This is a genomic window from Tamaricihabitans halophyticus, from assembly GCF_004340875.1.
Lineage (GTDB): Bacteria > Actinomycetota > Actinomycetes > Mycobacteriales > Pseudonocardiaceae > Tamaricihabitans > Tamaricihabitans halophyticus.
Window position 1 is genome coordinate 229,373 of sequence record NZ_SLXQ01000001.1, and the last position, 55,909, is coordinate 285,281.

At 65.9% G+C, this 55,909-nt stretch carries 62 protein-coding genes (2 of these 62 cut by a window edge); 40 read left to right on the forward strand and 22 right to left on the reverse strand.

What is annotated here, in order from left to right; genetic code table 11:
- Positions 1-13 carry the final stretch of a DUF6542 domain-containing protein gene (locus tag EV191_RS01080; protein WP_207894363.1) on the forward strand. It extends 1,145 nt beyond the left edge of the window, so only the last 13 of its 1,158 coding nucleotides appear in the window; its start codon lies off the left edge, out of view; it ends in the stop codon at positions 11-13.
- A gap of 73 nt (positions 14-86) precedes the next feature.
- Here the strand turns inward: EV191_RS01080 and EV191_RS01085 are convergent, their stop codons facing one another.
- Complete coding sequence (locus tag EV191_RS01085; RefSeq protein ID WP_132874904.1) at positions 87-1,088, reverse strand: 4-hydroxy-3-methylbut-2-enyl diphosphate reductase; 1,002 nt, start codon at positions 1,086-1,088, stop codon at positions 87-89.
- Between the two features lie 126 nt (positions 1,089-1,214).
- Between EV191_RS01085 and EV191_RS01090 the strand changes: the two genes are divergently transcribed.
- The 4 genes from EV191_RS01090 to EV191_RS01105 are packed head-to-tail and all read left to right on the forward strand — an operon-like array spanning position 1,215 to position 3,829.
- A complete protein-coding gene (locus EV191_RS01090) occupies positions 1,215-1,877 on the forward strand; it encodes a lipid droplet-associated protein (RefSeq protein WP_132874905.1) in 663 nt (220 codons plus the stop codon).
- Positions 1,874-3,130, forward strand: a complete 1,257-nt coding sequence (xseA, locus tag EV191_RS01095) for an exodeoxyribonuclease VII large subunit (protein WP_132874906.1) — start codon at positions 1,874-1,876, stop codon at positions 3,128-3,130. The genes EV191_RS01090 and xseA overlap by 4 nt, the downstream gene beginning before the upstream one ends.
- Complete coding sequence (locus tag EV191_RS01100) at positions 3,111-3,545, forward strand: hypothetical protein (RefSeq protein ID WP_132874907.1); 435 nt, start codon at positions 3,111-3,113, stop codon at positions 3,543-3,545. The genes xseA and EV191_RS01100 overlap by 20 nt, the downstream gene beginning before the upstream one ends.
- Positions 3,542-3,829 (forward strand): exodeoxyribonuclease VII small subunit, encoded by a 288-nt coding sequence (locus tag EV191_RS01105; protein WP_243658680.1) that lies wholly within the window; start codon positions 3,542-3,544, stop codon positions 3,827-3,829. Before EV191_RS01100 ends, EV191_RS01105 begins: the two co-directional genes overlap by 4 nt.
- Before the next feature lie 5 nt (positions 3,830-3,834).
- Here EV191_RS01105 and EV191_RS01110 read toward each other — a convergent pair whose 3' ends face one another.
- On the reverse strand, positions 3,835-4,566 hold the full coding sequence (locus tag EV191_RS01110) for a DUF4245 domain-containing protein (RefSeq protein ID WP_132874908.1): 732 nt from the start codon (positions 4,564-4,566) through the stop codon (positions 3,835-3,837).
- 125 nt (positions 4,567-4,691) lie between these two features.
- Here EV191_RS01110 and glpX point away from each other — a divergent pair, with 125 nt between their 5' ends.
- Entirely contained in the window at positions 4,692-5,753 is a 1,062-nt protein-coding gene (glpX, locus tag EV191_RS01115) for a class II fructose-bisphosphatase (RefSeq protein WP_132874909.1), read from the forward strand.
- 178 nt (positions 5,754-5,931) lie between these two features.
- Entirely contained in the window at positions 5,932-6,741 is an 810-nt protein-coding gene (locus EV191_RS01120; RefSeq protein WP_132874910.1) for a S1 family peptidase, read from the forward strand.
- Positions 6,742-6,823: 82 nt separating this feature from the next.
- Here the strand turns inward: EV191_RS01120 and EV191_RS01125 are convergent, their stop codons facing one another.
- Complete coding sequence (locus EV191_RS01125) at positions 6,824-7,816, reverse strand: NAD(P)/FAD-dependent oxidoreductase (protein WP_132874911.1); 993 nt, start codon at positions 7,814-7,816, stop codon at positions 6,824-6,826.
- A 160-nt stretch (positions 7,817-7,976) separates the two neighbouring features.
- Here EV191_RS01125 and EV191_RS01130 point away from each other — a divergent pair, with 160 nt between their 5' ends.
- Positions 7,977-9,374 carry a class II fumarate hydratase gene (locus EV191_RS01130; protein WP_132874912.1) on the forward strand — a complete coding sequence of 466 codons (1,398 nt, stop codon included), beginning with the start codon at positions 7,977-7,979 and terminating at the stop codon, positions 9,372-9,374.
- 28 nt (positions 9,375-9,402) lie between these two features.
- On the opposite strand, the gene EV191_RS01135 is transcribed toward EV191_RS01130, so the two are convergent.
- Both EV191_RS01135 and EV191_RS01140 read right to left on the reverse strand, forming a co-directional pair.
- The gene (locus EV191_RS01135) at positions 9,403-9,981 is read right to left on the reverse strand and encodes a TetR/AcrR family transcriptional regulator (protein WP_132874913.1); all 579 of its coding nucleotides are present in this window, start codon (positions 9,979-9,981) and stop codon (positions 9,403-9,405) included.
- A gap of 34 nt (positions 9,982-10,015) precedes the next feature.
- Entirely contained in the window at positions 10,016-11,077 is a 1,062-nt protein-coding gene (locus tag EV191_RS01140) for a zinc-binding dehydrogenase (protein WP_243658681.1), read from the reverse strand.
- A 112-nt stretch (positions 11,078-11,189) separates the two neighbouring features.
- Here EV191_RS01140 and EV191_RS30795 point away from each other — a divergent pair, with 112 nt between their 5' ends.
- The 3 genes from EV191_RS30795 to EV191_RS01150 are packed head-to-tail and all read left to right on the forward strand — an operon-like array spanning position 11,190 to position 13,209.
- The gene (locus tag EV191_RS30795; protein ID WP_279388400.1) at positions 11,190-11,318 is read left to right on the forward strand and encodes a hypothetical protein; all 129 of its coding nucleotides are present in this window, start codon (positions 11,190-11,192) and stop codon (positions 11,316-11,318) included.
- A gap of 38 nt (positions 11,319-11,356) precedes the next feature.
- Positions 11,357-12,868 (forward strand): ATP-dependent DNA ligase, encoded by a 1,512-nt coding sequence (locus EV191_RS01145; RefSeq protein ID WP_132874914.1) that lies wholly within the window; start codon positions 11,357-11,359, stop codon positions 12,866-12,868.
- An 11-nt stretch (positions 12,869-12,879) separates the two neighbouring features.
- Entirely contained in the window at positions 12,880-13,209 is a 330-nt protein-coding gene (locus EV191_RS01150; protein WP_132874915.1) for a DUF4288 domain-containing protein, read from the forward strand.
- 78 nt (positions 13,210-13,287) lie between these two features.
- On the opposite strand, the gene EV191_RS01155 is transcribed toward EV191_RS01150, so the two are convergent.
- Together EV191_RS01155 and EV191_RS01160 are read right to left on the reverse strand one after the other, a co-directional pair.
- The gene (locus EV191_RS01155; protein ID WP_132874916.1) at positions 13,288-13,467 is read right to left on the reverse strand and encodes a DUF397 domain-containing protein; all 180 of its coding nucleotides are present in this window, start codon (positions 13,465-13,467) and stop codon (positions 13,288-13,290) included.
- Positions 13,467-14,312: a helix-turn-helix domain-containing protein gene (locus EV191_RS01160; RefSeq protein ID WP_132874917.1), complete on the reverse strand. Its 846-nt coding sequence runs from the start codon at positions 14,310-14,312 to the stop codon at positions 13,467-13,469. The genes EV191_RS01155 and EV191_RS01160 overlap by 1 nt, the downstream gene beginning before the upstream one ends.
- Positions 14,313-14,772: 460 nt before the next feature.
- On the opposite strand from EV191_RS01160, the gene EV191_RS01165 reads away from it, so the two are divergent.
- Complete coding sequence (locus EV191_RS01165; RefSeq protein WP_132874918.1) at positions 14,773-15,015, forward strand: hypothetical protein; 243 nt, start codon at positions 14,773-14,775, stop codon at positions 15,013-15,015.
- Positions 15,016-15,034: 19 nt separating this feature from the next.
- Entirely contained in the window at positions 15,035-16,474 is a 1,440-nt protein-coding gene (locus tag EV191_RS01170; protein WP_132874919.1) for a GuaB1 family IMP dehydrogenase-related protein, read from the forward strand.
- 72 nt (positions 16,475-16,546) lie between these two features.
- Here the strand turns inward: EV191_RS01170 and EV191_RS01175 are convergent, their stop codons facing one another.
- Positions 16,547-17,920, reverse strand: a complete 1,374-nt coding sequence (locus EV191_RS01175; protein WP_243658789.1) for an RNA 5'-3' helicase PhoH2 — start codon at positions 17,918-17,920, stop codon at positions 16,547-16,549.
- Between the two features lie 700 nt (positions 17,921-18,620).
- On the opposite strand from EV191_RS01175, the gene EV191_RS01180 reads away from it, so the two are divergent.
- On the forward strand, positions 18,621-18,872 hold the full coding sequence (locus EV191_RS01180) for a hypothetical protein (RefSeq protein WP_132874921.1): 252 nt from the start codon (positions 18,621-18,623) through the stop codon (positions 18,870-18,872).
- Between the two features lie 116 nt (positions 18,873-18,988).
- Here EV191_RS01180 and EV191_RS01185 read toward each other — a convergent pair whose 3' ends face one another.
- Entirely contained in the window at positions 18,989-19,771 is a 783-nt protein-coding gene (locus EV191_RS01185) for an isoprenyl transferase (protein WP_132874922.1), read from the reverse strand.
- A gap of 63 nt (positions 19,772-19,834) precedes the next feature.
- On the opposite strand from EV191_RS01185, the gene EV191_RS01190 reads away from it, so the two are divergent.
- The 3 genes from EV191_RS01190 to EV191_RS01200 all read left to right on the forward strand — a co-directional run bounded on the left by EV191_RS01190 (position 19,835) and on the right by EV191_RS01200 (position 22,014).
- Positions 19,835-20,254 (forward strand): CoA-binding protein, encoded by a 420-nt coding sequence (locus tag EV191_RS01190; RefSeq protein ID WP_132874923.1) that lies wholly within the window; start codon positions 19,835-19,837, stop codon positions 20,252-20,254.
- Positions 20,255-20,346: 92 nt separating this feature from the next.
- Entirely contained in the window at positions 20,347-21,042 is a 696-nt protein-coding gene (gene trhA, locus EV191_RS01195; RefSeq protein ID WP_424565431.1) for a PAQR family membrane homeostasis protein TrhA, read from the forward strand.
- A 129-nt stretch (positions 21,043-21,171) separates the two neighbouring features.
- Positions 21,172-22,014 carry an SAM-dependent methyltransferase gene (locus tag EV191_RS01200; RefSeq protein WP_132874925.1) on the forward strand — a complete coding sequence of 281 codons (843 nt, stop codon included), beginning with the start codon at positions 21,172-21,174 and terminating at the stop codon, positions 22,012-22,014.
- A gap of 17 nt (positions 22,015-22,031) precedes the next feature.
- On the opposite strand, the gene EV191_RS01205 is transcribed toward EV191_RS01200, so the two are convergent.
- Together EV191_RS01205 and EV191_RS01210 are read right to left on the reverse strand one after the other, a co-directional pair.
- Positions 22,032-22,589, reverse strand: a complete 558-nt coding sequence (locus tag EV191_RS01205) for a hypothetical protein (protein WP_132876062.1) — start codon at positions 22,587-22,589, stop codon at positions 22,032-22,034.
- A gap of 141 nt (positions 22,590-22,730) precedes the next feature.
- On the reverse strand, positions 22,731-24,746 hold the full coding sequence (locus EV191_RS01210; RefSeq protein ID WP_165912775.1) for a thioredoxin domain-containing protein: 2,016 nt from the start codon (positions 24,744-24,746) through the stop codon (positions 22,731-22,733).
- Between the two features lie 96 nt (positions 24,747-24,842).
- On the opposite strand from EV191_RS01210, the gene EV191_RS01215 reads away from it, so the two are divergent.
- Both EV191_RS01215 and EV191_RS01220 read left to right on the forward strand, forming a co-directional pair.
- The gene (locus tag EV191_RS01215; protein WP_132874926.1) at positions 24,843-25,868 is read left to right on the forward strand and encodes a transcriptional regulator; all 1,026 of its coding nucleotides are present in this window, start codon (positions 24,843-24,845) and stop codon (positions 25,866-25,868) included.
- Positions 25,858-26,616: a nucleotidyl transferase AbiEii/AbiGii toxin family protein gene (locus tag EV191_RS01220; RefSeq protein WP_207894364.1), complete on the forward strand. Its 759-nt coding sequence runs from the start codon at positions 25,858-25,860 to the stop codon at positions 26,614-26,616. The genes EV191_RS01215 and EV191_RS01220 overlap by 11 nt, the downstream gene beginning before the upstream one ends.
- Positions 26,617-26,625: 9 nt before the next feature.
- Here the strand turns inward: EV191_RS01220 and EV191_RS01225 are convergent, their stop codons facing one another.
- Both EV191_RS01225 and mca read right to left on the reverse strand, forming a co-directional pair.
- Entirely contained in the window at positions 26,626-26,988 is a 363-nt protein-coding gene (locus EV191_RS01225; RefSeq protein ID WP_132876065.1) for a hypothetical protein, read from the reverse strand.
- A 29-nt stretch (positions 26,989-27,017) separates the two neighbouring features.
- Positions 27,018-27,872: a mycothiol conjugate amidase Mca gene (gene mca, locus EV191_RS01230; protein ID WP_207894417.1), complete on the reverse strand. Its 855-nt coding sequence runs from the start codon at positions 27,870-27,872 to the stop codon at positions 27,018-27,020.
- A 325-nt stretch (positions 27,873-28,197) separates the two neighbouring features.
- Between mca and EV191_RS01235 the strand changes: the two genes are divergently transcribed.
- Both EV191_RS01235 and greA read left to right on the forward strand, forming a co-directional pair.
- Positions 28,198-28,635 (forward strand): DUF4307 domain-containing protein, encoded by a 438-nt coding sequence (locus tag EV191_RS01235; protein ID WP_243658683.1) that lies wholly within the window; start codon positions 28,198-28,200, stop codon positions 28,633-28,635.
- Between the two features lie 227 nt (positions 28,636-28,862).
- Positions 28,863-29,363: a transcription elongation factor GreA gene (gene greA, locus EV191_RS01240; RefSeq protein ID WP_165912776.1), complete on the forward strand. Its 501-nt coding sequence runs from the start codon at positions 28,863-28,865 to the stop codon at positions 29,361-29,363.
- 59 nt (positions 29,364-29,422) lie between these two features.
- On the opposite strand, the gene EV191_RS01245 is transcribed toward greA, so the two are convergent.
- Positions 29,423-29,923 (reverse strand): Lrp/AsnC family transcriptional regulator, encoded by a 501-nt coding sequence (locus EV191_RS01245; RefSeq protein WP_132876066.1) that lies wholly within the window; start codon positions 29,921-29,923, stop codon positions 29,423-29,425.
- 190 nt (positions 29,924-30,113) lie between these two features.
- On the opposite strand from EV191_RS01245, the gene hppD reads away from it, so the two are divergent.
- On the forward strand, positions 30,114-31,295 hold the full coding sequence (hppD, locus tag EV191_RS01250) for a 4-hydroxyphenylpyruvate dioxygenase (RefSeq protein WP_132874930.1): 1,182 nt from the start codon (positions 30,114-30,116) through the stop codon (positions 31,293-31,295).
- A 98-nt stretch (positions 31,296-31,393) separates the two neighbouring features.
- On the opposite strand, the gene ilvA is transcribed toward hppD, so the two are convergent.
- Positions 31,394-32,596, reverse strand: coding sequence for a threonine ammonia-lyase (gene ilvA, locus EV191_RS01255; protein ID WP_132874931.1), 1,203 nt, complete (start codon positions 32,594-32,596; stop codon positions 31,394-31,396).
- A gap of 114 nt (positions 32,597-32,710) precedes the next feature.
- Here ilvA and EV191_RS01260 point away from each other — a divergent pair, with 114 nt between their 5' ends.
- A complete protein-coding gene (locus tag EV191_RS01260) occupies positions 32,711-33,007 on the forward strand; it encodes a hypothetical protein (protein ID WP_132874932.1) in 297 nt (98 codons plus the stop codon).
- Positions 33,008-33,029: 22 nt separating this feature from the next.
- On the opposite strand, the gene EV191_RS01265 is transcribed toward EV191_RS01260, so the two are convergent.
- The 5 genes from EV191_RS01265 to EV191_RS01285 all read right to left on the reverse strand — a co-directional run bounded on the left by EV191_RS01265 (position 33,030) and on the right by EV191_RS01285 (position 38,430).
- Positions 33,030-34,199, reverse strand: a complete 1,170-nt coding sequence (locus tag EV191_RS01265; RefSeq protein ID WP_132874933.1) for a cystathionine gamma-synthase — start codon at positions 34,197-34,199, stop codon at positions 33,030-33,032.
- Positions 34,200-34,224: 25 nt separating this feature from the next.
- Positions 34,225-34,860 (reverse strand): hypothetical protein, encoded by a 636-nt coding sequence (locus EV191_RS01270; RefSeq protein WP_132874934.1) that lies wholly within the window; start codon positions 34,858-34,860, stop codon positions 34,225-34,227.
- 50 nt (positions 34,861-34,910) lie between these two features.
- Positions 34,911-35,351: a hypothetical protein gene (locus EV191_RS01275; protein ID WP_132874935.1), complete on the reverse strand. Its 441-nt coding sequence runs from the start codon at positions 35,349-35,351 to the stop codon at positions 34,911-34,913.
- A gap of 267 nt (positions 35,352-35,618) precedes the next feature.
- Positions 35,619-36,902, reverse strand: a complete 1,284-nt coding sequence (locus EV191_RS01280; protein WP_132874936.1) for a hypothetical protein — start codon at positions 36,900-36,902, stop codon at positions 35,619-35,621.
- Between the two features lie 157 nt (positions 36,903-37,059).
- Complete coding sequence (locus EV191_RS01285; protein WP_132874937.1) at positions 37,060-38,430, reverse strand: cystathionine beta-synthase; 1,371 nt, start codon at positions 38,428-38,430, stop codon at positions 37,060-37,062.
- A gap of 141 nt (positions 38,431-38,571) precedes the next feature.
- Here EV191_RS01285 and EV191_RS01290 point away from each other — a divergent pair, with 141 nt between their 5' ends.
- A complete protein-coding gene (locus tag EV191_RS01290; protein ID WP_243658684.1) occupies positions 38,572-39,384 on the forward strand; it encodes an SGNH/GDSL hydrolase family protein in 813 nt (270 codons plus the stop codon).
- A gap of 109 nt (positions 39,385-39,493) precedes the next feature.
- The gene (locus tag EV191_RS01295; protein ID WP_132874938.1) at positions 39,494-40,714 is read left to right on the forward strand and encodes an acetyl-CoA C-acetyltransferase; all 1,221 of its coding nucleotides are present in this window, start codon (positions 39,494-39,496) and stop codon (positions 40,712-40,714) included.
- Between the two features lie 93 nt (positions 40,715-40,807).
- Here the strand turns inward: EV191_RS01295 and EV191_RS01300 are convergent, their stop codons facing one another.
- Positions 40,808-41,650, reverse strand: a complete 843-nt coding sequence (locus tag EV191_RS01300) for a Bax inhibitor-1/YccA family protein (protein ID WP_132874939.1) — start codon at positions 41,648-41,650, stop codon at positions 40,808-40,810.
- A gap of 429 nt (positions 41,651-42,079) precedes the next feature.
- On the opposite strand from EV191_RS01300, the gene EV191_RS01305 reads away from it, so the two are divergent.
- The 10 genes from EV191_RS01305 to EV191_RS01350 all read left to right on the forward strand — a co-directional run bounded on the left by EV191_RS01305 (position 42,080) and on the right by EV191_RS01350 (position 52,394).
- Positions 42,080-43,588 carry an MSCRAMM family protein gene (locus tag EV191_RS01305; RefSeq protein WP_243658685.1) on the forward strand — a complete coding sequence of 503 codons (1,509 nt, stop codon included), beginning with the start codon at positions 42,080-42,082 and terminating at the stop codon, positions 43,586-43,588.
- A 20-nt stretch (positions 43,589-43,608) separates the two neighbouring features.
- Complete coding sequence (locus tag EV191_RS01310; RefSeq protein WP_132876069.1) at positions 43,609-44,316, forward strand: class F sortase; 708 nt, start codon at positions 43,609-43,611, stop codon at positions 44,314-44,316.
- A 73-nt stretch (positions 44,317-44,389) separates the two neighbouring features.
- Complete coding sequence (locus EV191_RS01315; RefSeq protein WP_132874940.1) at positions 44,390-44,584, forward strand: hypothetical protein; 195 nt, start codon at positions 44,390-44,392, stop codon at positions 44,582-44,584.
- Between the two features lie 38 nt (positions 44,585-44,622).
- Positions 44,623-46,617: an SDR family oxidoreductase gene (locus EV191_RS01320; protein ID WP_132874941.1), complete on the forward strand. Its 1,995-nt coding sequence runs from the start codon at positions 44,623-44,625 to the stop codon at positions 46,615-46,617.
- 142 nt (positions 46,618-46,759) lie between these two features.
- Entirely contained in the window at positions 46,760-47,773 is a 1,014-nt protein-coding gene (locus tag EV191_RS01325) for a coiled-coil domain-containing protein (protein ID WP_132874942.1), read from the forward strand.
- A gap of 160 nt (positions 47,774-47,933) precedes the next feature.
- Positions 47,934-48,722, forward strand: a complete 789-nt coding sequence (locus EV191_RS01330) for an ion transporter (RefSeq protein WP_132874943.1) — start codon at positions 47,934-47,936, stop codon at positions 48,720-48,722.
- A 73-nt stretch (positions 48,723-48,795) separates the two neighbouring features.
- Complete coding sequence (locus EV191_RS01335; RefSeq protein ID WP_132874944.1) at positions 48,796-49,431, forward strand: TetR/AcrR family transcriptional regulator; 636 nt, start codon at positions 48,796-48,798, stop codon at positions 49,429-49,431.
- Positions 49,432-49,631: 200 nt separating this feature from the next.
- Positions 49,632-50,801 carry a CaiB/BaiF CoA transferase family protein gene (locus EV191_RS01340; protein WP_132874945.1) on the forward strand — a complete coding sequence of 390 codons (1,170 nt, stop codon included), beginning with the start codon at positions 49,632-49,634 and terminating at the stop codon, positions 50,799-50,801.
- A gap of 22 nt (positions 50,802-50,823) precedes the next feature.
- Positions 50,824-51,987, forward strand: coding sequence for an acyl-CoA dehydrogenase family protein (locus EV191_RS01345; protein ID WP_132874946.1), 1,164 nt, complete (start codon positions 50,824-50,826; stop codon positions 51,985-51,987).
- A 44-nt stretch (positions 51,988-52,031) separates the two neighbouring features.
- Positions 52,032-52,394, forward strand: a complete 363-nt coding sequence (locus EV191_RS01350) for a DUF3870 domain-containing protein (RefSeq protein ID WP_243658686.1) — start codon at positions 52,032-52,034, stop codon at positions 52,392-52,394.
- Positions 52,395-52,401: 7 nt separating this feature from the next.
- Here the strand turns inward: EV191_RS01350 and EV191_RS01355 are convergent, their stop codons facing one another.
- The gene (locus EV191_RS01355; protein WP_132874947.1) at positions 52,402-52,944 is read right to left on the reverse strand and encodes a GNAT family N-acetyltransferase; all 543 of its coding nucleotides are present in this window, start codon (positions 52,942-52,944) and stop codon (positions 52,402-52,404) included.
- A gap of 152 nt (positions 52,945-53,096) precedes the next feature.
- On the opposite strand from EV191_RS01355, the gene EV191_RS01360 reads away from it, so the two are divergent.
- From EV191_RS01360 to EV191_RS01380, 5 genes are all read left to right on the forward strand, one after another.
- Positions 53,097-53,573 carry an SdrD B-like domain-containing protein gene (locus EV191_RS01360; RefSeq protein WP_165912778.1) on the forward strand — a complete coding sequence of 159 codons (477 nt, stop codon included), beginning with the start codon at positions 53,097-53,099 and terminating at the stop codon, positions 53,571-53,573.
- A gap of 88 nt (positions 53,574-53,661) precedes the next feature.
- Positions 53,662-54,606: an SPFH domain-containing protein gene (locus EV191_RS01365; RefSeq protein ID WP_243658687.1), complete on the forward strand. Its 945-nt coding sequence runs from the start codon at positions 53,662-53,664 to the stop codon at positions 54,604-54,606.
- A gap of 8 nt (positions 54,607-54,614) precedes the next feature.
- The gene (locus EV191_RS01370; RefSeq protein WP_132874949.1) at positions 54,615-54,824 is read left to right on the forward strand and encodes a type II toxin-antitoxin system antitoxin; all 210 of its coding nucleotides are present in this window, start codon (positions 54,615-54,617) and stop codon (positions 54,822-54,824) included.
- A gap of 33 nt (positions 54,825-54,857) precedes the next feature.
- A complete protein-coding gene (locus EV191_RS01375) occupies positions 54,858-55,037 on the forward strand; it encodes a hypothetical protein (protein WP_132874950.1) in 180 nt (59 codons plus the stop codon).
- A 302-nt stretch (positions 55,038-55,339) separates the two neighbouring features.
- Positions 55,340-55,909: the 5' portion of an ABC transporter ATP-binding protein gene (locus EV191_RS01380; RefSeq protein ID WP_132874951.1), read on the forward strand. 219 nt of this gene lie beyond the right edge of the window; only the first 570 of its 789 coding nucleotides appear in the window; it begins with the start codon at positions 55,340-55,342; its stop codon lies off the right edge, out of view.

The following is a 55,909-nucleotide window of genomic DNA, read 5'->3' on the forward strand; positions in this document are numbered from 1 at the left end:
AGAAACTCGCTAACCCTAAAGAACGCAATCACGCGCAGTCACCGCAAAGGGACCAAGAGAATGCGGTGACCGGGCGTCGGACTCGGTCAGGCTTTGCCGAGGTCCTTGCGCAGCTCCCTGGGCAGCGCGAAGGAGATCTTCTCGTTGGCCGTGGTGACCTCGTCGACCTCGGCCCACCCCCGCTCGGCCAGCCAGTCGAGCAGCTCCATTACCAGCACATCCGGCACCGATGCGCCGCTGGTCACCCCGACCGTCCGTACGCCTTCCAGCCAGGACTCGTCGATATCCGACGGGTAGTCGATCAAATAGGATGCGCTCGCGCCGGCCTGTAGCGCGACCTCGACCAGCCGCTTCGAGTTCGACGAGTTGGTCGACCCGACGACAAGCACCAGATCGCACTCCGGGGCCATCGCCTTGACCGCGACCTGGCGGTTTTGCGTCGCATAGCAGATGTCATCACTTGGCGGGTCGGACAGCTGCGGGAACCGCTCCTTGAGCTGGTCAACCCGGTCCATCGTCTCGTCCACGGACAGCGTGGTCTGGGAAAGCCACACCACCTTGCTGGGGTCACGCACTTCGACGCGCTGCACGTCATCGGCGGTATCCACCAGCTGCACGCGGTGCGGAGCCTCCCCCGCGGTGCCCTCGACCTCCTCATGACCCTCATGCCCGATCAACAGGATGTCGTAGTCCTCCCGGTCGAACCGGTTGACCTCCTTGTGCACCTTGGTCACCAGCGGGCAGGTCGCGTCGATGGTTCGCAGCTCCCGCTGGGCGGCCTGGTCGTGCACGGCCGGCGCGACACCATGCGCCGAGAACACCACCAGCGCGCCCTCCGGCACCTCGTCGACCTCCTCGACGAACACCGCGCCGCGTTCCCGTAGCGACTCGACCACGTGTTTGTTGTGCACGATCTCCTTGCGCACATAGACCGGTGGGCCGTACTTCTCCAGCGCCTGCTCGACGGTGATCACCGCGCGGTCTACCCCCGCGCAGTACCCGCGTGGCTTCGCGAGTAGGACGCGCTTACCCGTACGCTCGTCCTGCATTTTGCCGTCCTGGTCCGTACCGGCGGATGGAGCACTCATACCTTCAGGGTACGGGGCGCTACCAGCGCGTCATCCGGCTGTGCGCGGTACCACCCACACTCACTCGGTAGCCGGAACGCTCGCCCAAACTTGGGTCCTGGCCGGACTATGCGGCAGGCTGTAGGCATGAAGCCACTCCCGCTGCCGCTCCGTGTCGCCGCAGGCGCCGCGGCGACCGCCGCCGAGCACGCCCGTGAACTGCCGGCGAGGCTCGCTGGCCTGCCGGTGACCGTGGTCAGCCAGGCCCTGCAGCTATCCATGCGAATGCAGCAGCACGTCACCGAGCTGGCGATTCGCGGGGACGATGTGCTCGCCGGACTCCGACCGGTCGAGGACGCCCCCTCGTGGGCCACCTTCGACGAGGACGGCTACGCCGACATGGCCGAAAGCGACGAGCTGGCTTCCGAACCCGGCGCGATGCAGCCGCGGGATGCCGGCCTTGGCGCCGCCGGCAACGGTCGCCACCCCGACTTCCCGGAACTGTCGGATTTCACGGCTGAGCAGCCGCCCTCGGCGGAGCCGACCGATCCATGGTCGCTCGAGGAGCAGGCGCTGGCCGCCGAACATCTGGATGGCGAGTTCGACAGCGAACCGCCCACCGACACGGACTACCCGGCTGGGCTGGCCGACTACGCCACCATGACGTTGCCCCAGCTGCGCGCCCGGCTGCGCACCTTCAGCTTGGCGCAGCTGGAGGAAATCCTCGCCCACGAGCGCGCGAACACGAACAGACCATCATTTACCGGCATGCTCACCCGGCGGATCAACAACGTGCGTAACGAGCAGTGAGCACTCCCCAGACCAGCCCCGAAGAGCCCTGGCCGGTCCGCACCGTCGCCCGCAAGATCGCCGAATGGGTCAACCGGCTCGGTTCGGTATGGATCGAAGGCCAGGTCACCCAGATCTCCGCGCGGCCGGGCACCTCGACCGCGTTTCTCACTCTCCGCGACCCTGCCGCGGACGTCTCGATGACCGTCACCTGCGCCCCGAATCTGCTGCGTACCGGCGAGCAACGGCTCGCGGACGGCTCAAGGGTCGTACTGCACGCCAAACCCACCTTCTACCTCGGCAGGGGGACGCTGAGCCTACGCGCGAGCGAGATCCGCGCGGTGGGCATCGGTGAACTACTCGCCAGGATCGAGCGGTTGCGCAAACTGCTGGATGCCGAAGGACTCTTCGCCCCAGCGCGGAAAAGGCGCCCGCCGTTCCTGCCACACACCGTCGGCTTGATCACCGGACGCGCTTCGGCCGCCGAACGCGATGTGCTCGCCAACGCCCGCACGCGCTGGCCCGCCGCGCGATTCCACGTGATCAACGTTGCCGTGCAAGGCGCGACGGCGGTACCGCAGATCGTCCGCGCACTGGACACTTTGGACAAAGAAGCGAAGGTGTCCACGATCGTCATCGCCCGCGGCGGCGGCAGCGTCGAGGATCTGCTGCCGTTCTCCGACGAAACGCTCTGCCGGGCGGTCGCCGCCTGCCGCACCCCGGTGATCAGCGCGATCGGCCACGAGCCGGACACTCCACTGCTGGATCATGTCGCCGATCTGCGTTGTTCCACGCCGACCGACGCGGGCAAACGCGTAGTACCCGATGTGCAAGAGGAGACGACGAAGGTCAACGAGCTGCGGGCGCGGGCTCGCCGCGCCCTGCATGGTTGGGTGGATCGGGAGCGCAAACTACTCGACGCGCTACGCAGCAGGCCGGCGCTGGCCGACCCGCACGGGCCAATCGACCGGCGCGCCGGCGAAATCGAAACACTGCGTGAGCGGATCCGCCGAGCACTACTCGCAAGGGTGAGCGCAGAACAAGCAGAATTGGTCGCGACACGCGGGCGATTGACTACGCTGGGTCCCGCAGCCACCCTGTCGAGGGGATATTCGGTTGTGCAGTTTGCCGACACCTCTGGAAACCTTAAGGTACTGCGATCGGTTGACGACGTGTCCCCGGGAACCCAGCTACGGATCCGCCTCGTTGACGGAGCGGTAACCGCGACCAGCACGAAGGAAGGAGGCAGCGACGGTGCCGGAACTACGACCTGAACCAGCCTTCCTTCCGCTTACGGTCGCTTCGGCGAGCACCGCCGCGCGCAGCCTGGTCGATCCGCCAGTACGGGCGAGTGCCCTGGTCGTACAGCGCAAGGCCGAGTCGGCAAACTCGGCGGCCGCCGACTGCTGGACCGCATTACTCGCCGGCTGCGATACGCCGGGGCGCAGGGCACTGCCGGGAAAACTGAAGGACCTCTCCGAGGCGACTTCGGTGTATGCCGGCACGGACTGGTGGTTCGGTACCGGCTCGAACCACCGTCGTAAGGTGGCTGGCGCCCAGGCACGGATCGAGGACGCCATCCGGTCCGGGGATGGCGAGCAGTTCGCCGAGGCCTTTATTGGCTACGACCAGGCGGTGGCCGCCGCCGTGGTGCGCATTCAGAGCAGATTGGGTAGCCCAGCACTGTGAGTTCCGGAAACGCCGACCCCACGGATTCCGCACACGACAACCCGGACAGCCAGGAAGGCATCGCCGAGCTCGGCTACGAGGATGCCCGCGACGAACTCGCCGAGGTAGTGCGCAAGCTGGAGGCCGGCGGGCTGTCCCTCGAGGACTCGTTGGCCCTATGGGAGCGCGGCGAAGCGCTGGCCAATGCCTGCGAACGCCATCTTGCCGGGGCACGGGAACGGGTCGACGCGGCGCTCGCGGTGGTCACCGACGAGGCAGACGATACGGATCCCGCGCAGAACTGAGCGACCTAGCGCCCCGCGGACGGCACGGCGACGTTGTCGTCAGCAGCTTCGACCGCGTCGGCAAGTTCGCCGAACTCCTTCCCGCTTGCGCTACCGCTGATCAGTACGCGCACCTCGGGGAGTTTCAGCACCCAGGTTTGTTGATCATCCTTGCCCGGATAGACATCCCACAGAAGATCATCGCTGCCGACCGAACCAGACCGCACCGTGCCCTCGCTGTCCGCGCCGGCACCCGCCTTACCGGCTACCTCGTCAACCAGTTCCTCGGTGCTTGCCTCGCTCTGTACCAACCGCAGATACGCGCCGTCGGGAGTCAGCCAGCCGATCTCGGCCAGCACCGGAGCGCCGGCGCCGGTGCCCAGCTGGGTGGTGCGCGCCGAATTGGCCCGCCAGCCGGCCGGTAGTTCTGGCTGCCGGATCGGGAAGTCCACCCGCTCGGCCATCCGGTTCAGTTCGGTACGGGCGTTGACGGTCGGCGCGGCGCCCTGGTCGATCGACGGACCACCGGGGCTGAACTCACAACCCCTGGTGAACAACACGACGACGCCGATAATCGCGACCAGCGCGAGTACGGAGAAGATCATGTCCCTGGCGCTCGCTTGCTGCCGTGGGTTCAACCCCGGCGGAGGTTCGGCCGGCGGCTGCGGTTTCGCGGACGCGGTGCGCGGGCCGTCGTCCGTCGCGGGCTGGGCGTCTGGCTGACCAGTCCGCTCATCCTGGCTGGATGTGTCGGTCACGTTCTGATGGTCTCAGGTCGGTCCAGCACCCCTTCGCGCTATCCCCTGATCGGCTGGTCAGGCCCCGATTGCGCCATGCGATGATCCATGCGCAGCGGTTATGTCCGTGTCACGTGGGAGGCAGCATGACGAGCACGTCCAGCCAGGCAGCCGGGAACCGACGCAAGGAGGCGCCAGACCGTAACCTCGCGCTTGAGCTGGTCAGGGTGACCGAGGCCGCGGCAATGTCCGCCGGCCGCTGGGTTGGCCGCGGCGACAAGATCGGCGGCGATCAGGCCGCGGTAGACGCCATGCGCAAGCTCATCGGCACGGTATCCATGAACGGCGTGGTGGTCATCGGCGAAGGCGAGAAGGACGAGGCGCCGATGCTGTACAACGGCGAGCAGGTCGGGGCAGGCAGCGGCCCGCACTGTGATGTGGCCGTGGATCCGATCGATGGCACCACGCTGATGAGCAAGGGGATGCCGAACGCGATCGCGGTGCTCGCGGTGGCCGAGCGGGGCGCGATGTTCGACCCATCCGCGGTGTTCTACATGGAAAAGCTCGCCGTTGGCCCGGAGGCCGCGGACGTCGTGGACATCACCGCGCCGGTGCGGGAAAACATCCGCAGGGTCGCCAAGGCCAAACAATCCGACGTTTCGGACGTCACCGTGTGCATTCTGGACCGGCCCCGGCATGAACAGTTGGTCCGCGAGGTTCGCGAAGCCGGCGCCCGGATCAGGTTCATCTCGGACGGCGATGTGGCGGGAGCGATCTCCGCGGCGCGCACCACGACCGGCGTGGACATGCTGCTCGGCATCGGTGGCACCCCGGAGGGCATCATTGCGGCCTGCGCGATGAAATGCCTCGGCGGGGAACTACAGGGGCGGCTGTGGCCGAAGGATAACGAGGAACGGGACCGCGCTATCGCCGCTGGCGTCGATCTCGACCAGGTACTGCGCAATGACGACCTGGTCACCGGGGACAACGCGTTCTTCTGCGCCACCGGGATCACCGACGGCGATCTGCTCCGCGGCGCGCATTACCGGGCTGGTGGCTGCACCACCCAATCGATCGTCATGCGTTCGAAGTCGGGCACGGTCCGGCTGATCGACGGATACCACCGACTCACCAAACTGCGCGAGTACGCGACGGTGGATTTCGACCGCTGGGAAGAGGACTCCTCGGCACCTGCCGGACTCCCCTGATCGCCCCCTGATCGAACCCCGACAACCGCATTTCTCAGGGATATTGCGGTCACGGAATGCAGTTAAACGGTGGAAAAATGTGGCTCCATACTTTCGACGGGTGTCACTTTTTCGGTCGACACGCCTACCTTCCGTAAACGACCCCCGATCGGGGGAGGACGTACGGAAGGGAGAGGACATGCGAGCACGTTCTCTAGTCGTGGGCCTTCTCGCTGGCGCTGGGCTGGTACTTGCCAGCGTTATGGGACCCGCCGCCGCGGCCGCACCTGCCGCGGAAAACCCGAACGACGGCGTAACGCCGTACATCATCGGCGGTGAGGACGCCGACCAGGAATATCCCTTCATGACCTCATTGCAGGATTCGCAGGGGCACTTCTGCGGCGGCTCGCTGATCAGCTCCGAATGGGTGCTGACCGCGGCGCACTGCGTGCAGGGCTCCGCGCCCGGCGATTTCACGGCGCGGATCGGCAGCAACGACAACTCGCAGGGCGGCGAGGAAGCCGGCGTCACGGAAGTCGTCCCGCACCCGGACTATGACGGCGCCTCGCCCGGCGCGGACATCGCGCTCGTCAAACTGGACAAAGCGGTACAGGCCGCACCGATCAAGGTCACCGGCAGCACCGAAGCTGGCACCGCGTCCCGGCTGCTCGGCTGGGGACAGACCTGCCCCGAACAGGGCTGTGGTGACGTCCCAACCATGCTGCAGCAGCTGGACACCTCGGTCGTGGCCGCTGAGGAGTGCACCGGCGGTATCGACGGCTCGACCGAGCTGTGCACCGACAACCCGAACGGCGACTCCGGCGCCTGCTACGGCGATTCCGGCGGACCGCAGATCGTGCAGTCCGGGGATGGCTGGACCCAGATCGGCGTAACCAGCCGTACCGGTAACAACGATCCGACCTGCGCGACCGGGCCATCGATCTACACCAACGCGGTTGCCTACACCGATTGGATCAACGAAACCACCGGCGGAGCACTGGCGGCTTAACCGTCAATCAACATCGTCAACCGTCGAGGGTGGGTTCGGGCCCGGGCGCGCACTGTGCCCGGGCCCGAACCATTTCGCTAGATCAGCCCGCGTCGCTCGAGTGCCCTGGAAACAGGTGCGCATCCGGGTTGAGGTCCACCGCGATGTTGTTCACCGCCGTCGCGGCCTCACCGAAACCGGTGGCGATCAGCTTCACCTTGCCGGGGTAGGTGGCCACATCGCCTGCCGCATACACCCGCTGGCGCGCGGTACGCATCCTGGTGTCCACCGTGATCGCCCGCTTCTCCAACTCCAGCTCCCAGCCCTCGATCGGGCCGAGATCGGCGGTGAAGCCGAGAGCCGCGATCACCGCCTGCACTGGTAGCTCCAGCTGGCCGCCTTCCTTCTTCTGATCGATCACCGCCGCGCTGAGCACGCCCGCGTCATCCGCCCGCAGTTCGGCGACCTCCGCGTCGGTAATGATCGGTACGCCCAGCTCACGCACCGCCCGGACGGTGCCCTCCATGGCGCGGAACTTCGCCCTGCGGTGCACCAGGGTGATGCTGCGCGCGATCGGGTGCAGGTTCAGCGCCCAGTCGAACGCGGAATCACCACCGCCGACGACCAGCACGTCCTGGTCCCGGTAGACCTCGAGCGATTTCACGAAATGCACCAGGCCGCGGCCGAGCCATTCATTACCCGTCGGCAGTGGCCGTGGGGTGAACTCGCCCATGCCGGCGGTGATCAACACCGCCCCGGTGTGCACCACGCTGCCGTCGGCGAGCCCGATCTCCAGACCATCTGGTACCTCGGTGAGCGAGCGCGCCATCCGCCCGAGCAGGTACTTCGGTTTGTACTGGTCTGCCTGGTCGACGAGCTGACCAACCAGATCACGGCCCTTGATCGAGGGAAAGCCGGCCACGTCGAAGATCTGCTTCTCCGGGTACATCGCGGTGACCTGCCCACCCGCCTCGGGCAACGAATCGACGACGGCGATGGATAACTCGCGAAAGCCCGCGTAGTACGCGGCAAACAGGCCGGTCGGCCCCGCGCCGATGATCGTGATGTCTACCTCGTACCGTTCAGCCGTCGTCATCGGCGACCGCCCTTTCCGCCAGTGGTGGTCGAGCATCAGTCCGGGCCCCCGAGCTTAGAACACGTGCCGGCCAAGATCGGTGATCCTCGTCACGGGTAACCCGCTGGACCGTGACCGAACCCGCGATGCCGAACCGGCCGTGGCGCGCCAGACTCGAGGTATGGCAGACGAGGCTTACCGGATCGAACACGACACGATGGGCGAGGTCCGCGTACCGGCGGACGCGCTCTGGCGGGCACAGACACAGCGAGCGGTGGAGAACTTCCCGATCTCCGGACACGGGCTGGAACGCATCCAGATCCGCGCCCTTGGCCTGCTCAAGGCGGCCACGGCACGCGCGAACGCACGGCTCGGGGTACTGGATGCCGAGGTCGCCGAGGCGATCGCGACCGCGGCCGAGGAGGTCGCGGCCGGGGAACACGACGCGCATTTCCCGATCGACGTCTTCCAGACGGGCTCGGGCACCTCGTCGAATATGAACGCCAACGAGGTGATCGCCACGCTGGCCAGCCGGTCACTCGGCCGCGATGTGCATCCGAACGACGAGGTGAACGCCTCCCAGTCGTCCAATGACACGTTCCCGACCGCGATCCGGATCGCGGCGACCGAGGCCGCGCTACGCGAGGTCTACCCCGCGCTGCGCAAGCTGGCGACCGTCATCGAGCGGCGCGCGACCGAATGGACCGATCTGGTCAAATCGGGCCGCACACACCTGATGGACGCGGTGCCAATCACCTTCGGCCAGGAAGCCGGCGCCTGGGCCGCGCAGGTGCGGTATGGCATGGAGCGGATCGGGGCCAGCCTGCCGAGGCTCGGCGAGCTGGCGATCGGTGGAACCGCCGTCGGGTCCGGACTGAACGCGCCGGAGGGTTTCGGGGCCGCGGTGGTCGCCGAGCTCGCCGCGGCCACCGAGCTGCCGCTGACCGAAGCGCAGGACCACTTCGAGGCACAGGCCACACAGGACGGTGTGGTGGAGTTCTCCGGGCAGTTGCGCACCATCGCGGTATCGCTGAACAAGATCGCGAACGATCTGCGGTGGCTCGGTTCCGGCCCGCGTGCCGGACTTGCCGAACTGCGGTTGCCCGATCTACAACCCGGCTCGTCGATCATGCCCGGCAAGGTGAACCCGGTGATTCCCGAGGCCACCCTGCAGGTGGTCGCCCAGGTGATCGGCAATGACGCGGCGGTGGCTTTCGCCGGCGCGCAGGGTAACTTCCAGCTCAACGTGAATTTGCCGGTGATCGCGCGCAACGTGCTGGAGTCCTGTCGACTGCTTACCGCGGTCAGCAAGCTGCTCGCGGACAAGGTGTTCGAAGGGGTCGAGGTCGACGCCGAGCGCGCACGTGACTACGCGGAAGGCTCACCGTCCATTGTGACCCCGCTGAACGCCTACATCGGTTACGAGGAGGCCGCCGCGGTGGCCAAACAGGCGCTCGCCGAGCGGCGCACCATCCGCGAGGTGGTGATCGAGCGCGGGCATGTGGCCGCCGGCAGGCTGACCGAACAGCAACTGGACGAGGCACTGGACGTGCTCCGGATGGCCCGCGCCCGGCAATGAGCTTCGACGGCGGCCGCGTCCGGTTGGCTCAGCCAGCGGTCGCGGCCGCCACGAGTTTGCGCGCGGTGCGTTTGGCGACCGCTATGCCGTCCGGGATCACCCCAGCGGTGCGCACCACCATCGCACCCTCCAGCAGCACGGCGAGTTCCTCGGCCAGCTTGCGCGGCGCCCGCGCGCCGGTCGCGCGGGCCAGTTCATGGATGCGTTCGAACAACCACTGTTTCTGCTCCGCGATCACCGTGCGCCCCGGATGCCCGTCGTCGGGCAACTCCGCGTAGGCGTTGACGAAGGCGCAGCCACGCGGGCACTTTTCATCCATCCAGTCCTGCAAGGCGTCGAAGACCAGCAGCACTCGACGTACTGGGCTGCTTCGCGATGCCTCGTCCAGCACCTCGTAGAGATAGTCCCGCCAGCGCTCGTCGCGCTCCCGTAGGTACCGCTCGACAAGCGCATCCTTGGCGCCAAAACGGTCGTAGAGCGTCTTCTTGGTCACGCCGGCCGCAGCCGCGATCCGATCCACGCCGACGGCGTGAATCCCGTTTTCGTAGAACAACTCCGCGGCGACGTCGAGGATACGCCGCGCCGCGGGTGTCAGAACGTCCTGCATAGTCCCAAGGTATACCGTCCAGTTTACCTATGGTTCACGTGCCGGGAACCACGACCAGCTTGCCGAAGAATTCCTTTGCCATGAACTCTTCCTGTGCCCGGCCAAGCTCACGGAGTGGAAACGTCTCGGCGAGCAGCGGAGTCAGCTCATCCGCCGCGATAAGCTCGACAAGTTCGGCGAAGTCGGCATGAGTACCAAACGACGACCCGAACACGCTCAGCTGGTTGAGGTAGATGGTGCGCAGATCGGCGTGCACCACCGGTCCGGCCATCGCGCCGGCGACCACGTAGCGACCGAGACCACCGAGCAATCCGAGCAACCGCGAAACCGCCGCGCCGCCAACCACATCCGCCACGACGTCGAGCTCCCGGCCGCCAAGCGCGGCGCGTACGGCGGCGCTGAAGGCTGCCGCATCCCCCTGCAGCTGTGCCCGATCGAGCACCGCACGCGCCCCGAGTCGCAGCGCCCGCGCGCCCTTCCGCGCGGTGGTTACCGCCAGCACGTCGGCACCGCGCAAGCTGGCCAGCTGGAGCAGCGCGGAGCCCACGCCACCGGATGCGCCAGTGACCAGCACGGTCTCGCCCACCTGGAGGCCCGCTCGATTGAGCATCCGCATCGCCGTGGTGTATGCGGTGGGGAAGGTGGCCAACTGCGCGTCACTGAGCTCGCTTGTCACCTGGTACGCATTCTCCGCCGGAACCGTGACCAGCTCGGCGAATCCGCCGTCGCGCTCGCTGCCGAGATAGTCGGTGCGCACCAGCTCCCGCTCGCCACCCTGATAGATCATCGGATCGACAAGTACCCTGTCGCCGATCCGCTCGGCCGGCACACCCGCGCCAACCTGATCGATCCTGCCGACGATATCCGCACCCTGAATACGCGGGAAGCTCAGCGACTCGCGCCGCCAGCCCGTGACCGATGCCGCGTCAGTAGCCGAACCGTAGGCGCCCTGCCTGGTCCAGATATCCGTGTTGTTCAGTGCGGTCGCGCCAACCCGTAGCCGTACTTCACCGGCGGCCGGAACCGGATCGGGCAGATCTTCCCGGTAGACCAATTTCTCCGGACCACCAAAGCCGATCAACTGCACACCACGCACCGCGATCTCCTTTCGCTCTCATCTTCTGTGACGCAGACTATACAGATCTGTATAGTCATGCCATGACGGCACTATACATACCGGTTTACTTACTTGAAACCAGGAGCGAGAGATGACCAGGACACTGCGCCGGTTCGGCAGGTACGTCGTTCGGATCAAGCGCGATCTCGACTACGGCCATGACGTGATGCGCGGCTACGTCGAGCCAGGTACCCGGGCAAGGGCACGGAAGCGTCGCTGACCGCGCGAGGTGTCGGTCCCCTGACCGATAATCGAGGAATGTTGTTCGCCGATATCGTCACCGCCTCGATCCGGATGGCCGCGACCGGATCGCGCAAGGCAAAGATAGGGATCATCGCGGAACTGCTTACCGCGGCGGAGCGGACCGAGCTGCCCGCCGTGGTCGGGTTCCTTGCCGGGCAGCCGACACAGGGCCGGATCGGTACCGGCTGGCGCACCCTCGCCGAACTCGAGGTACCGGCCGCTACCGGACCACGGCTCAGCGTCGACGCGGTGGATGTCGCGCTGGACGAGCTCGCCGGCATCGCCGGCCCCGGCTCGGCCGCCGTGCGCGGCTCGGTGCTACGCGACCTGTTCGGCCAAGCCACCCCGGACGAGCAGGAGTTCCTGTTCCGGCTGGTCACCGGGGAACTACGACAAGGCGCGCTGGAAGGGGTGATGCTGGACGCGATCGCCACGGCCGCGGGCGTGCCGGGTGAGAGTGTACGCAGAGCCTTCATGCTTTCCGGCCGATTACCCGCCACCGCTGCTGCCGCGCTGACTGGCGGTAGCGACGCACTCGGCGAGTTCCGGCTCGAACTTGGTCGACCGATCCGCCCGATGCTTGCCGCGTCGGCAGAATCGCTCAGCGCCGCCATCGCCGAGCTCGGCTCGATCGTCGTCGAGTACAAACTGGACGGAGCGCGGATTCAGGTACACCGCGCGGGAAGCGAGGTGCATGTCTACACCAGAACGCTGCGGGAGATCACCGAGCACGTCGGCGAGCTGGTGCGGTTGGTTCGCGAGCTGCCGTGTCGCTCGGTCGTGCTCGACGGTGAAACACTCGCATTGACCGACGCGGGACGACCGCGACCGTTCCAGGAGACGATGAGCAGGTTCGGCAGTACCCGCGCGGAGCAGGTCAGCCAGTTGCTGCTGCGGCCGTACTTCTTCGACTGCCTGCATCTGGACGGCCAGGATCTGTTGGACACTCCGCTGGCTGAGCGGCGGAGTGCGCTACGCGAGGTGGCCGCCGAGCAGCTGATCCCATCGACCACGGACCCGGCCGCCGCCACCGAACTGCTCGAGCAGGCGCTTGCCGAGGGGCACGAGGGCGTCGTGGTCAAGGATGCGGGCGCGCCGTATGCCGCGGGTCGGCGTGGCAGCGCGTGGTTGAAGGTCAAGCCAACGCATACCGTGGATCTGGTGGTACTCGCGGCGGAATGGGGACACGGCAGGCGCACCGGGTATCTGTCCAATCTGCACCTCGGCGCGCGCGATCCGGACGGTGGTCCACCGATCATGGTCGGCAAGACCTTCAAGGGGCTCACCGATGAGCTGCTTGCCTGGCAAACCGAGGCGCTGCAGGAGATCGAGCGCCACCGCGAGGAATGGGTCGTTTGGGTTCGGCCGGAACTGGTCGTGGAGATCGAACTGGACGGTGTGCAAGTAAGTAGACGCTACCCGGGCGGGATCGCGCTGCGCTTCGCCCGAGTGTTGCGCTACCGGCCGGACAAGGACGCGGCCGAGGCGGACACGATCGATACCCTGCGGACGCTGCGCGCCGAGTAGGGTGCGCGAATATGTTCACCGAGCACTACATCGCCGTCCTGTTGCTGCGCGCCGACCAGGAAGGCGAGGTCGGGCCGCTGTATCAGGAATCGTTCACCCTGCTCACCGCCGAGAGCGAGGAAGAGGCGCGCGGTAAGGCGCTGTCCATCGGTAAGCGTCGGGAGCACAGCTACCAGGCCGACGATGGCACGCTGATCAGCTGGAAACTGGACCACGTGGTGGATGTTTGCGTCGCGGTGGACGACGAACTCACCGATGGGGCCGAACTGTACAGCCGGTACTTCCGCGATTACGCCGCATATTGCAACGTCGAACCACTGCTCGGCGGGCAGTCCTTCTAATGCGGATCATTGCCGTGATAGCCGGACGACCCCGGTGCGCACCAGCACCGAGGCCGTCATCGCGGTTGGGGGCGAGGGTTACTTCAGCCCAGCCAGAAACGCGGACCACGCGCTCGCATCCACCGTCAGCCAACCAGCAGCGGGATTCTTCGAATCCCGCACCAGGGTGTCCTCGCCACCACGAACCTCAACGCAGTCCGATGTATTAGCACTGTAGCTGGACTTGCGCCAATCGCCGGGCATACTCGGTACTGTCATTATGTCGTCTCCAATTCCTTGACGGCTGCTGCGATCAGTTCCGACGATGCAGCGGGGCTCAGTGCCACCTCTTGCACCATATCGGCGGCTTCCTGGTAAGCGGCCACGTCGTCGCCTTCGTGAAAGAACAAGGCCGAGCGCCGATTCTCCAGCTGCACGACCGGTGACCGATCGGCGAACTCGACGAGCACGAACGGTCCTTCAAGCGCAGGATGCCAGCCAAGTTCGTCTGGTATGACACGGATATCGATGTTCGGTCGCTCGGCGACCTCCAAGAGCGCCCGCAGCTGCTCCACCATCACTCCCGTGCCACCGATCCGTTGTCGCAGCAAGCCTGCACCTATCAGCGCCACAAGATGGACCGGGTCCCGCTGCCGCATCACCGTGTTCTGCCGCCCCAACCGAATCGCTACTCGCGTCTCGATCTCCATTGCCGGAACCTTCGCCGAAACCATGATCGAACGCGCATAGTCCGCGGTTTGCAGTAAGCCCGGCACAAGTGATGGCGCGACCGCGGTCACAGTCTGTGCGGCCTGTTCAGCTTCCAGTAACGCGGTCAGTTGCCGACGCTGGTCGGGCATGTCAACCGCGACCCACAACGGCCCGTCCGATGACTGGGACAGCTCAACCAGCTCCGACACCAGTTCAGGCGAGGCATTGGCTTCGGCAAGATACCGAGCAACCGTGGCGGCCGTAGGGGCCCGTTCGCCCTGTTCCCATCTGTTGACGGTTGATGCACCGACGTCCAGCCGACGCGCCATCTCACGCTGTCCGATGCCGGCTGCCTCGCGTGCCTGCCGCAGTTCCGAGCCGAGCTGCCCAAGTTTCGGGTTGTTCCCAGCCATGGAACAGAGCATAGACGAGGAGATGGCCCCGAGAAGCGTCACCCGATTGCCTGACTAGCCTTACTGATCCCGACGCCATACTGTTCCCGGTAACGCGGAAACAGAGGAACAGTGATGTGTGGGGCACCCCGCACATACGGTTCGCCTAACAAGGAGCGGAAATGCGAGGTTTCCTTGATACCAAGCCGACTGGCGCGGTGATGGTCGGCCGGCCGCCGAGGCCAACTCGGTACGGCAATGACTGGGCGCACTGGGTTCCCGACGACGTCATGTCGCTGTGCGGGGTGCGGTGCACGCCCGCCGATCCCAAGTACCTCCGCACATTGCAGGCGTGTCCGCAATGCGACCGCCACGAACGCGGTTTCTGGCACCGCGCAACGACTCCGGCAGGTCTGAGTGGTTCCCCGACCCCGCTCAGGCCTGCCGGTCTCCACCACGAACTCGTTGGGAAGGTGGCTGCGTGATTGAGCAGGATCGCCTGTTGTTGGCCAGGGCAATGCAGGTCAATCAGGAACTCGGCAAGATCACCATCGAACTGATGGACCACCAGGACGGCGGCGAGCTACCTGCCGAACCGCTACGCAAGGTCGGCGAGCACCTGCGGCGACTCGGCGTTGACATGCTCGCCAGAGCCGGCGAACTCGACGGCCGTCCATTGGCCGGAGCCGTCGTGGAGCCGCCGGCGGACGACACCTCCCAGTGATCCCGTATCCTGGGCGCCTGTGCGATTCATCAACGGGCATCAGCCGAACCACGACCTGACCTATGACGACGTGTTCCTCGTCCCGCGTCGCTCGGGCGTGGCCTCGCGGTTCGACGTCGACCTCGCCACCAATGACGGCTCGGGCGCGACCATCCCGATCGCGGTAGCGAATATGACCGCCGTAGCCGGCCGGCGGATGGCCGAGACCATCGCCAGGCGAGGCGGCATCACGATCCTGCCGCAGGACGTGGACACCGAAGCACTCGCGGACATCGTGGCCTGGATCAAGTCCCGACACACCGTCTGGGACACCCCACTGGTACTGCGTGGCACCGACTCGGTCGCGGACGCGCTGAACCTGCTGCCGAAACGCGCGCACGGTGCCGTGGTGGTCTGCGACCAGGATGAGCGGCCGATCGGCCTTGTCGACGAGCATGCCTGCGCCGGCGTAGACCGCTTCACCCGGATCGCCGACGTCGCCGACCCGAATGCCCTCACGCTGCCGCTGAGCACCCCGCCGAGCGAGGTATTCGAACGGCTGCACGCACACACCGGCAAACTGGCCCTCGGGGTGGACGAGCAGGGCCGCCTCGCCGGCGTACTCACCGAGGTGGGCGCGCTGCGCGCGGAGCTGTACACCCCCGCGGTCGACGACGGCGGCAGGCTCAGGGTCGGCGCGGCGATCGGCATCAACGGCGACGTCGCGGGCAAGGCCCGCGCCGTACTCAGCACCGGCGTCGACGCGCTGGTCGTGGACACCGCACACGGCCATCAGGAGAAGATGCTCAGCGCGCTGGCCGCGGTACGCACGGTAGCGCCCGAGGTTCCGGTGATCGCGGGCAACGTGGTCACCACCGACGGGGTGCGCGACCTCGTCGCCGCGGGAGCGAACGTGGTCAAGGTCGGCGTCGGCCCCGGCGCGATGTGCACCACGCGCATGATGACCGGGGTTGGCCGTCCACAGTTCTCCGCGGTCGCGGAATGCGCTGCGCAGGCCCGCGAGCTCGGGGCGCAGGTCTGGGCCGACGGCGGGGTCCGGCATCCGCGCGATGTCGCGCTGGCCCTTGCCGCCGGCGCCTCGAACGTGATGGTCGGCTCCTGGTTCGCCGGCACCCACGAATCGCCAGGTGATTTGCGCGTCGACGAATCCGGGCACGCCTACAAGGAATCCTTCGGGATGGCCTCCAAACGCGCGGTGAGCGCGCGCACCCGCAGCGACAACGCCTTCGACCGCGCCCGCAAGGCGCTGTTCGAGGAGGGCATCTCCACCTCGCGGATGGCGCTGGACCCGACCCGGCCCGGTGTCGAGGATCTGCTGGACTCGATCTGCTCCGGAGTGCGCTCGGCCTGCACCTACACCGGCGCGCACAGCCTCGAAGAGTTCCACGCCGAAGCACTGCTCGGTATCCAGTCCTCGGCCGGTTTTGCCGAGGGGCGCCCGCTACCCGGCGGCTGGTAACCGCGGACCGAGGCTGCACTGTGACCGCAAGATCCGTAAAGAACGCGGTCACAGTGCAACCGAGGTGGCGCGCTAGCCCGCCGCGTCCTCCAACATCTCGGTAACCAGCGCGGCCACCGGGGACCGCTCGGAGCGGTGCAACGTGATGTGCGCGAACAGCGGATGGCCCTTCAGTTTCTCGATCACCGCTGCCACCCCGTCATGCCGACCGACCCGCAGGTTGTCGCGCTGCGCCACATCGTGCGTCAGCACCACCCTGGATCCACTGCCCAATCTGGACAGTACGGTGAGCAATACGTTGCGCTCCAAGGACTGTGCCTCATCCACGATCACGAACGAATCGTGTAGCGAGCGACCACGGATATGGGTGAGCGGTAGCACTTCGAGCATCCCACGATCCGCGACCTCCTCCAACACGTTTTCGCTCACCAGCGCGCCGAGCGTGTCAAACACGGCCTGCGCCCACGGCTGCATCTTCTCGTTCTCGGACCCCGGCAGATAGCCAAGATCCTGCCCGCCAACCGCGTACACCGGCCGGAACACCACAACCTTGCGGTGCAGTCGCCGTTCCAGTACCGCTTCGAGGCCGGCGCACAGCGCGAGTGCGGACTTGCCGGTACCCGCCCTGCCGCCGAGCGAAACGATGCCGACCTCCTGGTCGAGCAGGAGATCCAGCGCGATGCGTTGTTCGGCGGAGCGCCCGTGTAGCCCGAACGCTTCACGATCCCCGCGTACCAGCTGCACCCGCTTGTCCGCGTCCAACCTGCCCAGTGCGCTCGAGCTCCCGGTCTGCAACCGCAAACCCGTGTTACACGGCAGATCCTGAACCGCTTCGATGTCCGATGTGGCCATATCGGCGAGATCAACCGTTCCGTCCCGGAACAGCACATCCAGCGCTTCCTGCGGCACGTCCACATCGGCCATCCCGGTCCAGCCGGACGGCGTGACGTCCTGCGCGCGGTACTCGTCCGCGGCGAGGCCAACCGCTCCGGCCTTGACCCGTAGCGGAATGTCCTTTGTCACCAACGTTACGGTGCCATCGCCGATCTCGCCGTACTCCGCGGCGAGATTCAGCGCGCAGGCGAGAATCCGCGTGTCATTCGTATCGGTACGAAATCCGGGCGGCAGTACCGAAGGATCCGAGTGATTCAACTCGACGTGCAGCGTGCCGCCCTGCTCGCCGATATCGACTGGTTCATCTAGTCGGCCGTATCGCACGCGTAGATCGTCCAGCAGCCGCAACGCTTCGCGGGCGAACCAACCGAGTTCCGGGTGATGCCGTTTGGCCTCCAACTCACTGATCACTACAAGGGGCAGCACAACAGCGTGCTCAGCAAATCGGGTCACCGCCCACGGGTCGGCAAGCAGTACCGAGGTGTCAAGTACAAAGGTGCACCTTTCCTGCTGCTCTGGTGATCCGGTACCTGCCTTGGGTGGGCTCGGCACGGTACCTGGACTCGGGACGGTGCTCTTGGGGGACGAACGCTGCGCAGTCACGGCATCTCCCTCATGGGCGCGGCACCACGCCCACTCACTCGGTGGGCCGGGACCTCCCTAACCGGTGGTTGACCGGCCGCCATGGCAACCGCACAACCGACCGCGAGGGCCGGGTGCCGGCCCCCTCGCGTGTGTCCGGTACGGTGCCTCAGCAGCTGATTTGCCGCTGGAGCACCCATCCTGCCTCGCACAGCCACGATTAGGGCCTCCCGTGACGACCCGCATCTCCACGTGCCGTCACCTCGGAAGCTACCCGTGATCGAGGGGTGTTTGCAGGCAGCCACACAGGTGATTCGCCAGTTCGTCACCAAACAGTCAGTACTGGGCAACCGTACCCACCAAGAAAATTACCGACAGTGGCCAATTCACCCGCGCGGCAGCCACCCGAGCGGATTAGCCGGGAATGTCTCCGGCCGTATTGACTACACCAACGTTTCACCCTCAACTACCACAGCTGGCCGGCTTCGCGCAGCCCTTCGTTTGACCAACCACACCGGATTCAGTGACGTACTGACGAGTTCTTACCCGATGGGGTTTTGGGAATAGCCGAAGCGCCATTCAAGGGCTAGCTTCGTTAATCGGCGAGCGAAGGTGATCGAACGGTCACCGGACCTCATGGAATACTCCCGCCAACTAAGGAGAATGTCAGGTGCTCAAGAAAGCTGGGTTTGTCGTCGCAACCGCCGCCGCAAGCTTGCTGATTGTCGGCGGCACGGCATCGGCCGCGTCCGCGGAGGAGCCAGCCACCCCGCGCGCTGACAACGAAATCACCTTCGCCGACGCCTACTATGGCTTCATGGAGTCCGGCGGAGCGCTTGGCTACGGCGCGGCCGGCTTGGTGGCAAACGCGTACACGGGAATCGCCTTGACCCCGTCGCTCGTTGCTGGCTCATTGAGCTAGACCAAATAGTATTCGGCGGGGATCCGAGCCAGGTTCGGGTCCCCGCCGAATGCATGTCCAGCGATTTTTTAAAGTCGAATTCTCGGCCGCGAAACGGATTCTTCGTACTAGTCGGATCACGAGCCGAATCGGCGATGCCGAATCGAGTAATCACGTACCGCACGCAGAAAATCGGTACGCCGAAACGCCGGCCAAAATGCCTCGCAGAACCAGAATTCGGAATAGGCGGACTGCCACATCAAAAAACCGGAGAGCCGCTGCTCTCCTGACGTCCGGATCACCAGGTCCGGATCCGGTTGTCCTGAAGTATAGAGATGTTCGGCGATATGGTCGACATCCAGCGTCTCGGCGAGTTGCTCGATGGTCGTGCCCTGTTCCGCATGCTGGGCAAGCAGCTTGCGGACGGCGTCCGCGATTTCCTGCCGCCCGCCGTAGCCGACGGCCACGTTGACCTGCATGCCGCTGCGACCTTCGGTTCGGTGCACCGCGTCGGTCAACCGTGTCGCGGTATCGGCGGGCAACAGGTCCAGTGCCCCGACGATCCGCAGCCGCCACGGCTCCTGTGGCCCTGCGAGGTCGTCAACCACATCCGTGATGATGTTGAGCAGCGGTTCGAGCTCCTCGGGTGGCCGGCCGGTGAGATTCTCGTTCGAGCACAGAAACACCGTCACGATCTCGACGCCTTCCGCGCTCGCCCAGCCGAGCAGCTGCGCGATCCGGGTAGCGCCAACCCGGTGCCCGTCTACGACATCAGTGAAACCCGCCTGCCGGGCCCACCGGCGGTTGCCGTCCACGACCAACGCGATGTGTCGGGGTCGGCGGTTGTCGTCAATCTGGCTGGACAGTCGGCGCTCGTAGAGGCCGTACACGACATTGGCTACGCGGGAACGAAGGCTCACATCGTGGCAGCGTACGCCGCATCCCCTAATGCCGTCGGGCCCACCGGAGCGGACAATGGCGAGATGTCCGATAATTCCGAAGCACTGCTCGACCGCGTTGTTCGCGGGGCGAGGACGATCGCGGTGGTCGGCGCGAGCGATAACCCCAGCCGGCCAAGTTATGAGATCGCCAGCTACCTACATGACCAGGGTTTTCGCATTTTCCCGGTGAACCCGAAACTGGATGGATTGTTGGGGTTGCCGAGCTACCGCGCGTTGGCCGACGTTCCGGAACGGATCGATATCGTCGATGTGTTTCGCACCCCATCGGCGACGCCGGAGATCGCCGAGCAGGCGGTGGCGGTTGGCGCGGGCGCGCTCTGGCTCCAGCTCGGGGTCATCAACGAGCAGGCAGCCGCGATCGCCGCGCGGGGTGGGCTCGATGTCGTGATGGACCGCTGTCTGTTGGTGGAACACCGCCGCCTCGCGGCCAAAGAGTCATAAGTAGCCGCTGTACCTCGCAAAACGGACTCTTGCGCGGCCAAATGGGTTGGCTGCGCCACGCTCGGGTGCCGGCAAACCTACGGTTCCGTAGCCTGTATCTCGTGACGTCCGCGACCGTGCTCCCGGAGCCAACCGGCTCCGCCCCGCCAGCTCGGCCAAAGCTGCGTGGTTCGCTACACGCCTGGTCGTTCTACTTCTCGCTGTTCGCCGGCGCCGCGCTGGTCGTACTTGCCGCGGCCACCGTTTCCGGGATCGCGGCGCTGGCCACCTCGGTGTACACGGTTACCGTGCTCGCACTGTTCGGTGTGAGTGCGCTTTACCACCGGCGGACCTGGGTGAGTGCGCGGGCGCGGGTCTGGATGAAACGCCTCGACCACTCGATGATCTTCCTGTTCATCGCGGGCACCTACACACCGTTCAGCCTGCTCGCGATGGACCGCCCGGACGGGTTCATCGTGCTTGGCGTGGTCTGGGGCGGCGCGCTCTGCGGGATCGCGCTGAAGCTGCTGTGGCCGCATTCGCCGCGCTGGCTCGGCGTCCCGATCTACATCGCGCTCGGCTGGGTCGCGGTGTTCGTACTGCCCCAGCTACTCCGGCACGGTGGTGTCGCGGCGCTGGTGCTGTTGCTGGTCGGCGGGGTCTTCTACACCCTTGGCGCGCTTTGTTACTCCACTCGCTGGCCCAATCCATGGCCCGCGGTCTTCGGGTATCACGAGTTCTTCCACGCGGCCACCGTGCTCGCCGCGAGCGCGCACTACATCGCGATCTGGCTGGCAATGTACGGCTGAGCCGTATCCCATGGGCCGTATCCCATGGGCGGTAACCCATGTGTACACCAAATCCGATGGGCGGTTTCATGCTCTGAGTCCGCGCCACTACGCTGTGTCTAGCTTATGGGCCACGGAAACGGGTGCGAGATGGCTGATCTGACCGAACGGGACGTGCCAACGCGGATCGACACCACGAAGGCGAGTATCGCCCGTGTCTACGATGCCGCGCTCAACGGCAAGGACAACTACGAGGTCGACCGGGAAGTACTGCGCCAGGTCCGCCAGGTCGCCCCGGAGGTCAACCAGCTCGCTTGGGACAATCGTGACTTCCTGATCAGAGCCGCCCGGTTCCTTGGCACCCAGGCCGGCATCACCCAGTATCTCGACTGCGGTTCAGGGCTACCCACCGCGGAGAACACCCACCAGGTCGTTCAGCGGGTCAACCCGGAAGCGAAGGTTGTTTACGTGGACAACGACCCGGTGGTACTGGCGCATGGTCGGGCGCTGCTCGAGGAAAACGAGCACACCCATTTCACCGCGGCGGACATCTTCAGGCCCCGCGAGATCATCGAGAACGAGACCGTCCGGGCCAAGCTGGACTTCACCAGGCCGCTCGCGCTCTTCCAGGTCGGCACACTGCACCACTACGACGAGCGGCAGGACGAAGGACACCGCTCGCCTGGCGAGATCATGCGGGAGTACGTGGACGCGCTGCCGTCCGGTTCCTACGTGGTCATCGCGCATTTCTTCGACCCCGAATCGGAGCCGTACAGCGAGCTCGCCCGCAAGATGGAAGAGCGCTTCGTGCACAGCCCGATGGGTACCGGGCTGTTCCGCACCCGCGCGCAGATCGAGGACATGTTCCCCGGGCTGGAGATGGTGGATCCGGGTATCACGCTGTGCACCAAATGGTGGCCGGACGGACCACGGATCAAACCGCTTGATCAGGTGCAGTACTGCATCGTGGGCGGCGTCGGCCGCAAGCCCTGACCGCGCGGTCGCGAGGCTTATAGCTCGGGGCCACGGTCCCGTAGCTCATCCACCTTGGACATTGCCGCACGGAGCTCGCCAAGCCATTCATCGGTGTGCTCGCCAACCAGCCGGACCGTCCAGGCAAGCGCTTCCGAACGAGACCGAGCCACGCCCGCGTCCACCAGCGTGTCCAGCACGCGGCGCTCGGGTTGCCGCAGTCGGGTCATCACCGGCGCGGACAACGTACTGAACAGTTCCTCGGTACCGCCGACCCTCGCTCCCCAGGCAACCTTGCGGCCGTACTTGTGCTCAGCCTGCCTGGCGATCTCGATCCGCTCGTCCCGCGTCTCCTCGCGGAACCTGCTGATCCGCCCGGATTCCGCGGCCGCCCGCGCGGCCTCGTCGGTAAAGGTCTCGGACAGCGCGGGCAGCGTGCCCAGCACGATGATCTCCTCGCGGTCCACGGTGACCTCGGGCTGTTCGGTGAACCAGTCAGCAGGTAGGCGGCCGGTGAACCACGCCGCCGCATCCGCCGCGGACGGTTGCTCGGTTTGCTGCCAGCCGCCCTTGCCACGCCAACCGCGTCCACCCATGAATCCCTCCGCCTTGAACTTCGCGTACATGGCATCCTCCAGATGATTACATGATTACATCACTTCCGAAGGTACGCCGGTACGCAGGAAGAACAAGAGATTACGCCACCAGCGAATCGCAGCTGACCGCGTTCTTCAGGGTTAGCGGGGTTGTAGCGCGGCGTGCAGCTCGGCAACGGTGGTTACTGGTCGATCGCAGACGTAACCCCGGCATACGTACGCCGCCGCCGCGCCGTCCACCAACGGACGCTGGCTGAGCAATGGCACCCCTGGCGCATCCGGCTCGCCGGCGAGCGCCACACCACCGGAGCGCACTTGCGCGGCAGCCGACGCCCACAACTCGGCCCTTCCCGGATCGCCGGCCGCACCGACCACCGCGACCTGTACCGGGCCCGCGTGCATTGCCTCGGCCGCGGTCAACCAGTGCCCGGCGAACCGTGGCATCTTCGCGACCAGGGCGCCGGCCCGGTCCAGCGCGGCCGTCGCCTTGGATCGGTAGGCATCCGCCCGCTCCGCGCCGACCAGCAGCGAGGCGGTGAGCAGACTGTTCGCCAGTGCGGCCGCGCCGGATGGCGTGGCGTTGTCCCCTGGATCCGCTGGCCGCTGCACCAGCGCCTCACCATCGGCGGGAGTGTCGTAGTACGCACCGGCGGCACTCTCGTGCGCGAAGAGCTCGACCGCGGCGTCCAGCAGCTCGCAGGCCAGCGCCAACCAGTGCGGTTCCCCGGTGACCTGGTGCAGGGTAAGCAGCGCCTCGCTGAGGCAGCCGTAATCTTCGAGTACCGCGCCAGCCTGCCCGGCGATGCCATCGCGGGAACCGCGCAGCAACCTGCCATCCACATAGTGCACGCGGATCAGCAGCTCGGCCGCCTCCCGCGCCGCGGCGATCCACTGTGGACGATCCAGTGCGGCGCCGGCTTCGGCGAGCGCGGTAATCGCCAAACCGTTCCATGCGGCGATCACTTTCTCATCGCGCTGCGGCTGCGGGCGTTCCCGCCGTGCCCGCAGCAGCTCGGCGCGCACCCGCGCCAGCCGTTCGCTGTCGGCTGGATCGGTCAGCAACCGCAACGTCGAACTGCCTTGCTCAAACGTCCCCTGTGCGGTGACGCCAAAGACTTCGGCAGCCCATGCGCCATCCGACTCGCCGAGTACCTCGGTCAGCTGATCCGGTGTCCAAACGTAGGTCAGCCCTTCCACACCTTCGGTGTCAGCGTCCAATGAGGACGCGAATCCACCCTCTGGCGTGCGCAGTTCGGCGCACAGGAATTCCGCGGTCTGCTCGGTCACTCTGCTGGCCAACGGAGAGTCCGTGCGCACCGCAAGATGCGCGTAACAGCGCAACAGCAAAGCGTTGTCGTACAACATCTTTTCGAAATGCGGCACGATCCATTCGGCGTCCACGCTGTATCGCGCGAAGCCGCCTGCCAGCTGGTCGTAGATACCGCCGCGAGCCATCGCCGAGGCGGTTTGTTCCACAGTAGACAACGCACTGGCCGACCCGGTGCGTTCGTAATGCCGCAGCAGGGCTTCCAGCACCATGCTCGGCGGGAACTTCGGTGCGGTGCCGAATCCACCGTTCACTGGATCCAGATCCGCGGCCAGTTTCGCCACGGCCTCGTCCAGTACGGCACCGTCGACCTCGGCGACGGTGAGTGGCCCTGTCTGCGCGCGCAGATGCTCGACCAGCTGGCCGCCGGCTTCCGCCAGCTCCGCTGGACGCTCCCGCCAGGCGTCCACGACCGCCGCGATCAGCTGCCGGAACGATGGCATGCCCGGTCGCGGCTGGGGCGGGTAGTAGGTACCGCAGTGAAACGGTTCGCCGTCCGGGGTGAGGAAGCAGGTCATCGGCCAACCACCGTGGCCGGTCATCGCCTGCGTCGCGGTCATGTACACCGCGTCGATATCCGGCCGCTCCTCCCGGTCCACCTTGATGTTCACGAAGTGTTCGTTCAGCACCTCGGCGATCGCCGGATCCTCGAACGACTCGTGCGCCATCACGTGACACCAGTGGCAGGCCGCGTAGCCAACGGAAAGCAGGATCGGCACGTTGCGCGCCCTGGCCTCGGCGAGCGCCGCGGGCGACCACGGCTGCCAATCCACCGGATTGTCCTTGTGCTGCAGCAGATACGGGCTGGTGGATTCGGTAAGCCGGTTCACACCACCCATCATCCCGCAGACCACACAGGCAGCAACCTTGGTATCTGTTCGGTGTTCGGTATTGACCGAACACCGAACACACGTCATGCTGGTTACATGGACATCGAGTCGCAAGTCGCCGAGGCGATGGCGCACCTCGGCGTAGCGACGAGTCCGCCGGATGGGTCCAGCGAGACCAACTCGGCGGTAGACCTCATGCTCGTAGAACCGCACGGGATCGGCATCGTGATCGAGTTGGTTCGACGGGCTCTGGTCGATGAGACGATCGCCGAGAACCTTCTCGCCGATCGTCCGGCGACGCACAGGGCCATGCTCGTCGTGGGCGATCGGATCACCGAGTCAGCCCGTCGCACTCTCAGCGTGCCGGGGGCTGGTTACTACGACCTCCGCGGACACCTCGCACTACGCACCCGCGGTCTCGTACTAGATGCTCAAGTGCCGGCGGTCACGGAGCGGCCGGCGCGCGCTGACGCGCTCGCCGGCAAGGCTGGGCTGGAAGTCGCCACCGCCGTGCTAATGACACCTGGGCGCCCTGTCGGGGTTCGGGCGCTGGCACGCGACTTGGAACGCTCCGCAAGCACCGTCTCCAGCGTGCTCGCCGCTTTGCGTCACGATGACTTCATCGACGAGGCCAACACAGTCGTCGGCACAGAGCTCTTCTGGCACGTAGCCGAGCGCTGGCCAGCCAAGCGGACTTTCCTCGCTCGAGCACCGGATCCCGGAGACAGCTCACTCGCAGCTCCGCTGCGTTTCGGAATCCACGTCGAGAACGATCCGCAAGGTTGGGCGCTGACCGACTCGGCCGCAGCGAGCGCCTACGGCGCACCACTTGCCTCGCGCGCCGACCAGGTCATGGATTTCTTCGTGCCCGACGAATCCCTGCAGCGCCGAGCCAGCAACCTCCTCGGTGTCAGCGAATCGCCGCTGCACGCGCGCGCCACAATCCGTGTCGCGCCAGTACCGGCGGCGGTTCGCCAACGCGGTGGCCCATCCGACTACCCGCACGAATGGCCGCTCGCGCACCCACTGTTCGTTGCTCTCGACCTCGCCCAGGACCAGGGCCGAGGCAGGGAGGCGCTAGAAGCCTGGACGCCGACCGAACCGTGGCGTCGTGTCTGGTAGCCGCGTTTCCTTCGTTGGCGACGCCATGGCTGCCGTTGTCCAGGGCGTTATCGAGGTCCGCGCGGTCATCGGCCAGCCACCAGTCATCGTCGGTGGCCTTGCGGTCCTTTCCCGACTCGACAACCCCCACCGCGCCACCGTCGATCTTGACGTCGTTGACCGTCTAATCGGGACTGCACCCCAACTTGAAGTGCTGCGCTCCGCAGCGGGCTCCGTGCCCGTTGAGCCGTCGGCGGTTGAGTTGCCCACCCGGTACGGTCCAGTGAAAGTAGACGTGTTGGAAATACGGCAAGCTGAGATCGACCGGCCCAGCGATGACCCAGGCGACCGACTGCATGCTGCAGCGCACGCATGGGCGAACGACACCGCCACCGATGTGGCGATCGAAGTCGTGCGCCGAAATGGGGAGCATGTCGAGGTCACCACACTGGTAGCCGAGCCAGGACCCCTGATCGCGATGAAACTCCAAGCAGTGATGAACCGCTCGATCGAGAAGCAGGGCACGGACCTGCTGGACAGCATCCGGCTCGCGTTCGACACAAGTACCCGGCCGGTCGCACTCGAACAGATCGCCGGTCTCCCTGCCGATACAGCGAACGACGTCGCGCTCCACGTCGACCTGTGGTTCGTGCGAAAACGCACCGATACGCTTCGCCGCATCCGTAATGCCGGTGGAACCGATATCACCAACGACGACCTGGATCTCGTAGCCGAACTTCTCCTCAGTGCTGCCCGCCGTGCCCTGTGACCGCGTTCTTTAGGGATCTTGCGGCGACTGTGCGTGTTCGCGTTCTTTAAGGTTAGCGAGGTTGTCGGGCGCTGGTTGCGTGGCTGAGGCGGCCGAGTCCGGCGCGGCGGCAGTCGGCGTGTCGCCCTGGGCGCGCCGTTTCGCCGATCGGCCATCAGCCCGTGGCTGGTCCTCGAAGCTCACCGGCAATTTACGCAGATGTTTGGTCATCGAGCGGACCAGGAAGACCACCGCGATCAGGAACAGCAGCAGCAGCAGGAAGCCGACCGGCGAGGACTTACCGAAGTCCGCACCGCGACCGCCGTTGTCCCCGCCACCCGGCTGTTGCGCCAGGGTAATCGACGTTGGCAGCACTACGGTCGCGCTTACCATGGAGCTCGCGGTGGGCCATCCCGTCATATCTACACCTTATCGCGAATGCCGGCGAACAAATCATCCTCCGGCAACGTGCTATCCACCAGCGACTTCGCCAGCTCATACTCCTCGGTCGGCCAGAGCTCCTGCTGCAGGTGCAGCGGCACGGCGAACCAGCGGCTGGTCGGGTCGATCTGCGTCGCGTGCGCCTTGAGCGCCTCGTCGCGCACCTCGAACTGGTCCGCGCAACGCACCTGCGTGGTTACGCGTTCAAGTACATCCGCCCGGTCGGGGTCCCATTTGGCGAGCCACTCGCCGTACGGTGACTCCAGGTTGTTGGCAAGTAGCGCTTCGTGAAACTTGGTCATCTTGGCCTTGGAGAAACCGTGCGAGTAGTACACCTTGAGCACCTGCCATGGCTCGCCGGCCTCGGGGTGTTTGTCCGGATCGGCCGCTTCCTCGAACGCGGCCATCGAAACCTCGTGACACCGGATGTGATCGGGATGCGGATAGCCGCCGTTCTCGTCATAGGTAACGAGCACCTGCGGCCGGAACTCGCGGATCTCCGCGACCAGCGCGGCAACCGACTCCGCCAGCGGGGTCACCGCGAAGCAGCCACTCGGCAGCGGTGGCGGCGGGTCTCCCTCCGGCAAACCCGAGTCCACGAAACCCAACCAACGGTGGTGCACCCCGAGGATCTTCGCCGCGCGCGCCATCTCCTCGCGCCGGATCTCGGTCATGTTCTCCAGCACTTCCGGGCGGTCCATCGCCGGGTTGAGAATGCTGCCGGCCTCGCCCCCGGTGCACGTCACCACCATGACCTCGATGCCCTCGGAGACATACCTGGCCATAGTTGCCGCGCCCTTGCTTGATTCGTCATCCGGGTGGGCATGCACCGCCATCATCCGCAACGGTTCGCCCGCTGGCCGCGAATGGGCTGGCGCGTGCTGGAAACTCGACTCCGTCATGACTGACGCGACTCCTCAATATCCAATGACCTTAGGTATCCAACGACCCAGCAACCGCCAACGAACCCGCAAGCTGATCCATTGACACCTTTGACCGGGTGAGCGGATGTGGGTTCGCGCACCCACCCCGAGGCACCCGCTCGCGATGGTGCAACGGATACTCGGGGTAAGACATTCCCCCAGCACCTATTGTCCTCACCGGTACGACATGCCGGACGCGCCACCCGACCAGACAGGCGAACGCATACGGAGGCCAGCGTTGCCGAACGAGCCCAACGCATCGACTGGCAGGCCAGCCGGCCGATACGGCGCGCATGCGGACAAGCCAGCACCGCGGTGGCGAAGGTGGGCCCTGCTGGCCGTGGGAGTCGTCGCGGTATGCGTGGCGACCTTTATCGGCTATCAGAACCTCGGCTCGGCTCCGATCGAAGCGGAACGAATCGGGTTCACCGAACTGCCGAACAACGCGATGGAGATCGAGTTCAGCGTTACCAGGGAGAATCCGGACAAGCCTGTGGTCTGCGTCGTGCGGACCAGGGAAGTCGACGGCCCGGAAAGTGGGCGCCGTGAGGTGCTCGTCCCGCCAGCTGATGACGGATACATCGCCAGGGCCGTGATCAAGAGCGGCGAACGTCCGGTTACCGCCGACGTGTTCGGCTGCTCCTACACCATCCCTGAGTATCTCGCCATCCCCTGACCTGCACAAACTCTCCGTCATGAGATGGGACCGATTAAGCGGCCATCGGAGTGAACAACGCAGGTAAGCCCTGATCGCCAGACAAAACGACCGGCACGGCACGCGTTTGCGTGTTATTCTTGACGTTCAGCACGGCTCCACCGCGGGGCCGTGTTTTTCCGTATAGCGCCTTCAAGGCAGATCTAGCCGACCCGCATACCGCGGGCCGGTCCGTACGACGAGGAGTGGTGACCGTGAGCGACACACAGGTGACCTGGCTGACTCAGGATGCCTATGACCGGCTCAAGCAAGAACTTGACGAGCTGATTGAGAATCGCCCGGTCATCGCCGCCAAAATCAACGACAGCCGCGAAGAGGGCGACCTCAAGGAAAACGGCGGTTACCAGGCGGCACGCGAGGAGCAGGGCCATCAGGAGGCCCGCATCCGACACCTACAGGAGCTGTTGCGCACCGCGAAGGTCGCCGAGACACCGAAGGACAACGGTGTTGCCGAGCCTGGCATGGTGCTGACCGTGCAGTACGCCGGCGATGACGAGCCGGAGGAATTCCTGCTGGCCACGCGCGAAGAGGGCGCCATCGAGAGTGGCTCGATCGAGGTGTACTCCCCCGGTTCGCCGCTGGGCAAGGCCCTGCTCGGCGCCAAGGAAGGCGAAGAGCGCTCGTATGAGCTGCCGAACGGCAAGGTCCAGCAAGTGACGCTGATCAAGGCCGTGCCGTACGCGGGCTAACCCACGACGACACTTCTGCCCGGGGCTTTCGCCGCAATCCCAGCGATGGCCCCGGGCAATTACTTTTGGCGGCCACTGGTTTCCGGCAGGGCACGTTCCAGCAGCGGCCGCACTCTCGGCCCGACCGGGCTGGACAGCGCGATGGATGTGGACGTCCGCCGAACTCCGGGTACCGCGACCACTTCATCGATCACTCGCTGTAAGTCGGCGTTCGAGCGAGCCACCATCCGTACGAACAGGTCGCCCTGCCCAGTCGTGGCGTGGACCTCGCATACCTCGTCGATGACGGCCAATGCCCGCGCGACCTGCTGGCGTTGCCCCTGCGCGATCTCCATTGTGGCGAACGCCGTCAACCCGTAGCCAAGCGCGGCCAGATCCAGCTCCGGTGGAAACCCGCCAAGCACGCCTCGTTCGGTGAGCCGGTCCAGCCGCGCCTGCACCGTGCCACGGGCCACACCCAACCGGCGCGAGCACTCCAGCACGCCGATGCGCGGCTCATCGGTCAACAGCAGCAGCAACCGTGCGTCGAGCGCATCCAGCTCATACGGCGTGCCGGCCATCTGGTCACCCACCAACCCAGCGCTCACAGCGCTCACAGCGCTCACAGCGCTAGACATATTGCTCGTATTGATCATATTTTTCTGCTGTTCACTGAACAATATGTATAGCTCATTATGACTGTCTTGCACATGATGCCCACTGCGGCGCAGGGTCGTGTCATCGACCGTTCCGTGCGAGGAGGCCATCACAATGACCGAGACCATGGACAACGTGAGCTACGACCAGCTCCGCCAGCTCGTTGGCCTTGTCGACTACGACTCGCGCAACGACCCCTTCCCGGTGCGGTCGTTGGACGCGGTGGTGTTCATCGCCGGTAACGCGACCCAGACCGCCTGGTACTACCAGTCCGCCTTCGGCATGAAGCTGGTCGCCTACCGCGGCCCGGAAACCGGGACCGCGGAGACAAAGTCGTTCGTACTGACCTCGGGCTCGGCCCGATTCGTCATCCACGGCGGCGTACGGCAGGAGAGCCCACTGCTCGACCACCACCGGCGACACGGCGACGGCGTCATCGATCTCGCTCTCGAAGTGTCGGATGTGGATAAATGCGTCAGCCATGCGCGGGCGCAGGGCGCTACCGTTCTCGAAGAACCACACGACGTTGCCGACGAGCACGGCACCGTGCGGCTGGCCGCGATCGCCACCTACGGCGAGACCCGACACACGCTGGTGGACCGTTCCCGGTACAACGGCCCTTACCTGCCCGGCTATCAGGAAAGTGCCAGTTCGGTCCCTGCCCGCCCCGGCGCGCCCAAGCGGTTGTTCCAGGCTGTGGATCACTGCGTTGGCAATGTTGAACTGGGCAAAATGGACTACTGGGTGGACTGGTATCACCGGGTGATGGGCTTCGTGAACATGGCGGAGTTCGTCGGCGATGACATCGCCACCGACTATTCGGCGCTGATGAGCAAGGTGGTCTCGAACGGCAATCATCGGGTGAAGTTCCCGCTGAACGAACCGGCGGTTGGCAAGAAGAAGTCGCAGATCGACGAGTACCTCGAGTTCTACAACGGCGCCGGCTGCCAGCACATCGCGCTCGCCACGAACGATATTTTGTCCACTGTAGACCACATGCGCGCGGCAGGGGTGGAGTTCCTTGGCACACCGGATTCCTACTACGAGGATCCGGAACTGCGCGCCAGGATCGGCGAAGTACGGGTACCCATCGAGGAGCTACAGCGGCGCGGCATCCTGGTTGACCGCGATGAGGATGGCTATCTGTTGCAGATCTTCACCAAGCCGATTGGTGACCGCCCCACGGTGTTCTACGAGCTGATCGAACGGCACGGCTCGCTCGGCTTCGGCAAAGGCAACTTCAAGGCGCTCTTCCAGGCGATCGAACGAGAGCAGGAGCTCCGCGGCAATCTCTGACAACCGCAAGATCCCTAAAGATTGCGATCCCCGGGGCGCCGGTGACCACGACAGACTCGCTAACCTTAAAGAACGCGGTCACGCCCAGTCACGGGAGCCTAGAGGATCGTGTAGTTGGCCGCGCGCAGCATCTCCGTCAGCTGCGCGCAATGCTCCGGTCCGCGCGTCTCCAGGTTGAGCGATACGTCCACCTCACCCAGCGCGAGCGCGCCGGAAATCCGGGAATGCTCCACATCGAGCACATTGGCACCGAGTTCGCCGACCTTGCCGACCAGTGCCGCAAGCGAGCCAGGCCGGTCCGGAATACGCAGCCGAAGTGCCAGATAACGCCCGGCAGCGGTCATCCCGTGCTGGATGATCTGCAACAGCAGCAACGGGTCCACGTTGCCGCCGGAAAGGACCGCGACCACCGGTGGCCGCAGCACGGCCGAGCCCTCCAGCAGCGCGGCTACCGCGGCGGCCCCAGCCGGTTCGACGACGAGTTTGCGCCGCTCCATACACAGCAGTACGGCGCGGGACAAGGATTCCTCGCTGACCGTAACCACTTCGTCGACCAAACCGGCGACATGCGCATAGCTGACCGGTCCCGGTTTACCCACCGCGATCCCATCGGCCATGGTCTGCAGCTCCGATGCGACCGCTGGCGCACCGAGCGCGAGCGAGGGCGGGAACGCCGCGGCACGCTCAGCTTGTACACCGACAACCTGGACTTCGGGATTGATGGCTTTCACCGCGGCCGCGACACCGCCGAGGAGCCCACCACCCCCGGTTGCGACGAGCACCGTACCCACATCCGGCACCTGGTCCAGGATTTCCCGGCCAACGGTTCCTTGACCAGCGATGATGTCCGGATGGTCGAAGGGGTGGATGAATACCGCACCGGTACGTTCGGCGAATTCCATGGCTGCCGCGAGTGTTTCCTCGAGCACCGCGCCGCGAAGGTGCACTTCGGCGCCGTATCCCTTGGTAGCGGCCAGCTTTGGCAGCGGTGCGCGCTCTGGCATGAAGACCGTCGATTCGATCCCGAGCAGGCTGGCCGCGAGTGCTACCCCTTGAGCATGGTTACCCGCGCTCGCGGCGACCACACCGCGCGCCCGCTCCTCGACGCTCAACCGGTGCAGCCGCACATAGGCCCCCCGGACCTTGAAAGAGCCAGTACGCTGGAGATTTTCGCATTTCAGATATACCGGACCGCCCGCCGCGGGCTCGAGTACCCGAGCCTGCTCAACGGGGGTCTGCCGAACCACACCGCGCAACGCCTCGTGGGCGACGGCGATGTCCTCGGCGCTGACCAGATTCATGCCCGCGATCCTGCCACTAACACGGGTGGGACAACGCGAATGGCACCGGGCGGGTACGCTTTGCGTTGTACGCCTTTTTCCCGCACGTCGTGATGATCTTCCCGAGGAGTTGGCATGGCATTGGGGGGACCGGAGTTAGCGAAACGAGGACTGCAGCATCGACTGCTCAGCACTCGGGCTTCCGCTGTACTCCCCATGCTCGGCGCGGTCATCTCGGCAACCGCCCTCGCCGGTGTCGCGGTCTTCACGGTCGCGCAGGCAGGCTGCGATGACGGCGGCCAGTACGTGTACCACGACAACAAGGTCGAACTCGTCGGCAGCTGCCTGGACGAGAACAAGCTCCCCGGGAACCACCTGCCGACCCACCCCCGACACAGTGGGCCAGACGACCCGAGCGAGTTCCGCCCCTGACGGAACTCGCCGTACGGTTCGCTCAGCTGAGCGCCTGGTACAGGTCGTCAAGCAAGTCGGTCGCGTCCTCGATACCCACCGATAGCCGCAGCAGGTCATCGGGCACCTGCAGCGGCGAACCACTGGTGCTCGCGTGCGTCATCTGACCTGGATGCTCGATTAGCGACTCGATCCCACCGAGCGATTCGGCCAGCAGGAACAGCTTGGTTTTGGCCGCCACGTCCAGCGCGGCCTGCTGCCCAGCGTGCAGGGTGAACGAAACCATCCCGCCGAAGCGGCGCATCTGCTTGGCAGCTACTTCGTGTCCAGGATGCTCGGCAAGGCCCGGGTAGTACACCTCGCGCACGGCGTCATGCGCGCTAAGCGCGGCAACAATGCGCTCGGCGTTATCGCAGTGTCGTTCCATCCGCACCGCGAGCGTTTTCAGCCCGCGCAGGGTCAGCCAGGAATCGAAGGGGCCAGGCACCGCGCCAGCCGTGTTGCGGAGGAAATCAAACCGCTCGTGCAGCTCCGACAACGAGGTGACGATCGCACCACCGACCACATCGGAGTGTCCACCTAGGTATTTGGTGGTGGAGTGCACGACCAGATCAGCACCGAGTTCAAGCGGATTCTGCAGGTATGGCGTGGCGAAGGTGTTGTCCACCACGAGCTTGGCTCCGGACTGCCCGGCGAGTTCGGCGAGTGCCGAGATATCGGCGATACCGAGAAGTGGGTTGGTCGGCGTTTCACACCAGATCACCTTGGTGCCCCGGCCGTCTTCGAGTGGCCGGATGGCCGCGCGCACCGCGTCGAGATCGGACAGATCGACGGTGTCGTAGTGCACTCCCCATTCGGTGAGCACCTTGTCCAGCAGGCGGAAGGTGCCGCCGTAGGCATCGTTGGGCAACACGATGTGATCGCCAGGCCGGCAGATCGCGCGCAGTGCGGTGTCCGTTGCGGCCATCCCGGAGGAGAACGCCAGTGCGTGCCGGCCGCCTTCGACGGCGGCGATGGCCTCCTCGAGCGCGGTGCGCGTGGGGTTCCCGGTTCGCGCGTACTCGTAGCCCGACCGCTTACCACCAACGCCGTCCTGGGCGAAAGTGGACGTCGCGTAGATCGGGGTGATCACCGCGCCGGTGCGCGGGTCCGGTTCCTGACCGGCATGTATCGCCTTGGTCGCGAAGCCGTATGCGGCCTGGTTCGTTGCCATACGCCCAGCCTACGCGGCGGCTCGATCACCACTGTGGCGGCTGGCCATACCCCTGGGGCGGATAGCCCTGTTGTGGATGACTCTGGGGCGGATACGGACCGTAGCCCGGCTGCCCATAACCGGCCCTCGGCTGCCGTCGAGCACCGTTCAGGTAATCCCCCGTCGAGGGCACCAGCGCTAGGACGAAGGTGGCGATCGCCGGCACCACACCAAACCAACCACCAAGATCGTTGGGCGTCTCGGCGCCACCAAGTACGAAGTTCGCACCGACGGACAGTCCGTAGATCACGATGCCGAGCACGCGCAGGATTTCCAAGCCAGAACCCGCGACGAGCAGCCAACGGGAAACCGGTTTACGCGTGAACACCAGAATTGCACCAAACAGCAACAAACCGATGATCACCGCGGAGACGACGGTAAGGATCACGCTGATCGGTGGGTAGACCTCCCAGCTGATCATGTCGTAGATGTAGACCATGACCAACAGGCCGTGGGCAAGGACCCCGAGCAGCCCGAGGATCGCGGCGGTGATCGCGGTCGCGCCGGAGGCCGGCGGCGGGGGCAGCTGCGGCGGCATGGGCGCCGGGTAACCCGGCTGGCCATAACCCTGCTGGGGATAGGGCTGCTGGGGACCGCCTGGGTACTGCGGTGGATAACTCATCCGAATCACCTTGTCGCATTCCGCTTCCGGGGCCGAAGGCGCACGATAGCCTAACCAGACGAATTGGGCATCGCGCGGCGCGCAATGGCCCGCTGATTCGCGAACCGCAGATACCTTCCGGTTGCCGGCAAGAAGGCAAGTATCAGGATCGCCAACGCCGGAATGGCACCGAACCAGCTGCCCAGCCCATTCGGATCGGCGGGGCTGTACAGGATGAAGTTCTGCCCCACGGTGAGCCCGTAGAGCACGATGCCGAGCACTCGTACCAGTTCGAGGAACGCACCGCTGACCAGTACGGCCCTGCTGGCTTTCTTCCCTGCGAACATCATGGCCGCGCCGATCAGGAGCAGAATCCCAAGCAGGAACGCGAAAACGACGAGCGCGAGCGGCAACATGGACGCGCCAAGCTCGCTCAGCTGAACGACACCGATGAAGCCGAAGGTGAACTGCCCGAGGCAACTGAGCAAGCCGAGGATCGCGGTGGCGAGCACGGTTCCCCTCGGCGGTGTCGGTTCCGCCGGCCATGGCGCGCCGTACGAGTGCGGCGCGAACGGGAACTGGCCGAACTGGGGCGGGTACGGCTGTTGCGGTGGATAGCTCTAAGGGCCCTTCGCCGGGAGCCGCTACCGATCGGGGACCAACGCTACTCCCGCCCGGCGCAGCTGGACGGCATCCGCGCGCCAGGGGTGAGCCGCAAACAGCAAACGGGCCCCAGCCAGATTCGGCTGAGGCCCGTTTGGACCGAATTACTCGTCAGCTCACCACTGCTGCGGCGGCTGGCCGTAACCCTGCTGGGGTGGCTGGCCAGGCTGCTGACCGTAGCCAGGCTGCTGACCGAAACCCTGCTGGGGCTGACCGGGCTGCTGTCCGAAGCCCGGCTGCTGGCCATACGGCTGCTGCGGCTGACCAGGCTGGCCGTAGGGCTGCTGACCGAAACCACCGGCCTGCTGGCCATAGGCGCCCGGCTGGCCAAAGCCACCACCGGGACCACCGAATCCACCGGGGCCACCGGAGTCGGCACCCACCCATGCCTTGGTCTGTGGGAAGAACCCGAGCACGCTCGCCCCTGCGATCAGGATGCCGAAGATCAGCGAGAAAACAATCCGGGCGTTCGAACCTTCCGCCCAGATCCACAGCAGCAGCGTGAACAGGAACAACGCGGCGCCGCTGCCCAGCGAGATAAAGAAGGCGAAACCCTTGCGCAGGAACATGAACACCGCGCCGGCGATCGAACCGAGGCTGCCGACCAGCATCATGATCGCGTAGAACATGCCGAGGCCGGTGCTCGGAATCTGGTCCTCACACTGCCCGCGAACGCTGTCCGGCAGGCTGCCACAGGCTTCCGATGTCGAGGGCGCGTCACCGAAATCGACAAGCAAGGTGATCGCCATGATCGCGGCGATGAGACCGAACAGCGCGATCGCGCCGGAGACGATCCAGGAAATGATCTGGTTGGTGTTCTGGCCAGCGCCACCCATTCCTGGCTGGCCGTATCCCGGCTGGCCATAAGGCTGCCCGTACGGCTGCTGGCCATACGGCTGACCCGGCTGCTGGCCATAAGGCTGCTGCGGCTGCTGGCCATAGGGCTGGCCGGGCTGCTGGCCGAAGCCCTGCGGCGGCTGACCCGGCTGCTGGCCATAAGGCTGCTGCGGCTGCTGGCCATAGGGCTGGCCGGGCTGCTGGCCGTAACCAGCCGCGGGGAACCCACCGGAGGGCGGTCCCTGCTGCCCCATGGCCGCCGGGTTGTCGGCCGCGCTCGGCGGCGGGGTGTACGGCGGGGGCTGCGGAGGCAGCGAGCCCGGCGGCACCATCTGCGTCGACTCGGCGACCGAGCCGCCGCCAGCGACCTGGCCAGGGGTTACCACCTGGGTCGGCTCCGGCGAGTCGGCCGGCGGCTGTCCCGGTTGCACGACACTCGTCGGCTCGGGCGAATCCGCCAGCGACGGATCCGGCTGCGGGGTCGGTCCGCTCGGCGGACCTTGCTGCCCCTCCTGCGGTTGCCCGCCTTGCCCCTCTTGGTTGGGCGGCTGCGGAGCGCTCATCTGGGTTTCCAACCCCCTTGGCTGGTTGACACTACGACCCTATGGATGGGCCTCGCGGTCACCTCCGACCATCCGGTCGAAGGATTCACGCATTTGCCGGACACGCTATCGGATCGCGTCCAGCCACGCTGGACGTCCCCCAATCGTGCGGTCAATTTCATCTGCCAGCGAGAAACGCGAGCACGTCTTGCCTGGTCAGCACGCCCAGTGGCTTCCCACCGGTCAGGACGAGCGCGCCATCGGCGTTCGCCAGCGCGGTCATCGCCACACTGACCTGCTCACCAGCTCCGATCGTCGGCAACGGTGCGGACATATGCTGATCCAGCCGATCGGAAAGGGTCGCTTTCCCGGTGAACAGCGCATCCAGCAGTTCTCGCTCGTTGACCGCGCCAACCACCTCGGCTGCCATCACCGGTGGTTCGGCGCTGACCACGGGCATCTGGCTGACCGCGAACTCGTTCAGGATCGCCACGGCGTCACCAACCGTCTCGGTGGGATGCGCGTGCACCAGCTCGGGCAGCCGGCCATCCTTGCCGCGCAACACGTCACCCACGGTGGCCGTGCTCGCCTCGGCGGGCAGGAAGCCGTACGAGGACATCCACGCGTCGTTGAACACCTTGGTCAGGTACGCGCGGCCGCCGTCCGGCAACAGCACCACGATGACGTCGTCCGGCCCGCACCTGCCGGCGAGCTCGCGGGCCGCGGCAACGGCCATCCCACAGGATCCACCAACCAGCAGGCTTTCCCGCTCGGCCAGCTCCCTGGTGGTGATGAACGAATCCGCGTCGGAGATCGCGATGATCTCGTCGCAAACATCTCTGTCGTACGTCTCCGGCCAGAAGTCCTCGCCGACACCTTCAACCAGATACGGCCGGCCGGTTCCCCCGGAGTACACCGAACCTTCCGGGTCCGCACCGACAATCTTCACCCTGCCTTCGGAGACTTCCTTGAGATAGCGGCCGGTACCGCTGATCGTCCCGCCGGTCCCGATGCCGGCGACGAAATGCGTGATCCGCCCTTCCGTCTGCCGCCACAGTTCCGGACCCGTCGAGTAGTAATGACTGGCCGGGTTCTCCGCATTGGCGTACTGATTGGGTTTCCAGGCGCCCTCGGTTTCGGTAACCAGCCGATCGGAGACGTTGTAGTAGGAATCGGGATGCTCCGGAGGTACCGCGGTCGGGCAGACCACGACCTGTGCGCCGTAAGCCTTCAGTACATTGCGCTTGTCCTCGCTGACCTTGTCCGGGCAGACGAAGATGCACTTGTATCCCTTGCGCTGGGCGACCATCGCCAGCCCGACTCCGGTGTTGCCGGAGGTCGGCTCGACGATCGTGCCGCCCGGTTTCAGCTCACCCGAACGCTCGGCGGCCTCCACCATCCGGATGGCGATCCGATCCTTCACGCTGCCACCGGGATTGAGGTACTCGACCTTGGCCAGCACCAGCGGACCATTCGGCTCGCTGAGTGATCCCAACCGGACCAACGGGGTGTTGCCCACCAGGTCCATCAGATGCTCGACGTATTCCACGGGTGCAGCGTAACGCCAGCTAGACCGACGGGCGCGCGGCACACGCTAACGAAACCCGTGCCGCCCGAAGATAGTCCAGATGGGAACGATCCATACGGCGCACGCATCAAACGGGCAGCGACGAAGGGAGGGCCAGTTCCGATGTCAGCGATACCGCGACCACGACAGCTGATGCTGCTTGCCGCCGGAACCGTTGGCGGCCTTTCGATCGGCGCGTACGGCTTACTCAACGGGCAGTCCAAGCAAGCGCGTTCGGTGATCGTCCGGAGCATGCGCCGCGCACTGCGCGCGGACGGCGACTACGAACCACCGCGGGGCGAACCGAAGGGCGAGCCACTGCGGTTCGCGGTACTCGGCGATTCCACGGCTGCCGGTCTCGGCGCCAGCCGCCCGGATGCCCTGCCCGGTGTGCTGCTTGCGAAGGAGCTGGCAGCCGAAACCGGGCTCGCAGTTCGGCTGAGGACGCATGCCTTCAGCGGCGCGACAACCAGAGAACTTGAGTCCCAAGTGGACGCTGCACTGCGGGACCGGCCGGAGCTCGCGGTGGTGATCATCGGGGGCAACGACGTGACCACGAAGATGCCGATCCGCACCTCGGCCGCGCTGCTCGGCGCGCAACTGGCCAGGCTGTGCGCGGCCGGCACCGCCGTCGTGTTGTGCAGCTGTCCCGACCTACGGGTGATCAAACCGATCCCGCAACCGCTGCGGGCGATCGTGGGCCAGTGGAGCCGCGCGCTTGCCTCGGCGCAACGCGCGGTGGCGGAAACACACGGCGTCACGCTGTTTCATTCGGCGGAGTTGCTGTCCCCGGAATTCGGTCGCCGCCCCGAACTGTTCAGCGCGGATCGCTTCCATCCAGGCGACGAGGGCTATCGGGTCGCCGCCTGCCTGCTACTCGGACCGCTGCTCAGTACGCTGCGCGCGGAGCAGCGAAGCGGTCGAGACGGCTGGTGACCGAGCTAACTATGCGCCACGCGGTGGACCAACTAATGTCGGATGCCTAGGACTTTAAGGCCGCGCGCGGTCGCGGTCCCCGAGTACGGCCGTGACAAAGGAGTTCGCCATGCCGGAAGCCGTAATCGTCTCCGCCGCCCGCTCCCCAATCGGTCGAGCAGGCAAGGGTTCACTGGTCGATATCCGACCGGACGATCTCACCGCGCAGCTGGTCCGCGCGGCACTGGACAAGGTTCCCGAGCTCGACCCCACCCAGATCCATGACCTGATGCTCGGCTGCGGCCTGCCCGGCGGCGAGCAGGGATTCAATATGGCCAGAGTGGTGGCCGTGCTGCTCGGCTACGACCACCTGCCTGGCTGCACCATCACCCGGTACTGCTCGTCCAGCCTGCAGACCACCCGGATGGCATTGCACGCGATCAAGGCCGGCGAGGCGGATGTACTGATCAGCGCCGGTGTGGAAACGGTGAGCCGGTTCGCGAAGGGCAACTCGGATTCGCTGCCGGACACCCAGAACCCACTGTTCGCCGAGGCGACGCAACGCTCGGCGCGGGTGGCGGAAACGGGCGCGAGCGACTGGCAGGATCCACGTGCCGAGGGCGCCCTGCCGGATATCTACATCGCGATGGGGCAAACGGCGGAAAACCTCGCGCTGGCCAAGAACGTCAGCCGCGAGGACATGGATCATTTCGGGGTGCGCTCGCAGAACCTCGCGGAAAAGGCGCTGGCCAACGGGTTCTGGGCACGCGAGATCACCCCGGTGACCTTGCCGGACGGTCGGGTTGTCGATGCCGATGACGGCCCGCGAGCCGGCGTCAGCTACGAGAAGGTGTCCCAGCTACAACCGGTGTTCCGGCCGGACGGCAAGGTCACCGCCGGCAACTGCTGCGCGCTGAACGATGGCGCGGCGGCACTGGTGATCATGAGCGACACCAAGGCCGCGGAGCTGGGCGTGACGCCGCTCGCGCGCGTCGTGTCGACCGGTGTTTCCGGGCTGTCCCCGGAGATCATGGGCCTTGGGCCGGTCGAGGCCTCGCGGCGGGCGCTGGCCCGCGCGGGGATGACGATCGACGATATCGACCTTGTGGAGATCAACGAAGCCTTCGCCGCGCAGGTGATCCCTTCCTACCGGGACCTGGGCATCGACGAGGCCAAGCTGAACGTCAACGGCGGCGCGATCGCGGTTGGCCATCCGTTCGGGATGACCGGCGCGCGGATCACCACCACCCTGCTGAACTCGTTGCAGTTCCACGATAAACAGTTCGGCCTGGAAACCATGTGCGTCGGCGGTGGGCAGGGGATGGCGATGGTGCTGGAGCGCCTCAGCTGAACCACGCCCAGTGACCGCAAGATCCCTAAAGATTGCGAAATAGAAGTGGGCCCCGGCGAATGCTTGCGCCGGGGCCCACTTCTTGTCTACGTACTAGTCGCTCTGCAGATAGGAAAGCAGGCGAAGGATCTCGAGGTACAGCCAGACCAGCGTGGTCATCAGCCCGAAGGCGGCGTACCAGGCCCACTTCTGCGGCATCTGCTGCCGGATCATCTGGTCAGCCATATCGAAGTCGAGCAGCAGCATGAACGCGGCGATACCGATCACCACGAGGCTGAACACGATGGCCAGCGGGCCACCGTCCCTGATGCCGATGCCCGAACCGCCGGTGAACATCCCCACCAGCAGGTTGATCAGCATGAACGCGGCGGCACCCACCGCGGCGCCGATCACCCATTTGGTCAGCCGCGGCGTGACCTTGACCGCCCCGGTCTTGTAGACCACCAGCATCACGGCGAACACGATCCCGGTGGCCATAATCGCCTGCAGGGCAATGCCCCTGGCGACGAACGCCTCGAACACACCGGTGATAGCGCCGAGGAAAACACCTTCGGCCGCCGCATAGGTGAGTACCAGCGCCGGGTTCGGCGTCTTCTTGAAGATCACCACCAGCGCGCAGATCAAGCCGACGATCATCCCGCCGATCATCGCGCCGGTGATCGGGCCCATGGACAGCCCGGCATCGATCCGGCCCATCGCCCAGACGGCGGTAATGATGCCGGTCAGGAACGTGACGGCGAGCGTGATCCCGGTCTTGATGACGACGTCATCAACCGTCATCGGCCGGTCGGCCGAACCGGTGGCCGGCCCATACCCGCCGTAGCTCGTCTGGCCGTAGCCCGGCTGAGCCCCACCGGGCGCCGATCGCGTATCGAAACCCGCATAGCCGCCGGAACTCGGCAGATTACGGAACGCGGGGTTGCTTGTTGCTCGCACCTGTCCTCCTGGGCCTAACTGGCACCTTCATCGAGCTGAACGACCGAGCGCGCGGAGTAGTTCCCGGCATCAGTAAAAGCGACTTTACCTGGCCACTCGGCGTCACCGGGTAACCCGGGCAACCGAGCAAGCACCCGTACCGCTCGATACTACTGGGCCTCGATGCTACTGGGCGCAGCCTAAACGGTCTCTCGACCGGGTGATCACGTCCTACCGGTGGCGGATTGCGAATTGTTACGCCACCGGCAATGCTCACGAGCGGTGTCTACTTCACTACCACTTGACGTCGACGTCCCTCCCGGTTGTGCGTCCTTCGACTGGGGTGTGCGCGCCGCTGCGTACACGATGACCAGGCGTTTTGCTGGACACCACGCTCCGAAAAGTGTGAGGGGACGACAGCGATCCGCAGGTTAGGGAGTCATCAGGACTATGGGGTTACGGTTCTCCGGACACGGGGATGGACACGGAACCAGACGTAGGCAACGACGCGGAACCCGATCGGCCGCGGCCAACCGGGTGAGCAGGCCGCCACGCGGCCGGTTACTTGCCGGACTGCTCGGCGCGGCCATGCTCGCCGGCCTGACCACGGTGGTCACCGCACCGGCCGCGCATGCCGACGTACAGGAAGCGCTCGGCCACGAGATCCGTCCGGGTCAGCCATTCGAGGGAGATCCAGGAAACCGGGACTGGGTTGGCTCCTACACGGTCGACGGCAAGCAGGTGTTCTGCGTGCAGTTCGCCTACAAGGCGCCGGACAGCAACGAGCAGTACGAACCCGGCGATGAACTACTGAACAAATGGGGCGAGCCGCTCGACCCCGAGCAGGCCTCCTACATCTCGTATCTGCTGCTGCGTTACGGCGATACCCAGCAACCCGATGAGGCCGCCGCGGTGGCGCACCTGCTGCACTCCTGGACCTCGGGGCCACGCAGCGAAGCGGATCTGGACCCGAGCAACGACTTCCGCAGCATCGGCTACGACATCGACCTGCACCACGATCGGCTGCCGGCGAGCGCGCAGCAGGCGATCGAACGGCTGCGCACCGAGGCGGAGAACAACCACGGCCCATGGACGGCCGAGGTCACGGCACCGGAGGAACCCCAGCTGGTCGACGAGCCGGACGACTGGTCGGTCAGCGTGCGCAACGCCAAGGAAACCGGGATGTCCGAGGTTCCGGTGACGCTGGAACTGACCGACGCCACGCTGGTCGACGGCTCGACGACGGGCTCGGTGGTCACCAGCGAGGATGGCGCGGCAACCACCGAGGTGATTCCCACGGGCCCGGAGCCCAAGGTCGTCGCCACCCTGGACAGCCCCGCGGACGTACCGAGGGTGCAGGAACCGGTCGCCGTGGATACCCAGCGCATCGTCAGCACCGGCGGGGAGAAGCAGCTCAGCGCGGAGGCGAGCACCGAAGCCCGCACCAAACCGGGCAAGGTCGCGGTCAGCAAGGTGGACACGGACACCGGTGATCCGATCGCGGCGGCCACCCTGCAGCTGACCGGCGAGGACAAGACCGAGCCCGCGCTCGGTCAGGACGGCGAACCGCTGACCGGTCCGGACGACAAGCCCGTCGTGCTCAGCACGGATGAGCAAGGCAAGGCCGAGGTCCAGGACATTCAGACGCCACAACAGATCTGCGTGGTCGAGGTGAACGCGCCGAAGGGCTACGAGGACGCGTTCGACCCGAAGGCACCACCTTCGGCGTGTGGTGAGGTGAAACCGGGCGAGACGTTAACCCTCGAAGTCGCCAACGCGCCGAACAAGCCGGTGGTACCGGAAGTCATTCCGGCCGGGGACAACCCGCAAGCGGTGGCCAAGAGCGACACCCTGAGTAACCCGTCCGCGGGCGCGCTCGTGGGTCTCGCGGCGCTGTTGCTGCTTGCCGGCTCGCTCGGTGGCCTGCTGTGGCGGAAGCGCTCCACGAGCCGCCGCTGAGCCGATAACCCATGGCCGCTATGTCACCCCTACGCGCCCGGCACCGCAGGCTGGTCACCCGAACCCTGCTCGGCGTGACCAGCCTGCTGGTCGGCGCGCTACTCGGCGTCGCCACGTTGTGGTGGTCGCCAGTCACCTCGATCCCGGGCACCGCGATCGCCGCGCCGGGGCCCGCACCGCGGGACGTCGCCTCGACCAGTGAAGACGGTGACGGGTCCGCCCCGGATCCTGGCCCACGAGACGAACCGGAAGCGCGGGAGGAGCCCAGCCCGCAACCGGTCCGCGGGCAGGAGCCAGGCACGATCCGGCTACCCAACGGCGGAACCGCGAACCTGGTGCGTGAAGAGGTCGGCAGCGACGCGGTGCTGCCAGTGCCAGACGACCTGAACGACGCGACCTGGTGGGGCGCCGGGCTGGACGCGCCGTCCGGGGCGAGCCTGTTCGCCGGACACGTGAACTGGCAGGGCATGGTTGGCCCGTTCGCCGAGCTGTGGGACAGCCAGGTAGGCCAGTCGGTGAACGTCCAGGACGAGCGGGGCAAGGACTGGACCTACCGGATCAACCAGATCGTCACCGTGGACAAGGACGATCTGCCGAACCGGGCCCAGGAGCTGTTCGGCCAGGACGGACCGCATCGGCTGGTGCTGGTGACCTGCGGTGGACGCTGGATCGGCGGCGACACCGGCTATGCGTCGAACCGCATCGTGATCGCCGAGCCGGCTAGTTGAGCATCGGACAACCGTCGACAAATCGTGCGGCGCACTGCCGCGAACCGCACCGAACGCGCTACTCTCAGCTGCTGTGGCACCCGATCGTGTGAGCTCGTGGCGCGCCAAAGGCAGGCGCGGCGGGGCATTGCGGTCCCTGAACGGGCGGTCCCTGAACGGGCGGGCCGTTAACTGGCGGGCACTGAACTGGGGCAAGATCGCGTTGGCCGTTGGCCTGCTACTAACCTTCGTGGTCTTGTTGCTGCTTGGCACCCAGCAGCCCAGCTAACCGCACGGTGACTGCGCGTCGAACTCTTGGAGAGCGCAATGGCTACCTACCTGATCACTGGCGCGACCGGGCTGATCGGCCGGCACTTCGTCGAGCTGCTGCTCAACCAGCCGGACACCGAACGGGTCACGCTACTGGTCCGCGAACAGTCCCGCGCCCGGCTCACCCGGTTGCTACGGGACTGGCCGAATGCCGATCGGGTCACGCTGGTCCTCGGGGATGTCGCCGAGCCGGCCCTCGGTATCACCGAGGCCGACCGCACCGCACTGCACCGGGTAGATCACCTGGTGCATCTCGCCGCGCTCTATGACATCACCGCCGACGATGAAGCCAGCGAGAAAGCGAATGTGGATGGCACGAGGCATGTGCTCGAACTGGCCGCCCTACTCGAAGCGGGCTGCCTGCACCATGTCTCCTCGGTGGCGGTCGCCGGCGACTATGCGGGGACGTTCACCGAGGACATGTTCGATGCCGGGCAGCGCCTGGTCACCGCCTATCACCGGACCAAGTTCGAGTCCGAGCGGCTGGTCAGGGAACAGACCGAGGTGCCGTGGCGGATCTACCGGCCAGCGATCGTGGTCGGCAACTCGCGTACCGGCGAGATGGACAAAGTAGACGGACCGTATTACTTCTGCTACGCGATTTCCAAGCTGACCAGATTGCCAAGCTTGCCTTCGGTCGGCCCGGATCTGGGTAATACGAACGTGGTTCCGGTGGATTACGTCGCGGCGGCCATGCTGCGGCTGGTCACCAAGCCCGGCCTGGACGGCAGGGCGTTCCATCTGGTGAATCCGGAACCGCAACCGGTGACCCGGGTGTACAACGCCCTCGCCGCCGCCGCTGGCGCGCCCACGCTGACGTTCCAGCTGGATCGCCGAACCTCCGCGGGCATCGTGTCGCTGACCAAGCTCACCGAGCACATTCCCGGTGTCACGCTGGCCAGGGACGCGGTGCTTGACCGGCTGGGCATCCCGCCGGTGCTGCTCGGCACGCTCGCCTTCGACCCGGTTTTCGCCAGCACCAGCACCCGCGCCGCGATTGGCGACCCTGCCATCGAAGTACCCAGGCTCGAGGACTACGCGGGCGTGCTGTGGCGGTACTGGCGCGAGCACCTTGATCCGTTTCGGGCCCGGCGCCAGCACGGCCAGCGCGGCGAGCTGGATGGCCGCCGGGTGGTGATCACCGGCGCTTCCTCCGGGATCGGCAGGGCGACCGCGCGCAAAGTCGCGGAAGCCGGCGGGATTCCACTGTTGCTCGCCCGTCGCGCGGCCGAGCTGGAGGAGCTGCGCGGCGAGATCATCGCCGCCGGCGGGCAGGCTTACGCCTATCCGTGCGATCTCACCGACGCCGAATCGGTGCGCAAGACGGTGACCACGATGCTCGATGAGCAGCCGAGCGTGGATATGTTGGTGAACAACGCCGGGCGCTCAATTCGCCGCTCGGTCCGGCTGTCCTATGGCCGCTTCCATGATTTCGAACGCGCCATGGCGATTAACTACTTCGGCGCGGTTCGACTCATTCTGGAACTGCTCCCGCATATGTCCGAGCGGAAATTTGGACATATCGTAAATGTGTCCTCAATTGGCGTACAGGGGATAGCACCGCGGTTTTCCGCATATGTCGCATCCAAGGCCGCGCTCGATTACTTCAGCAAGATCGTCGCGACCGAGACGCACGGCGAGGGGATCTCGTTTACCACCGTGCACATGCCGCTGGTCAGGACGCCAATGATCCGCCCAACGAAGATCTACGACATGTTCCCCGCGAAATCCCCCGACCAGGCAGCAGATATGGTGCTGCGGGCATTGCGGAACCGACCGAAACACATTGGTACGCCAACCGGGCTCGCCATCCAAATGGCATATGCGTTCACCCCGGACCTGGTCGACGCGATTGCTTATCAGGGCTACCGCATTTTCCCCGATTCGACCGCAGCCGGGGGCACCGGCGCAATGAAACTAGGTAAGGGCGAACAGCATTTGTCCAGGGGCGCGGCCGCGCTGATGCGACTTACCCGTGGCTTTCACTGGTAGCTCACGCTGCGATTCGTGGGCCGCACATACGGTGATCCGCCGGCGAAGCTGATCTTGAGGCCAGGCAACGGCTTTAGAACAGTCGAGTGAGCCTTGGGGTGTAGACCGGGAGCCGCGCGGAAAAATTAGGTAACGTCGAAGTATGCCCCCTGAGCAAGATCCTGAACTCGTTCCCCTCAACCCGGGATTCGACGTCGTATGGCACGGCTTCGACCGTGCACAGGTTTTCCAGTACATCGAGGAAGTCGATGCGAACGTCCAGCTGCTCGCCGCGGACAGAGATGCCGCACTATCCCAAGTGGACGAGCTGACCGAGGCGTTACAGGCGGCTCGATCCGAAGTTTCCAAACTGCACAAACGGATCGACGAGCTGTCCAAGGGGCCGCATAGCGAGGAAGACCTGGACGACCGGCTGCGCAGGATGGTGCGACTCGCCAACGCGCAGGCCGACGAGATCGTCGCGCGCGCCCAGGCCGAGGCCGATCACAGCCTGGCGACCACAGAGGAGCTGTCCAGCAAACTGCGTGAGCGCTACGGGAAACTGCTCGCCGAAGTCGACCGGCAGCGCGAAGAACTGCAGACCGAACACCGGTCCGTAGTGGAGGGCGTGCGCACCGAACTACCAAGGTTGGCAACCGAGGCGCAGCGCCGGCGCGAGGAGCAGGACGCCACGACCGAGGCGCACCGCACGAAGATCCAGGACGAGTTCGACGCGAAGCTCGCCGCCGACCGCAAGAAGTTGGACGAGGAGATCGCCGAGCGGCAGTCCAGCAGCAAAGCGCAGGCGCAGCAGAAGATCACCGAGGCGACCGAGGAAGCCGAGCGGCGTATCCGGGAGGCCACCCAGCGAGCCGAGGAGGTCGAGGCCAACGCCGAAAAGGCCGCGAGCATCCGCGAGCAACGCGCGACCGACGAGGTGGAGCGGCTGCGTTCACTGCGCGGCGACGTACTTGCCCAGGTGCGCTCGGCACAACAGGTCCTCGGCAAGAGTGCTGCTCTGCTCGAACCGCTCGAGCAGGAACAGGATGAGGACACCAGCACCCCGCAGCAACGCTCCGGCGGGTCGAGTGAGGCCGGTAAGGACGACAAGCCGAAACCGACGCCCGGCCCAGCCAACAAGAGCGGGAACCACAAGGTAAGTGCCAAGGCGCGCTGACCAGCGAACACCTCGCCCGTTCGGGTGATAAAACGCTGCCCTGGTCAACACACCTCCCAGCTGGCAGAGTGCTGACCTCGCCGTGCCAAGATCAGCGGCACGGTGAGGTCAGCCGGTCAGCAAGCGAACACGCCAGCACCTAAACGGGAGTGACCCACGGATGGCCGAGCAGCGGCAAGCCGGGTTCCGGGCGCGCAACAGCCTGCTCGACCTGGTCATGTTGCTACTCGCGGTCTGCTCGGTGATCCTGCTGGCCTGGGTGATCTTCTTCGATGTCTCGCCGGCAACCACCCAGACCGTGTTCATCATCGACACCGCGATCTGTGGGATCTTCGCCATCGAGTTCCTCTGGCGCTGGTGGCGCAGCGGCTGGCAGCGCGGCTTCCCGCTGCGCAACTGGTTCGAGATCCTCGGCATGATCCCGATCGCGCATCCCGCGCTGCGTGGCTTCCGGCTGCTGCGCATCATCGTGGTGCTGCTGCGCTTCGCCCGTTCGCTGGACCGCGCCGTTGGCGAAGGCTTCACCCGGCGCATCGTGAGCCGGTTCTCCGGCCCGATCGTGGAAACGCTGAAGCGCCCGATCACCATCGCGGTGCTCGACGAGGTCACCGATGTGCTCAAGCGCGGGCATTACACGCAGAACACCGCTCGCGCGCTCCGGGAGAACGAGGACGAGATCCGCGCGATGGTCGCGGAGAAGCTCGCCGAGGACCGCCAGCTCGGCAAGCTGTCCGTACTGCCGTTCTATGACCAGGTAGTTCGGGGCAGCACGGACGCCGCGCTGCGGGTGATCCTGGAGGTGCTCACCGATCCGCGTACCGATGAGTTCGTCGCCGACGCGGTACGCGAGAACGTCACCCAGATTCGCCTCGCCGTCCACGAAGATGAGCTGGATCACAGTAGGGGCCAGCCGGATACCCCCAATTCGGGTGACCCAGGATCGGGTTAACCCTCCCGGTCGCTTTTCGTCAATCGGGCACACTAAGGTGTGGCGTGCTGCACACGGCTGGGAGCACACACCTATGACGGGTACCAACCCCCCGACGACACGCCGGTATCGCGGCCGTACGGCCGAGGATCGTCGCGCCCAGCGTCGCGAGCGGCTGTTGGCCGCCGGCCTCGAGCTGTTCGGCACGAAGGGCTACACCGCGACCTCGATCGAGAAGCTCTGCTCAACGGCGGGGGTGTCGACCCGCAACTTCTATGAGGAGTTCACCAGCCGCGAGGCCTTGCTGATCGCGCTACACGACCGCACGGTGACCGAAGGCATGCGCCGGATCCTCGACCGGCTCGCCGGCCTGGACGAGGCCCCGCTCGCCGAACGGGTCGAGGTCATCGCGGGCGATTACGTCTCGGCCACGGCAAGCGATGCCAGGCTCGCGAAGGTCACCTACGTCGAGCTGACCGGGGTGAGCCCGGAGGTCGAGCGACACCGATTGGTCTGGCGGCAGCGATGGGTGGAGTTCATCGTGGGCGAGGCAAACCGCGCGGTGCGGCGCGGCGAGATACCCGAGCGGGACTACACGCTGTCCGCGGTGGCATTGATCGGCGCGCTGAACGAGCTGGTCTACCAACACTCGCTTGCCGATTCCACGATCGAGCTGACCGCGGTGATCGGCGAGATCCGTCGGCTGACCATGGCGCTGACCGTCACCTGAGCCCGCGCCAGTCTCGCTAACCTTAAAGCTTCTGGGCCCCGACGTGTGCTTGGACCTTGACCGGCTAGCCGGTATTGTCGGCTGCGCTGCCTTCTCGCCGCAGCGTGCCCTACCCGGAGACGCGTCCCGGCGAGAGTTCCCAGCACTTGCCGAGGCACCGCCGTGCCTCGGTGTGGTGACGAGCGGGAACGAGGCTGAGCATGTCCGAAAACGGCGCACGGGGACCACTTGCCGGTATACGCGTAGCGGATTTCTCCCGAGTACTGGCCGGGCCGTACTGCACGATGCTGCTGGCCGATCTTGGCGCCGAGGTGATCAAGGTCGAGCGCCCCGAGGCTGGCGACGACACGCGCGCCTGGGGCCCGCCCGAGGTTTCCGGCGAGAGCGCGTACTTCCTTGCGGTGAACCGGGGTAAGCGCAGTATCGCGCTGGATCTTGCCGCCGAGCGGGACCGGGACATCGCGCTCGCGCTCTGCCAGAGCGCGGACATCGTGGTGGAGAACTTCCGGCCCGGTGTAGCCGATCGGCTCGGTATCGGCTACGAGACGGTCAAGGCGAGCAATCCGGGCGCGGTCTACTGCTCTATCCAGGCCTATCCTCCCGGCGAGCAGCCGGATCCGCGGGCCGGGCTGGACGCGATCATCCAGGCGCAGAGCGGGCTGATGAGTATCACCGGCGAAACCTCGGGCGAGCCGACCAAGATCGGCGTCGCGCTGGTCGACGTACTCACCGGGTTGAACGCCGCTACGGCCATTCTCGCCGCGCTGCACGGCCGTAGCCGCACCGGCAAGGGCGAGTACGTCACCGTCGCGCTGCTATCCGCCGCGCTTTCCGGGCTGGTCAATATCGCGCAGAACGCGCTGACCACCGGGATCGAGCCGGGCCGGCACGGCAACGCGCATCCGAGCATCGTGCCGTACCAGCCTTTCGAAGCCGCCGACGGCGCGCTGGTCGTCGCCGCGGGCAACGACGCGCAGTTCGGCCGGCTGTGCCAGGTGCTCGAACTTCCCGGGCTGCCCGAAGACGCCCGGTTCGCGACCAACCCGGAGCGAGTACGCAACCGCGTGGAGCTGCTCGAGGTGCTGGGTACTCGGATCGCCAGCTGGCCAGCCGAGGAGCTGACCGCGCGACTGAGCGCGGCTGGCGTGCCGGCCAGCCGGATCTACGGCGTACTCGAAGCCTTGCGCGAGCCCGAAACCCGAGGCGCCCCGGCGACGATGACCGTCCAGCATCCCAAGGCGGGTGACCTGGAACTGGTGCGGCCCGCGTTCCGGCTCGCCTCCACCGAGGTCGGTGCGAGCCTGCCGCCGCCACTGCTCGGTGAACACACCGCGGAACTGCTCGCCCAACTGACCGACGAAACTCCATAGGCAAGACAGGAAGGAACCGCCCATGGCCCCCGACCCGCACGACTTTCTCGCGGTGGACGCGCAGTTGTCCGCAGAGGAGCGGGATGTCCGCGATACCGTGCGCAAGTTCGCCAATGAGGAGCTCGCGCCGAACGTAGCCGACTGGTACGAAAGTGGTGACCTGCCAACCGAGCTGGCCAAGCGGTTCGGCGAGCTCGGGCTGTTCGGCATGCACCTTTCCGGGTATGGCTGCGCCGGTACCTCTGCGGTGAGCTACGGAATCGCCTGCAGGGAACTGGAGGCGATCGACTCCGGACTCCGCAGTTTTGTCTCGGTACAGGGCTCGCTGGCGATGTACGCCATCCACCGCTGGGGTTCCGAGGAACAGCGCACCGAGTGGCTGCCGAAGATGGCCGCTGGTGAGGCGATCGGCTGTTTCGGGCTCACCGAGCCGGATTCCGGCAGTGACCCGGGTTCGATGCGCACCAGGGCACGTAAGGACGGCAGCGACTGGGTGCTGGACGGCACCAAGATGTGGATCACCAACGGCACGCTCGCCGCGGTCGCGGTCGTCTGGGCGCAGACCGAGGACGGTATCCGTGGCTTCCTGGTGCCCGCGGGTACACCAGGGTTTTCCGCCAGGGCCATCCACAGCAAGCTGTCGCTGCGCGCCTCGGTGACGGCGGAACTGGTGCTGGAAGGCGTACGGCTACCGGAATCGGCCGTATTGCCAGGGGCTACCGGCTTGCGCGGCCCGCTGAGCTGCCTCAATGAGGCGCGGTTCGGCATCCTGTGGGGCGTCGCCGGCGCCGCGCGGGCCTGCTATGCGGCCGCGCTCGACTATTCGAGCACCCGCGAGCAGTTCGGTCGACCGCTCGCCGGCTTCCAGCTGACCCAGCGCAAGATCGCCGACATGCTGGTCGCGGTGAACCAGGCGAACCTGCTCGCGCTGCACCTCGGCCGGCTCAAGGACGCCGAGCAACTGCAACCGCAGCAGGTCAGCTTCGGCAAGATGGCGAACGTCTCCGCCGCGCTGGAGGTCGCCAGGACCGCACGCACCGTGCTCGGGGCCAACGGCATCACCCTGGAGTACCCGGTGATGCGGCATGCGGCGAACCTGGAAACGGTGCTGACCTACGAAGGCACCGAGGAGGTACACGCCCTCACCCTGGGCGCGGCGGCCACCGGTATCTCGGCGTTTCGCTGACCGATCGCGGCCGGCCAAGCTGGACGCGCATATCCTCGAGCACCGTGGTTGCTGAGAACGCACGGTGGGCGGGAATGCGCGAACAGCTGGCGGCCGGCGCCGACCTGCTGCTGCTGTCTGGTTACGCACGGCTGCCCGATGCGGTAGCCAGCCATTCCCAGTACGAACGGCTGGGCGTGGTGTTGGTGGTGGACAGGGAAACCGGTCGGATCGCCGCGGCGAACACCACGTTGCTCACCGAGCTCGCGGATATCTTCTTCGCCGCGCTGATCGACGGGATGTCCGTGCGTGACCAGCAGGCGGAGATCATGGCGCGGGTACAGCGGCACTACTACGGGCAGTCGGGCGCGGCGTTGCACACCGCGCTGCGCCGCTGCATGGACAGCTACGAAACGCTGCGCGACTGACCGGCTTTCAGGCGGGCAGCGGAATCTCGAAATGCAGCCAGCCGTCGTACGGTTCGGCGGTTCGCGAGTCGTGGACTTCCTTGCCGATCGAGCGCCAGAACGGCTCCGCGCCTTCGATCGCCGGATCGGTGTGCAGATAGATGGCCTGGTAGCCGGCGTCGCTCGCGACGAACTCGCAGGCAAGGTCGATCATCGCGTTGGCAAGGCCATGCCTGCGATGCTCGGGGCGCACGTAGGTTCTGGTCAGCTCGGCCGTACTGGTCGATGGGTAGCGCTCGACGAGCCAGTCGGGGCGTTTCGGCCCGCGCGCCCGTACCGCCGCCGTACCCACCACATGGTTCTGGTGTACCGCGACGAACAGCGCGTGCCGGGGGTTGTCCAGATAGGTGCCGGCCAGATCGACCACATCGGCGTGCCATTCGGGCACGTAGCCGTAGCCAAGCACCCGGTAAAGGGTGTCCAGGATGACCGACCGGGCCCCGGCGACATCCGCCGGCCGCGCCACGCGCACCAGGTAGTCCCCGATGGCTTGCTCAGTCCCCGCCGACATCACTCACTCCGCATCGCCAGTCGATCCTTCCTGCCAACCTCACACTATTGCAGCAGAATGGCAATAACCAGATCGGATCTACCGGGCAACCCCACCGAGCATCGGCGCGTGACATGATCCAAATAGGTGTCACATACTGGAAGGGTCGCACAATGCGCAAGACAATCGGCGTACTGAGCATGGTTCTCGCAGCCGGACTCGGCGGTATCGCGCTGGCACCGGCGGCGAGCGCCAACCAGGCCGCCCCAACCGGGGCGACTGGCGCCGAGATCGCCGGCCGCATCTGGTTCGATGCCGACCTGAACGGCCAGCAGGACCCGGACGAGGATGGCATCCCCGCCGACCTCGAACTCGTCTCGCTTTCCGGCAATCACCGGGACAACGCCACGGCCGACGAGAACGGCCGGTTCAGCTTCACCGGTGTGCCGGTTGGCGACTACGAGGTGCGCTACGCCAAATCGTCACCACTGATCTCACCGTCACATGTCGGGAATCCGCGCACGGACAGCGATTTCACCGAATACCGCGAGGGCGTGGGTGCGATCATCCCCACGAGCGTCACGCTCGACAGCAACGGCGAGCTCGTTTCGGATCAGTACCTCGGCGGAGGATTCCACTTCGGCGGGTAGCTCGACCGCACTCGGTCCGCGCCTCGAAAAACTGATATCACAATGCTACCCTTGTGCGAGTAGGTCAGCCATGTGGAAGGGGTCGACGATGTCGCAGGGGCCAACCGGGGATGAGGCCGCCGAGGCCAGCTCCCAGCTGAATATGCCGACGCCAAAGGTGACCGAGCGGGCTGCTGTCGCCACGGCGGGAATGCCGATGGCAATCCTGGGCACCGCTATCATGCTGCTCGGCCTGGTACTCGGCGTGCTCGGTCTGTTCGACGCGTTCGACTGGCGCTGGCCGTTGCTGGTGATCGGCGTACTGGTGGCCTCCGGCGGTGGGCTGTTGCTGCATGGCCTCACCGTGGTGGATCCCGGTGAGGCCCGCGTGGTCCAGTTCCTCGGCCGCTACACCGGCACGATCCGTACGCCGGGGTTGCGTTGGGTCAATCCGCTGACCACCCGCAGGAAGATCTCCACGAAGATCCGTAACCACGAAACGGGTGTCAACAAGGTCAATGACCTGAACGGTAGCCCCATCGAGATCACCGCGGTGGTGGTCTGGCAGGTCGAGGACACTGCCCAGGCAGTGTTCGAAGTGGACGACTTCCGCTCCTTTGTGTCCATTCAGACGGAAACCGCCGTGCGGCATATCGCGAACAGCTATCCGTACGACGCGCAGGGCGAGGATCGACTGTCCCTTCGGGACAATGCCGAGGAGATCACCTCGAAGCTGTCCACGGAGATTCGCGCCAGGGTGGGCGCGGCTGGCGTACGGGTCATCGAGTCCCGGCTGACCAGGTTGGCCTACGCGCCGGAAATCGCCTCGGCCATGCTGCGCAGGCAGCAGGCAAGCGCGGTTGTCGCGGCACGCAAACAGATCGTGAACGGTGCCGTCGGGATGGTCGAGCTCGCGCTGAACCGGTTGGAGGAAGACGAGGTCGTCGAGCTGGACGAGGAACGCAAGGCCTCGATGGTGAGCAACCTGCTCGTCGTGCTCTGCGCCGACCGGGACACCCAGCCAATCGTCAACACCGGCACGCTCTACCAGTAGGTCATGCCGTGCCACCAGAGCGCAAAAAGCTGCTGCTGCGGCTGGATCCGACGTTGCACGATGCCCTTGCGCGCTGGGCTGCCGATGAGCTCCGTAGCACGAACGCGCAGATCGAGTTCGTGCTACGGAAGGCGCTAGCCGATGCGGGCAGGCTGCCATCCGGCGTCAAACCCGCCAGACCGCGCGGAAGACCTCGCAAGGAAGACACCGGCGAGTAACCACTGTTGGGCCCAGCCGAAGGGCGCCGCAGCATGACCGCGCGGGCTGAAGAACTCGTTACCATAGCGACAGAACCGGCATGGTGCCCGCTGCCTTCGGTGCTGAACCCAGCGCGCGACGAGGCACAGCGACGTGCACAGGACTGGGTTGACCAGTGCGGCCTTGGCGATGACGCGGCGGAACGGGCGCGATTGCTCGCCGCGCATCGATGAGCGTGGTGCCGGCCGCACCCCGCGAGCAGGTGGACGACCACGTTCCGCAATCGATCGCTTGGTGGTGGACCGAACCGAACATCGGAGTACCAGCCAGCGAGAACCCGGTGACGGCTTCGAGCCCATGACACACACCCCGAGATCGCAATCTTTAGGGATCTTGCGACATGGCCGGTAACCGGGACGGGGTATGGCCAGCCCTACCGCGAGAACTGCGGCCAACGCCATGGAACGGCCCACCACCGTTAGGAAGACTGTGCGGCGTACCTGAAGCGCGCGACTACCGGGGGTTTGACCACCGCATGGACGTCTATGACAGGGACGGCGCGGCCGATGCCGTTCGCCTTGACTCGGTGCGCAAGGTATACGGCAAAGGCGATTCCGCCATCGTCGCGCTCGACGATGTCACGATCGGCTTGCCACGAGGAAGCTTCACGGCCGTGATGGGACCGTCCGGTTCGGGCAAGAGCACGCTGCTGCACTGCGCGGCGGGTCTGGATCGGCCGACGTCCGGCTCCGTACTGCTGGACGGCGAACAGGTGGACAAGCTCAGCGAAACCGAGCTCACCAAGCTTCGCAGGGAGCGGATCGGATTCATCTTCCAGGCGTTCAACTTGCTGCCCGCGCTGACCGTCACGCAGAACGTCACCGTGCCGCTGCGGCTCGCCGGCCGGAAGCCGAACAAGGACAAGATGCGGGACGTGCTCGCCGCGGTCGGGCTAACCGAGCGTCGCAATCACCTGCCCGACCAGCTCTCCGGTGGCCAACAACAGCGGGTCGCGGTCGCCCGTGCGCTGATCACCCGGCCCGCGGTGATCTTCGCCGACGAGCCGACTGGCGCGCTCGACACCCGCACCTCCGCCGGGGTACTC

Bases quoted from the DNA above. Each gene is read 5' to 3' on its own strand.
- EV191_RS01085 (WP_132874904.1), bottom strand. From the start codon at position 1,088: ATGAGTGCTCCATCCGCCGGTACGGACCAGGACGGCAAAATGCAGGAC.
- EV191_RS01280 (WP_132874936.1), bottom strand. From the start codon at position 36,902: ATGAGCGCTCCGCAGCCGCCCAACCAAGAGGGGCAAGGCGGGCAACCG.
- EV191_RS01120 (WP_132874910.1), top strand. From the start codon at position 5,932: ATGCGAGCACGTTCTCTAGTCGTGGGCCTTCTCGCTGGCGCTGGGCTG.
- EV191_RS01270 (WP_132874934.1), bottom strand. From the start codon at position 34,860: ATGAGTTATCCACCGCAGTACCCAGGCGGTCCCCAGCAGCCCTATCCC.
- EV191_RS01320 (WP_132874941.1), top strand. From the start codon at position 44,623: ATGGCTACCTACCTGATCACTGGCGCGACCGGGCTGATCGGCCGGCAC.
- EV191_RS01305 (WP_243658685.1), top strand. From the start codon at position 42,080: ATGGGGTTACGGTTCTCCGGACACGGGGATGGACACGGAACCAGACGT.
- EV191_RS01145 (WP_132874914.1), top strand. From the start codon at position 11,357: ATGTTGTTCGCCGATATCGTCACCGCCTCGATCCGGATGGCCGCGACC.
- EV191_RS01205 (WP_132876062.1), bottom strand. From the start codon at position 22,589: ATGGGTGGACGCGGTTGGCGTGGCAAGGGCGGCTGGCAGCAAACCGAG.
- EV191_RS01325 (WP_132874942.1), top strand. From the start codon at position 46,760: ATGCCCCCTGAGCAAGATCCTGAACTCGTTCCCCTCAACCCGGGATTC.
- EV191_RS01135 (WP_132874913.1), bottom strand. From the start codon at position 9,981: ATGCAGGACGTTCTGACACCCGCGGCGCGGCGTATCCTCGACGTCGCC.
- EV191_RS01090 (WP_132874905.1), top strand. From the start codon at position 1,215: ATGAAGCCACTCCCGCTGCCGCTCCGTGTCGCCGCAGGCGCCGCGGCG.
- EV191_RS01225 (WP_132876065.1), bottom strand. From the start codon at position 26,988: ATGGTAAGCGCGACCGTAGTGCTGCCAACGTCGATTACCCTGGCGCAA.
- EV191_RS01295 (WP_132874938.1), top strand. From the start codon at position 39,494: ATGCCGGAAGCCGTAATCGTCTCCGCCGCCCGCTCCCCAATCGGTCGA.
- EV191_RS01375 (WP_132874950.1), top strand. From the start codon at position 54,858: ATGACCGCGCGGGCTGAAGAACTCGTTACCATAGCGACAGAACCGGCA.
- EV191_RS01130 (WP_132874912.1), top strand. From the start codon at position 7,977: ATGGCAGACGAGGCTTACCGGATCGAACACGACACGATGGGCGAGGTC.
- EV191_RS01365 (WP_243658687.1), top strand. From the start codon at position 53,662: ATGTCGCAGGGGCCAACCGGGGATGAGGCCGCCGAGGCCAGCTCCCAG.
- EV191_RS01160 (WP_132874917.1), bottom strand. From the start codon at position 14,312: ATGGCTGGGAACAACCCGAAACTTGGGCAGCTCGGCTCGGAACTGCGG.
- EV191_RS01155 (WP_132874916.1), bottom strand. From the start codon at position 13,467: ATGACAGTACCGAGTATGCCCGGCGATTGGCGCAAGTCCAGCTACAGT.
- EV191_RS01150 (WP_132874915.1), top strand. From the start codon at position 12,880: ATGTTCACCGAGCACTACATCGCCGTCCTGTTGCTGCGCGCCGACCAG.
- EV191_RS01360 (WP_165912778.1), top strand. From the start codon at position 53,097: ATGCGCAAGACAATCGGCGTACTGAGCATGGTTCTCGCAGCCGGACTC.
- ilvA (WP_132874931.1), bottom strand. From the start codon at position 32,596: ATGAATCTGGTCAGCGCCGAGGACATCGCCGTCGCCCACGAGGCGTTG.
- EV191_RS30795 (WP_279388400.1), top strand. From the start codon at position 11,190: ATGACCAGGACACTGCGCCGGTTCGGCAGGTACGTCGTTCGGATCAAG.
- EV191_RS01125 (WP_132874911.1), bottom strand. From the start codon at position 7,816: ATGACGACGGCTGAACGGTACGAGGTAGACATCACGATCATCGGCGCG.
- EV191_RS01335 (WP_132874944.1), top strand. From the start codon at position 48,796: ATGACGGGTACCAACCCCCCGACGACACGCCGGTATCGCGGCCGTACG.
- EV191_RS01340 (WP_132874945.1), top strand. From the start codon at position 49,632: ATGTCCGAAAACGGCGCACGGGGACCACTTGCCGGTATACGCGTAGCG.
- EV191_RS01345 (WP_132874946.1), top strand. From the start codon at position 50,824: ATGGCCCCCGACCCGCACGACTTTCTCGCGGTGGACGCGCAGTTGTCC.
- EV191_RS01265 (WP_132874933.1), bottom strand. From the start codon at position 34,199: ATGGCAACGAACCAGGCCGCATACGGCTTCGCGACCAAGGCGATACAT.
- glpX (WP_132874909.1), top strand. From the start codon at position 4,692: ATGACGAGCACGTCCAGCCAGGCAGCCGGGAACCGACGCAAGGAGGCG.
- EV191_RS01355 (WP_132874947.1), bottom strand. From the start codon at position 52,944: ATGTCGGCGGGGACTGAGCAAGCCATCGGGGACTACCTGGTGCGCGTG.
- EV191_RS01215 (WP_132874926.1), top strand. From the start codon at position 24,843: ATGGACATCGAGTCGCAAGTCGCCGAGGCGATGGCGCACCTCGGCGTA.
- mca (WP_207894417.1), bottom strand. From the start codon at position 27,872: ATGGCGGTGCATGCCCACCCGGATGACGAATCAAGCAAGGGCGCGGCA.
- EV191_RS01190 (WP_132874923.1), top strand. From the start codon at position 19,835: ATGTCCGATAATTCCGAAGCACTGCTCGACCGCGTTGTTCGCGGGGCG.
- EV191_RS01330 (WP_132874943.1), top strand. From the start codon at position 47,934: ATGGCCGAGCAGCGGCAAGCCGGGTTCCGGGCGCGCAACAGCCTGCTC.
- EV191_RS01260 (WP_132874932.1), top strand. From the start codon at position 32,711: ATGGCATTGGGGGGACCGGAGTTAGCGAAACGAGGACTGCAGCATCGA.
- EV191_RS01310 (WP_132876069.1), top strand. From the start codon at position 43,609: ATGTCACCCCTACGCGCCCGGCACCGCAGGCTGGTCACCCGAACCCTG.
- hppD (WP_132874930.1), top strand. From the start codon at position 30,114: ATGACCGAGACCATGGACAACGTGAGCTACGACCAGCTCCGCCAGCTC.
- EV191_RS01245 (WP_132876066.1), bottom strand. From the start codon at position 29,923: ATGGCCGGCACGCCGTATGAGCTGGATGCGCTCGACGCACGGTTGCTG.
- EV191_RS01290 (WP_243658684.1), top strand. From the start codon at position 38,572: ATGTCAGCGATACCGCGACCACGACAGCTGATGCTGCTTGCCGCCGGA.
- EV191_RS01200 (WP_132874925.1), top strand. From the start codon at position 21,172: ATGGCTGATCTGACCGAACGGGACGTGCCAACGCGGATCGACACCACG.